The sequence below is a fragment of the Psychrobacter pygoscelis genome, from assembly GCF_004335015.1.
GTDB classification, from domain to species: Bacteria; Pseudomonadota; Gammaproteobacteria; order Pseudomonadales; family Moraxellaceae; genus Psychrobacter; species Psychrobacter pygoscelis.
In genome coordinates this window covers 114,179-171,849 of the sequence record NZ_RQRU01000002.1, presented here as the reverse complement: position 1 = coordinate 171,849, position 57,671 = coordinate 114,179, and the positions used below count along the sequence as shown (strand labels likewise).

Genomic DNA, 57,671 nt, shown 5'->3' with positions numbered 1-57,671 from the left:
ATCTGTCTGTTTAGGGCTTGTTCCATATCGTCTGAAATGCGCTTATCGCTCATAAGTTAATCCTTATAATCATTCGTTAATTTTAGAGTTAAATCGGCTTAACCAAAGGCTTAAAGCCGTTATAAACCGTTATAAAATAGTTATTAAATTTAGTGATCATTTGTTAATTAGGATTATAAAAGCTAGACAGGCAGCCGTGGGTTATTAGCTGTCCGAATTATGTGAGCAGTTATGAGCTAAGCGTCACGAGATGTAACCAATGCGAATAATAATCAATATTTTTAGAGAGACTGGTAAAATTTATAGAATCAGCACTAGCGGCAGTTATTCTACGAGGTTTAAATATAAAAAAACCGACATTCAGCCGGTTTTAGATGAGGTAGAAGAGAGAAGATTGAGAAGAGGATTAAGCGCCAATCTTTTGATTTAACCAGCGGGTAATCTTGTCAGGGGTAACTTGTGCTAGTTTCTCAAATACTTTGGCTGGCAGGCCGACCGCATAGTGGGTCTTAGTCAGCTTCCGATTGGGTGAAGTGGTAAGCTTATATAAGGTCTTAGCCACATCATCAGGGGTTAAATTCTTGCCCAAACGTCTGATACTAGTGACGTCGACATTTTTTGTCATGTCACTTTTGACCCATAAGGGCATGACATCGATGACTTTAATGCCACGCGGCGCAAGCTCAATATTCAAGCCTTCGGTTAAGCCGCGAACGAAGAACTTACTGGCAGAATAGGGTGCAAGTTCGGGCTGACCATAGATGGCAGAGGCTGAAGACAGATTGATAATTTTGCTAAATTTGTCGCCTTTGAGCTGCTGAGCGACTTTGTGGCAGCCAATCAAGATACCCTTACAGTTGATATCGACGAGCATAAGCTGCTTGTCCAAGTCAGACTCTGGTAGTTCACCGGTGATAAGAATACCCGCATTATTGATGAGTACGTCCACACCGCCAAAGGCGCTCGTCATCTGCTCAATAGCACTGTCCCAGTCATCGGGATTAGTGACATCCAGATTGCCGTGCAAGATAGACTTTGATTTATGCGCCTTTTTGAACGATTTATGCTTAATAGCGAGACCAAGCTCCGGAAGATCAATATCGAATAGACCGACGTTATGACCTTTGGCCGCAAGTTTTTTGGCAGTTGCTAGGCCGATACCGCGAGATGCGCCAGTGATGAGAACATTCATAATGACTTCCTTGTATAAAAGCGAGAGTACATGGGAGAGAAAAGTTCCTAAAGCATTAAATGATACTGAACGTATGTTATATTACAGTAGCGCTACTAACTCAAGTCAATTATCAATTTACAGAGGCTAGAAGCGTCTTAAAAATAGGGTGTGCAGATGATAATAAAAAAAGCAGCTATAAATAAAGCCTTAATAATTAGCCTATTGTCGCTAGCTGTCGGCGGTTGTATCTTTGAGGAGCAAGGGATATTTGCTAAAGACAAAAAAACTAACGACGCTGCCGTGGTTGAGATAGTAGCATTCGGCTATCAGCAAAGGCAAAATCACACTGTCGATTATATCGAAAGAGCGGATATTAAAATAACGGCTGAGCGGACACAAACCACGGTCAAGTCACTCTTTGGCAATGACAATACAGACAATAATAAAAATAATACCAACTATCTGTTGGCCGATAAAGTCACCGTGGCCACCGCCAGTAATATACGAAAAGTGGCCGATACGTTCATCGATTCTGCGCTATCTTATCATCTCCTATGGAAAGATAAGGAGTCGGGTGGCGTACTACGTCATGATATCGATTATCAGGCGGTAGATATCAGCGGAAAATCAGGTGTAGGCGAGGCTGCAGCGACAGGCTTTAGTACTGTCTTGGATCAGCTACCAGCGACCCAAACACAAGGTTTAGTCTTCCCAGAAGGCGCTATTTGCTATGTGCCACGGACAAAAATAGATAAAACCAGCACCAAGTTTAGTACGGATAAACTGACAGATTATTCGACGCTTATGGCTTGGCAAGGTGACCAACCTTTCAGCAGTGAGATGGCTCAATTGTCCTTTGGCACTACCAACGATATCGCGGTGAGCTACATTGCCAATGACTTAATTATCGATGCAGAGAGTGGTCTGAAGTCTTACCGCGGCGCGGTGCAGTTTGACGGCAAGGTCTATGATGCGGTGGTAACCCCCAAGCAAGAGAGTCAGCTTAATACTGATACTAGCAAAGGGCGAGTCGACTGTCAGAATTATAATGAAGTGGCGGCGGACTTTATTGAGGGTGAGATTAAAAAAGTCTATTAATAAGTAAGAAGAAAATTGAGAAATATAGACTAATGATACAAGGTTTAAACCACATTACCCTAGCAGTACTTTGGACTTCAGTGGTTAGATTAAGGGGTTAGATTAAGTGGCTGAATTATTGCCTGCTTTAAATCACTTGTCTTTTACTACGATTGGCACATGAAAGTAACAATAAGATTAATACCACCATTGCAGGCAACTCTGTCTCTCTCAAGCGCATTTTATGGTTCAGATTATGATAGCGACGGTGACTGCTACCGATATCTTCGGTACTGTGTGGCAGCTGCGTAGTATGGCATTAGAGAAATCGGCGGCGTACCGACCTTATTTTTACTGGTATCGGGATATGCGATTGATGAAGATTATCCTTCTCTTTATGAGGATCAGAGGGGCTAGGCGGTTTATTCGTAGTGAATAAGGAAAGTGCTTGGCAGTTAACTGCCAGTAGCCCCTATCTCTATCATGGCAGACACGGTGGTAGCCAGCTCGCTGCCTATAAATCGCCGCTATTTAAGTGCTAATCTCTAGGCTAGGCTTGCGTAGTAGAGGGCACAGGCTAGCGAGAACATACGGACAATATGCTCAGCTTGCGTTTTCTTATCACTGCTTTCTAAAATAACGCCTCCATACGCAGTAGGGCAGAGGGGTAGTGGTCTTTATGCAAAGCTTTATCATTATAATAATTCAGCTCAGTCTGTAGATAGAGCCAGTCTCGCCAAACCGGCTGGCGATAGCTGATAGCTGGACCATAGCTATTGAGCAGCGGTGTATCTTGAGCAAAATCGCCACCAGTGGAGATGCCATAGGCCAGCTGTTTTTGATTGCCGAAGTGATGAATCTGACGCAGATCATTGTTCCACGTGGTGCGCTCATTATTATCTTGATGTCGATAATGAATAGCCGTGCGATTATTGATAAATCGGTCAGCGCGGCTGGCAAGCTTTAGTTCAAGCCCCCCTCGTGCATAGTGCTCACTATCAAGACCATAGCGATAAAAGGTATCGCTCTTGACTCTGAGCTGCTCATCTTCGTACCAGTCTTTATCCACACTCACTTTGATAAAGGGGTCATCAAGAGAGCGGATACCCACATCGATATCCGTCTCAACGCCCAGCTCACTGTCAATACTTTCACTAAAACGTGACCAACGCAAGGCGATAGACGCATTGTCGCTACGCACCTTTTGACGATCAATAATCTTATCTTGTTCACTGGTTTGGGTGTGATAGCTTCTGCCTGTTGAGTCTCGTCGTAGCTCCGCTTCATTATCAAGGTCGGTATCACCGATGATCAGGCTAAGGCGTCGCTCCAAGACAGGTAGCTTTAAGCGGCCGCGAACTCTAGGCTCGACAGTCACGCTGCTGCCCGCGACTGGATCATCTACCCAGCGGGTATCTAGTATCACTCGCAGGTTGGCGGTAGCAGGGTTTTTGCTATCCGGCTCACCGAACCAAGCGTTCATATTATTGGCCCATAGATGCAGCTGATCTTGAACATCCTCTCGTCTTTCATCCGACCAGTGTTTCTCAGTGTGGGTGAGCTTGGTGTCTGATGGTGAGTTTTGGTAGCCTAACTGATCAGTTAATTGGCTCGCTGTTTTAATATGGATAGCGCTAGCAGGATTAAACAGGGGCTTGGTACTATCTTCAGTTGAGTTAGCCATATCCTCGCTTAAGGGCGCTGTGGTGTCTGAGACGGCTGGATCAGTCGCCGTATTCACTGAGGCAGTCGCTACTGCGGGGGCGGTAATGAGGAGACAGATAACGAGGCGGGTTATCTGCGTGCTGATGTTCAAAGACTTATTCATAGAGATCGAGCTTCAATTCTTATTTAAGGTCGTTAGGAGCACCGTCAGAGTAAATCAAACTGCAGCAATAATAAAGCGTTATGTGATTTTTGCGCAGGTACTTGGTGGTGGATAGTGCATAGACTTGGCTAGCAGTGGACTCGAGGTAACAGGATCGCTCCCAGCCATTAGGAAGCGCCTCGGCTAAAATAGTAGAATAATAGCGGACGGCAGGATAAGCTACGAAACCTGCGCCATTTCTTTAACCAATAAATTCTTCTGAATACCCAACCCTCGTGACCAACAACGCAAAAAAATAAGCTGAGCAAAATGCCCAGCTTACCTTTTCATTAATAGTTAAACTATAAAAGCAAATCCCTCTAAATTTCCCTTTTAGAAAGGGAGACTTCAAAACAAAATGCTATGATATTGTTTAACGCTTAATGCGCTTCATCCCAGTTCTCACCGATATCGGTCTCAACCACCAGCGGTACGGCAAAGTCCACATCCCAGCCCATGTCTTTGGCTGTAGTACTAAGCACTTCTTCCATAGCCTGTTTAATCAAAGCACTAATCTCATCGGTCTTGTCCTCGTCCACTTCAAACACCAATTCATCATGTACTTGCAGGAGCATCTTGGCAGACTCTTTTGGTAACACCTTATCAACGGCAATCATCGCCAGCTTAATGATATCGGCGGCGCTGCCCTGTAAGGGAGCATTAATCGCGGCGCGTTCGGCAGCTTGCTTGACCATGCGGTTGCTGTTAGTGATATCAGGAGTGTACAGCTTGCGGCCCAAGATGGTCTCGATATAGCCGTGCTCATAGGCACTGGCACGGGTGTCTTGCATATACTGTTGCACGCCCGGATAGCGGCTAAAGTACAGCTTGATATAGCTTTGTGCTTCTTCACGGCTCATCTGCAGCTGCTTGGCAAGACCAAAGGCGCTCATGCCGTAGAGCAGACCGAAGTTAATGGCCTTAGCGTTGCGGCGCTCGGTTGGAGTGACGCCCTCGACCGCTTTGCCTAACACTTCGGCAGCGGTGGCGGTGTGAATGTCGAGGCCTTCATTAAACGCCCGCGTGAGGTTGGCGTCACCAGAGAAATGTGCCATTAAGCGTAGCTCAATCTGTGAGTAATCTGCCGCTAGGATAACGCGGCCTTTGGGGGCGATGAATGCTTGGCGAATGAGACGGCCCGTGGCAGTTCGAATCGGAATATTCTGCAAGTTGGGGTCAGTAGAAGACAGACGACCGGTACTGGTCAACGCTTGGTGGTAGCTGGTGTGCACGCGGTCAGTCTCGCTATCGGCTACTGCATCTAGCGCATCGGTATAGGTGTTTTTGAGCTTGGCAAGACTGCGATACTCTAAAGCGATATCCACTAGCTCGTGGTCTATCTTTGATAATACCGCCTCTGAGGTGGAGTATTGCCCAGATTTGGTCTTTTTACCACCGGGCACGCCGAGCTTATCAAACAGTATCTCGCCAAGCTGCTTGGGCGAGCCTAGATTAAACGCTTCACCTGCCACCTCATAGGCGCGCTTCTCTAACGCGATAATCTCTTCATCGAAGCGGATAGACAGCTCATTAAGGAAGGGCCGCTTAATCAAAATACCTTCCGCTTCCATCTGACACAGGATTTGTGCAGTGGGGATTTCTAGCGCTTGCAGAAGCTTTTGATTGTTCTCGTCGTCTTTAAGTTTGGCTTGGAACAACTCAAACAGCTGATAGGTAATGTCCGCATCTTCGCAAGCATAGTCGCTGGCGATATCGATAGCGACTTTATCAAAAGTGACTTGCTTAGCCCCCTTACCAGCTACATCTTCATAAGTGATGGTTTGCGTGTGCAAGTAGTGGCGGGCGAGGTCGTCCATGCCATGACGGGTAATCGCCGCGTTAATGACATAGCTGGCTAGCATGGTGTCCATCGCCCAATTCTTTGGTTCGATATTAAGGTCGATACCATAGCGGCTGAGGACATGGGCATCGTACTTAAGGTGCTGACCAATTTTACCAATCTTCGGGTTTTCTAAGATGGGTTTGAGCTTGGCGAGGACGCTATCGCGGTCGAGTTGCTTACCGATAAGCTCATCTTCTACTGGAGCGTCTTCTAAGGCTAAGCTGTCTTCTGGCGTCTCTACGTCAGCGTCTTTTTTAGCCTTGGTTTTTTTGGTCTTGACCGGCTCAACATAAGCGACATGATTCAGCGGAATGTAATAGGCCTCATGCGACTGAAGAGCAAAAGATAAACCGACGATATCAGCTTCGCGCCAATTAATACTGGTGGTCTCAGTATCGATGACAAAATGCTCAGCACTAGCCAGACGCTCTAATAGCGACTCAAAGGCTAGCATATCTAAGACGGTGTGCCACGCTTTATCGTGACCTTTGCTGTCTTTGATATTTTCGATGATAGCGTGTTGCTTTTGATTTTGTAGGGTCTTGGCGATTTGCGCTTGCGACTCGCTTGCGGCCTTACTGTTATCTATGCTGTCATTGCCATTTTGAGCGTCATTTTGCACATTGGCAGGGTGGTTGGGATGATCGAGTGAAGCCAGCTCATTTTTGAACTCCAGCTCACTGTAGAGGTCGCGCAGCTCGTCGATAAAGGCAGTGGCATCAGTATTAACGCGCAAATCTTCCCAATCTTGACCGATATCAAGGTCGGTTACGATGGTCGCCAACTGCGAGTTCATTGGAATGTCATCGGCATGTTCTATGAGGTTCTTACCTGCCCGGCCTTTGATATTCTCAGCATTGGCTAAGATACCACCAAGGCTCTCATACTCATTGAGCAGCTTGGCCGCAGTTTTTTTACCGATACCAGGTACGCCTTTAATACCGTCAGAAGAGTCGCCCATTAACGTGAGGTAGTCGACCATTTGCGTGGGTTTAATGCCGAACTTATCGATGACACCTTGGATGTCAGTGATTTTGCCGGTAAAGCTGTCTTCTAGTATCACGCAGTCATTGACCAGCTGCGCCATGTCTTTATCACCCGTCGAGATGACGACATGATGACCTTCAGCGACCGCACGCTGGGTGAGCGTACCGATGATATCGTCGGCCTCAGCCCCTTCGATACGCAACAGAGGAATGCCTAACGCTCGAACGAGACGATGAATATACGGAATCTGCTGTGCCAGCTCGACATCCATCTTCGGACGATTCGCCTTATATTCAGGCGAGAGCGCATGACGAAAGGTAGGCGACTTGGTATCAAAACAAACCGCCATATGCGTGGGGTGATAACGACGCATTAGCTTGAGTAGCGCGTTGAGCGTGCCACGAATGGCATTGGTCATGAGGCCTTGGGTGGTCATCATGGTCTTAGGCAGCGCATGATAAGTGCGAAATAGGTAATACGAGCCATCGACTAAGATGAATGGCGGCGTGTCTTTATTTACATGCGCGGTATCCATGAGCGCGACATCGGGCATGTCGGAGAACTTGGGCAGCACATTGGGGTCAATCGCATCGTGCGAGGTGTCAGTAGAGGCATGGTCAGTCGCAGAAAGGTCAGTCATAGTTATATAAGTCGCTTAAAAGGTTATGATGATTTTATAAGAAAAGAATGGTGTTCAGTTAAGAAGATAAATCAGGCGGAATTTGCAAATAAGGATGTAATAAGTGGCTCTATTATAGCGAAAATTGGCCTTAATCGGGGGAGTTTACCGCTGGTCTTTGCTGATTACCCTTATGAAAAAACCCAAACCAGTAGCGGCTTGGGTTTATGCTGGTTGGACATTAGATTAGTATCGTTTTAGTAGAACCTTATTAGGGGTTGTCGCTAAGCGCTTACTGAACTTCTGATGTCACTTCGACATCGATATTGCCCTTTGTCGCTTTAGAATAAGGGCAAACTTCATGCGCCTGTTCGACCAACTTTTGGACTTCATCAGCAGATAAGTCGGTGCTTTTGGCAATCACGTGAATCTTGACGGCGAGCCTATAATCATGCCCGTCACCTTGGAGCAAATCAACCGTCGTCTGCGTCGTTGAGTCAAAGCTGGTCTCTTGCATCTTTTTGACCACACCTAGCGCGCTATCAAAACAAGCCGCGTAGCCCATTGCTAATAGCTGTTCAGGATTATTACCCTCTTTGCCAGTCCCTGGTGGCACCATATTAATGGTGAGGTCACTATCGCTTAGGCTTGCCGTGCCCATCCGGCCATTGGTCACTGTCGCTTGGGTTGAATATAATGTTTTCATAGAATGTCCTTATCTTATTTAGTATGAATAACTTAATATGAGTGAGTGACTATAAGTGATTAAAAGTCGGCTTTCTGCTGCTGGGTATTCTTACGTTTTTAACGTCAGCACTAGCCAATCTCTAGAGAATTAGCTTAGCAAATTAAGCCAATATTAGCGTCATTCTCAAGTAATCAATTGCACAGAGTTTGTAAAGATTGCAAACTAACAATAATACTGCGAATGGATAAGGTGTTAGTAACGGGCAAAAGGTAAATAATAGCGCGGCAGAATTTGTAGAGAAAACAGTTAACTACTGTCAGTCATTATTCTTGAACAAGTTGAATTATCTATATATGAGATATGAGTATGGCTTTTGGTTAATCACTAAAGGGCGTTTTGTATTTAAACGTCTGCAGCCAATCGCCAAATCCGCTACAATACGCCCACTAATTTTATTATTGATAATCAATCTTTGCCTTTCAAAATCGATATAGACAGTTGAAGCTATAAATTATGAGCGTAGATCCTAAAGTATTAGCCGCCGAGGTCGCCAAACGCCGTACCTTTGCCATTATCTCGCATCCCGATGCGGGTAAGACCACAATGACCGAAAAGCTCCTATTATGGGGGCAAGCGATTCAGGTTGCAGGTGAGGTCAAGAGCCGCAAGTCTGACCGTCATGCCACATCGGATTGGATGAGTATGGAGCAAGAGCGTGGTATCTCTATCACCACCTCCGTTATGCAGTTTCCTTATCAAAATCATATTGTCAACCTACTCGATACCCCCGGTCACGCTGACTTTAGTGAGGATACTTACCGCACGCTGACTGCAGTAGATAGTGCGCTGATGGTCATCGATGGCGCAAAAGGTGTGGAAGCGCGAACCATCAAATTGATGGAAGTCTGCCGTATGCGTGACACGCCGATTATCTCGTTCGTCAACAAGCTTGATCGCCAGATTCGTGATCCGCTTGAGCTATTAGACGAGATTGAGACCGTGCTGGGTATTAAATGTGTCCCTATTACTTGGCCAGTCGGTATGGGGCAAGATTTTGTCGGTGTCTATCATCTTACTGAGGACAAAACCTACTTTTATCAAAAAGGCCATGGCGGCGAGATTACTGAGATTGAGACGCGTGACGGCTACGATTACCCCGACGTGCGTGAGCGCTTAGGTGACTTGGCCTTTGCTGCCTTTGAAGAGTCGCTTGAGTTGGTACAGATGGCACTTGAGGACTTTGACGTCGAGTTGTTCCTCAAAGGCGAGATGACCCCAGTGCTATTCGGTACTGCTCTGGGTAACTTCGGTATCAATATGGTGCTCGACACTCTAGTCAAGTATGCGCCGCCGCCCAAAGATCATCCTACCCAAGAGCGTGAAGTATTGGCTAGTGAGACTGACTTTAGCGGTTTCGTGTTTAAGATTCAGGCCAATATGGACCCGCGCCACCGTGACCGTATTGCCTTCTTACGCGTCTGCTCAGGTAAGTACGAAAAGGGTATGAAGCTCAATCATGTGCGCCTTGGTAAAGAAGTGCGCATCTCTGACGCTTTGACCTTTTTGGCAGGGGATCGTGAAGCCCTTGAAGAGGCATATCCTGGGGATATTATCGGTCTGCACAATCATGGGACTATCTCTATCGGTGATAGCTTTACCGAAGGCGAGACCCTTAACTTTACCGGTATTCCGCACTTTGCCCCTGAGCTATTTCGCCGTGTGGTACTCAAAGACCCGCTTAAGTCTAAAGCACTGCAAAAAGGTTTGCAGCAGCTTAGTGAAGAGGGTGCCACTCAGGTGTTTATGCCGCAGATCAATAACGATTTGATCTTAGGGGCAGTCGGGGTGCTGCAGTTTGAAGTGGTCGCCCATCGCTTGAAAGAAGAGTATAAGGTGCAATGTACCTTTGAGCCGGTATCTATCGCGACGGTGCGCTGGATTCACTGTGATGACGAAGCTGCATTGGCTAAATTTAAGAAAAAGGCCCACGATCAACTGTCATTAGACGGCGGTGGTTACCTAACTTATCTCGCGCCGTCACGGGTGAACTTGCAGCTGATGCAAGAGCGCTATCCTGAAGTGACCTTTAGCAATACGCGCGAGCATTAATTACAAGTGCTGAAACTAGGACTACTAAGGTAAGATTAATGCCTCCTACTGCCCGATTCAGTAACAGAGCAAGATAAAAAATAGGCACGCTTGGCGTGTCTTTTTTTTATGCAGATTTTATTCAGAGCTATTGCTATCTTATTTGAGTTTTATTCGTCATTTATGCGTGAACAACCAGATTGCTGAGCCATTGACCACTACTTTATATGCCCTAAGCATTTTGAAGCGTCTTTAATGTCGCAAAAACGCTGATTAGCACCAGCTATCAACATAGTTTAAACAGTGCTCTGTAGTAAGTTGCGCTATGATATTAGCGTCTGTTTTTATAATACCAATGCGTGAGGGCCTAAACTTGCTGCGCTGTATATATGGTTGGTGCTTGACTGTATTATGCTTGCTGTATGGCGATGGAAATATTTAATTAGAGTGATATCAGGATAAGATTAAATGAGGTTGCTATGAGCACAAAACAAATGTCGTTGAAAGAGCTTACCTTGCTAAGGTCGCAAGACAAGAGTTTCCTGATAGTTAAGTTATTTGCAGTTCTCACGTTAATAGGGGTGAGTGTGCCACCCGCGAATGCTGCAGCTTTGATATATGACACTGATTATCTGGATTATTCTTTGCCAGACACGGTCACCAGTGAATGTTTAAACAAAGGCAATTGCCCTGAGATTGATATTCAATATCTAAAAACCAATCATGATTGGATGAATCAAGTCGTCAATGAGGTGATTGATGGCATAGCGATGGGTGGCATTGATATGAGCGCGTCTGCACACGATAGTGAAAAGGAGACTGTCACCACTCAGGAGGTAACTGCTGCTCTTGATAAGTTCGCTCAGTCGCAGCTTACTGAACTGCCAGCAGACAGTAGCCTAAATTATAGCTTGAGCGCCGCGCCAAAATATTGGGGTCATATCGGCGACTTTGAGCTATTTGAAGTCACTTCCTACGTGTATTGGGGCGGCGCGCACGGTATGCCTTACTCAGAGTACGTGGTATTAGACAGTAAGACCAAGCGGCGATTAGGTCTAGGCGATTTATTAATCGCTAAAGAAAAGCCGAAGTTTGAGGCGCTAGCTTATGATGCCTATAAGCAATGGGTCACTCAGTTTAATGAAGATATCGAAGCTTACGAGAAGTCATGGCCTTTTTTCCTCAGTAGTAATGTCTCATTAACTGATAAGGGGATGGTACTCAAATATCAGGCCTATGACATTGCTCCCTATGCCTATGGCTTGCCTGAGTTGGTTATTCCTTATAACAAGCTAGGTGATATAGTTCGACCGCAATATTTAGCTCAGGTGCACTAAGACCCTTGAGTGAAATTTTAGTAGATTTTGCTACTGTCTTTGAGGTGTGCTATAAATTTTAAAGGCTGTCAATTAGACAATATCGACAAGTATAAAGAGGTAACGCTATAGATACCGACCGATTATAAATTTGATTGGTACATTTATTAAATACAGCTATACAGCTTTCAATAAAAGGAGATGTTAGATGGGTGATCCAGTGGACAATGAAGCACTACAGTCAGAAAACAATACGGTTCAGTGGCAGCTAAATGCCCTTACCGAAGCGTTAGGCGACCTCACCCTGACTGTGGAAGACAGCTTATCTATTGGCCGTGGTCAAGATAACGATGTGGTGCTTGGTAGCAAACAAATATCGCGTAATCATGCCTTGCTTAGTATCTTGAATGGCAAACTTTATATCAAAGATTTAGGCTCATCCAATGGCACATTTATTAACGATGAGCAGATTGAACCTAGCAAGTCCAAACTATTAACTACTCAAGATACAGTCAGTTTTGCAGCGTTTAGTTTTGAAGTTGTTGAAGTGCCGCTAGTGGCCAGTAGCCAACCTGTGGTGCAGGCCGACCCAGCAGAGATCAGCAGTCATAGCGCTACTGATAGTGACGCGCTGCGTCCCGTGCTAGAAGATGAGGCTGTAAAACCCGATGAAGCTTCTATAAGCACTAAAACGACTGCTGCGGAGTCGGCGCTGTCAGAGCCAGTATTGACAACCGAATCAGCAGTAGCTTCTGAGGCGCAGCCAGTAAAAGCTGATGCCACCGCGAGTGATAGTAGTCTAACTAAAACGCCTAGCAAAGTCGCGGATAGATCTGAGGATTTAGAGTCTGTTCTACCGCCTGAGATTAGCCAAAATGACAATAAGGGCAGCGTGGATGAGGCTCCAGTCGTCCAGCAGCCAGTGCAACCGTTACAACCTAGCCCTGAGCCAGAAGCCAAACCAGAACCTAATAAGCCTACAGAACCAGCGACGCACAAAGATAATATAGAGACTGCGCCGACGACTAGTAATCCGCCAATGGAGAAGACGATGCCAAATAAAGCCCCGCATGATAAAACCACTGATACAGAGCTACAGCAAGAGGCTGATCCTGAGGTATTAAAAGCCAAGCAGGCTGCCTCGGCACAGTTCTCAGGAACAGCAAATTTAGATCAAAAGCCTGATGTAGGTACTCAAGGTAATAATGCAGTGGATCAGGCCGCGACTAACCCTGCTACTCATCCTGATGCGACTAAGAAATCCAGTGGTAGTTGGTTTATTTGGCTATTTATTGGTTTGATTATTCTCGGTATTATTCTGTGGATGTTTAATATGGGCAATGCGTAGCTTATCTTCGTGTCGCCTACCATTGATGATGCCAATACTTGCTTAATACCTTTAATTTGTCTCAAAGTTAAGAGTAGTGGGCGTTTAGCAGGTATTGGCAAGGTCAAAAATCTTAGAGAATTGATGGCTATTTGAATTAATTTAAAAAAAATTGCAGTTAGGGGTTGCGTTTTAAAATATATTTGATAGAATACTCCCCACTTTGAAGGAACAAGCCGACTTAGCTCAGTTGGTAGAGCAACTGACTTGTAATCAGTAGGTCGCCAGTTCGATCCCGGCAGTCGGCACCATTCCTCAAAGTAACTTTTATTGTGTTATGTTTTATAATTCTATAAAAGCGAATGTTTATTCAGACCAGACCAACTGAATGATAACAACATTCACATCTTAGGTGGGGTTGGGGAGCGGTCAAACCCAGCAGACTGTAAATCTGCCGCGAAAGCTTCGAAGGTTCGAATCCTTCCCCCACCACCATTTTCTTTGTCACTATCTTAACTGTCTAACGGAGAGTCTAAAATAGTCGCCAAAGCTGCAGAACCCAAGTATCCAAGTATCATTGCGGGTGTCGTATAATGGTATTACCCTAGCCTTCCAAGCTAGAGACGCGGGTTCGATTCCCGCCACCCGCTCCATTATTATAAAAACCACTATCTATTATTAAGATAGCTGGTGATTTTATGATGATGAGAAGTACAACTATCATACTCTTTATGCTCATATAGCTCAGCGGTAGAGCACTCCCTTGGTAAGGGAGAGGTCTCGAGTTCAATTCTCGATATGAGCTCCAATTTTTAGAGTTGATTCATGTTAAAACTATTATAAGGTGACACATTAGTGTTGCCTTTTAGTGCTGTCAGCGGATTATTAAGTAGTGATAGCAATTGATATTAGCAATTGTTAGCCCTTATTAATTTTGTAGTATAAGAGTCATGTTCTAGCGTTTATTGGTCGCACTCATGATTTATAGTACTTATGATTCATAGTAACTGTAATTAGCAACTGTAGTCAGTAGTTGCCATCAGTCACTTGATCAACAGCCATTTTATTTATAAATGATTGATAATGATATTTATTATAAATAAATCAGTACAATCAATAAGTAAACTTGCAAGAGTTTAGTTAAGTCAATAAAGTAATATATTGTCTACTATAAGCAGTTGCCGTGCAGTGATTGAGAAATTGTGGATCGCCGAATTAACAGCTTTATAGAATAAATTCTTCTAAACTTTTAATAACAAGAGGATACACCCATGGCAAAGGCCAAGTTTGAACGAAACAAACCACACGTCAACGTTGGTACTATCGGTCACGTTGACCACGGTAAAACCACACTAACGGCTGCGATTGCAACCGTAGCGGCAAAAACTTCTGGCGGCGAAGCCAAAGACTACGCGTCTATTGACTCAGCACCTGAAGAAAAAGCCCGTGGTATTACCATCAACACCTCACACATTGAGTATGACACTGAATCACGTCACTACGCTCACGTTGACTGCCCAGGCCATGCTGACTATGTTAAAAACATGATCACCGGTGCAGCGCAGATGGACGGCGCTATTCTAGTAGTGTCAGCTACTGATGGCCCAATGCCACAAACTCGTGAGCACATCTTGCTATCACGTCAGGTTGGCGTACCATACATCATCGTCTTCATGAACAAATGTGACATGGTTGATGACGAAGAGCTACTAGAGCTAGTAGAAATGGAAGTACGTGAGCTACTATCAGACTACGACTTCCCAGGTGATGACACCCCTATCATCAAAGGTTCAGCCCTTGAAGCCCTAAACGGCAACGACGGCAAATACGGTGAGCCAGCGGTAATCGAACTACTAGAAACCCTAGACAGCTACATCCCAGAGCCAGAGCGTGACGTAGACAAGCCATTCTTGATGCCTATCGAAGACGTATTCTCAATCTCTGGTCGTGGTACTGTTGTAACTGGCCGTGTTGAGTCTGGTATCGTTAAAGTTGGTGACGAGATCGAAATCGTTGGTATCCGTGACACGCAAAAAACCACGTGTACTGGTATCGAGATGTTCCGTAAGCTTCTAGACGAAGGTCGTGCGGGCGAAAACTGTGGTGTACTACTACGTGGTACTAAGCGTGAAGACGTTCAGCGTGGTCAAGTATTGGCTAAGCCAGGTTCAATCACCCCGCATACTAAGTTTGACGCTGAAGTATACGTACTATCAAAAGAAGAAGGTGGTCGTCACACCCCATTCCTAAACGGCTATCGTCCACAGTTCTACTTCCGTACCACTGACGTAACTGGTGCAATCCAGCTACAAGAAGGTACTGAAATGGTAATGCCAGGTGATAACGTTGAGATGAGCGTAGAGCTTATCCACCCAATCGCTATGGACAAAGGTCTTCGCTTCGCTATTCGTGAAGGTGGCCGAACTGTAGGTGCTGGTGTAGTATCAACTGTTAAGGACTAATCTGCTTATTCATTTAAGTAGCTATGATTGAATAGCTATAATAAATGACTAGCATTAGTACTAAAAACCGTTCTCTTTGAGGACGGTTTTTTTATAGATACAGTTAATTTTAATAGTGAGTCGATTGTAGAGTACGATAAAATAAATTATTTTTATGATTAATGGCGCGGCTATGGATTCAGAAGTTTATATTAAGCATTACGCTCAGGTGGACAGTCATATATTGACTGTGGACTTGCCGCAATCACAAATAGTGGGTGATGTGCTCCAAGCTGTAGCAGAGATAGAGGCTATCGTTCAGCCTTATGATGCTTGGGACAGACAGAGTATAAAGGATCTATTGTCTCAAAAGATTAATCAATTATTGATTGCTATTAAAGCAGGTCGCATCGTTGGCTATTGTCTCTATCAAGTGGTCTTTGAGCAAGCAGAGGTCTTACGTATTGCTACCCACCCCGACTATCAGCGTCAAGGTATCGCTGCTGGTATGTTAGATGACTTATTCCGGCATCTTGAGGTGCAATTAGCCACATCAATATTGTTAGAGGTCAGAGCCGATAATACGCCTGCAATTGAGCTTTATCAGCGTCACGGGTTTGCCACTATTCATCAGCGCCAAGGTTATTATCGCTATGCCAATCAGTCACCAGTCGATGCGCTTATTATGCAGAGGCTTATTTTGAGCTAATGGTAAGCGAGCCTCAATAGCTAGGATAAACACAGGTAAGTAACGGGCCGGCTAAGTAACCGTTAGTCGAAGTGACTGTTAATCGAAGTGATGATGAGACATATTGCCCTTAGTAGGGAGGGTCAGAGTAGGAGAAGGTCTTGAGTCAATGTGCTTAGTGCAGATCGGCTAGACTACGAGAATAAAAACTACTTTTTACTGCTGGTCTTATGTATTGAGGCGTTGATTTCGGAAGGGGAAGGGCAGTCGCTACGGCGAATCATCTGATAGTTGTCAGATTTCATTTGCTTTAGCCTTATCAGCCGTTCATTAAGCTGGCCAATGACGGTAGTCAAAGTGAGCTGTTGGCGCTTTGCCTGTTCAAGTTTTGCACTGATAGCTTGAATCTGCTCATCGATATCTAGCGTTCCATCGTAATAGTCATTTAAGCCATTTTTAATCTCATTTAATTTAAAGCCGATGGTCTGAGCGCCTTTAATTAGCTCAATTCGCTCTATACACTCAGGGTGATATTCGGTATACAGTCGTGAGCCTGCTTGCCGCTTACGCGACTTAAGTAGCCCCAGCTCATCGTAGTGCCGAATGGTATCTTTGGTAGTATTAGCCGCTCGAGCCAGCTGCCCAATTAATAGGTAATGGATATCTGAATTCATTGTTGCCCTTTAAGATATTGTTGCCTGTTATTGAGATACCGTTTGAGCCGTTATAGCAGACTTAATCTATGACGGATTATAGTACCAATTTGACTCGGTAAGTAATTGATGACTGGTAAATGGCTCGAAGTTAGCTGCTTGCCAAGAGATGGTTTGCTGGCGGATCAAGCGTGGTAGAATAGCTAAAAACTGCGAGCGAGCCAAAGTTTTGGCTCCTAAGCTTAGCAGATGCGGATTGGGCAGCTGACAGTCTATTAATGGCATTCTACTATAAGCACACAATCGCATGAGCGCCCAAAAAGCCACTTTTGAGGCATCGGTGACAGTATGAAACATCGACTCACCAAAGTATATTTGTCCTATTTTTAAACCATACAACCCACCGATCAAATGTCTATTAGGATAGCAGCTGTCCGTAGAGTCCATAGTATCATCTTGCCAGACCTCAATACTGTGAGCAAATCCCAGTTGGTGAAGCTTTAAATAGGCCTCAATCATCTCCTCATGGATCCAAGTGTCCTGCGCGTAGCTTCTTGGTAGACTACAAGCGTGGATGACATCTTCAAACGCGCGATTTAAAGTAATGTACCAGCCAGCACGCTTGGCGGTTCGCCGTAGCGACTTGCTTGGTTTGTAATCGCTAGGGGTGATAACGCAGCGCGGCTCAGGACACCACCAGGCGATAGGCTCATCTTCATTAAACCAAGGAAATAGACCATGGGTATAAGCGGATATTAAGGTGGCAGGGGCCAGATCTGCTCCCATAGCGACCAGACCCGTACCGGAGGGGTCACTTTGAATCGGGTCGGGGAAGTCGTAGTCGTTACTGGAGAGTAACTGGGCAAGCTTCGTCATAAGGTAGCTCAACAAATAAAGGCTGCCAAAATGGCACTGGCAGCCTCAAGGGACTATTTGATACGATCAGAGCAGTATGTCGCTACTATAGAGTAGCTTATAACCAGTATCTTAGCCATGACCTTAGCTCAACTATTGAGCCTCAGAGCCAACGGCTGCATCTGCCGTCAAGGTTGAGGCATAGGCATGATCGGAGGCGTCAACAGCACCAATAGTATCAAGGTATTTTTCAGCGTCTAAAGCTGCCATACAGCCTGTACCGGCGGAAGTAATGGCTTGGCGATAGACATGGTCAGCGACGTCACCGCAAGCAAATACTCCCTCAATGCTGGTCTGGGTAGCGTTACCTGCTAGGCCACTGTTGACCACTATATAGCCATTTTGCATATTGAGCTGCTCAGCGAACAGATCCGTATTAGGCTTATGACCAATAGCGACGAACATACCGTGGACATCGATCTGCTTGCTACTGCCATCTTGGGTAGACTCGACGATAATGCCATTGACGCCCATATCATCCCCAACGACTTCTTTTACCGTGTAGTTCCACTCGATAGTAACGTTGCCGTTTTTGGCTTTTTCAAACAATTTATCCTGAAGTATCTTCTCTGAGCGTAAGCTATCACGGCGATGAATCAGGATGACTTCTTCAGCGATATTGGACAGGTACAGTGCCTCTTCGACCGCGGTATTGCCGCCACCGATGACGGCGACTTTTTGATCTTTATAAAAGAAACCATCACAGGTCGCACAGGCAGAGACGCCCAAGCCTTTGAATTTTTCTTCAGACTCCAGACCAAGATATTGCGCTGAAGCGCCAGTCGCGATAATCAGGGCATCACAAGTATAGCTCCCATTATCGCCTTGTAGCTTAAATGGACGCTCGGTCAAAGTGACACTGTTGATATGGTCGTAGACCAGCTCAGTGCCAAAGCGCTCAGCATGTGCCTTCATGCGCTCCATAAGATCTGGACCTGTCAGTCCATGTGCGTCGCCTGGCCAGTTGTCAACTTCAGTCGTGGTGGTCAGCTGACCGCCAACTTGCAGCCCAGTGATGATTACAGGGTTGAGATTAGCGCGAGCGGCATAGACGGCAGCGGCGTAACCGGCAGGACCGGAGCCTAATATAATGAGTTTTTCGTGACGAGTAGCAGCAGTACTATCAGACATAAGTTATCCTTGTTTTTCTAAATAAAATATACGTTAACTATCCAAACCTGAAATAGAGGTTATAAGATACTAAGGCATCATAACAATTAAGATGCCATCTAGATGAGTAGATCATAATTTGTGATACTACCATAAGGGTAGTCGATGTAAATCACAAGTTAGATTAAGTCATTATTGGTATGAATAGAATTTATAGTCTGTTTTGCTGGTTACAGTCACTATTTAGTACAGCTATCTGGCCGCTCAATTGGCAGTGCTCAATTGACAATAGTGTCGTAGCTTAGATGACTAAGCCTCAAGAGAATTTAGCGCAATTAGCAGCTATCGAGTTAGCTATGCTACCTTAGTATTTGCTACTATAGAGGGTTATGATTACCGCTAAGCGCGGGCTAATTATCTAGCGTCGTTAAGTGGAGCAATACTTAGCGTCAATATATATTATTGACGCTGATCGATACTACTTAATGCTGACTTCTACCTTACCAATCTTTTTGATTAGTTCACAATACCAGTTCGACAATTAAAGGTGACCATTCGTGACATTTACACAGATTATAGAGTATGTCAAAAGAGGACTATTTACCCTATTGGGGTTATTTTTGGCATTGTATCTGTTTGTGATATTGCTGACATATTCAGCAAACGACCCGAGTTGGTCGCACATCAGTAGCGATATGACGACCGTCAATAATATGGGCGGTGCTATGGGTGCTTGGCTGGCCGATCTGCTCTATGTCTTTTTTGGCTGGGGCGCTTGGTGGCTGTTCGCTATTTTAATATATGAGTCTGTGCTGCTCTGGTGGCAGAGCAAGCCGATATTCGGTCTATTGCGTCTTGTCGCCTACATATTCTTGTTGCTTGCTGGTAGTGCGCTGTTTGCTCAGATCATGACTTTATTGCCCAGCAGCCCTGATGCTACTGTAGAGGCAGTGAAGGTAGGGGGTATGGGCGGCGGTATCGTCGGGACAGAGCTTGCCACAAGATTGTCATTTCTAATGACAGCCTTTGGCAGTCTATTCTTCTTAATCGTATTTGTGCTAATCACGGCTACTTTTGCCTTTAATATCCATTGGCTAGCGTTATATAGCGGCGTCAGAGATAGAGCATGGCTTGGCTCGGGTGTTAAAAATGATAAGTCAAGTGCGACTCGGGGCTTATATGAGGCGGACTTAGTAGAGCCGGATTATGCTGAAGATCATACTGAGGGCTTATATGGCTTTGAGGAGTTTGAGCAAGAAGGAGAGCCACTTACCGATGAGCAGCACGAGTTTGGTCAATTGCCACTTCGCGCGCGTCCTCCCATCATTGATGAGTTATCGGCTTCCTCTAAAGAAGCTTCTGTAACATCAGGTCAACTTAAGGAAGATAGTCAATCTAGTCTGAGTAACGTCCTCAGTGAGTTTTTGGTAAAGTCTGGACTAGGGGCGAGCCTGCAACAGCAGCTTCAAGCTGAACAAAGTGCGCAAGCGCAAGATAGCGCTGAGGAGCGTACCGGTACTACGTCAGATAATACTGCTGCCACTACCTCTATGGCTGCACATACAGCACCATCAGTAGGGGCTAACAAAGATAAGGTTGAGCCAAGCTTTGAGTGGAATAACGATAATGCGGTCTCTTCTTTATTAGAGCCAGAAGTATCAGGACCAACAGCGACGCCTGCCGTTAGCGCCAGTCAAAGCGTAGCACAGTCTAATCAACAGGCAACAGCTCTAAAAGCGACATCAGCGCAAGTGACGACCATATCACCTAGTCATCTCGATCCTATAATAGAAGAGTCTAAGGGCAGCGACTCGATCAGTGCTAATGATGTAGCGTCTGAAAAGGTGGTATCGTCGCATCAGACAGATAGCTTGGTCGCTACGAAGGTGGCTAGTACTGCTACTGATCACTCTGCTAATGACAGTGCACTTCAGGCCAACTCTACCTCGCCACATACTGCCAGTATCGATGGTGATATCAGTGTCGATAAGCTAGCGGATTCTTGGTTAGCTGGTACGGAGTCTGAGGTATTGACAGCCGACTGGGAAGCCGATAAACCAAAGCTTGCTATCGCTGCTGCTAATAGTCAAGAGACAGCAAATAGCGTGGATAATTTATCAGAAGATTTGCTAGACAGTCGCACCGCAGTCACTGAACAGTCGCAGCCAGTATCGCCAGCAATAAAGGGTGCAACTGTCGCTACTGATTCTAATCATGGGGCTAATATGGCCACAAGTACTGTCAGCGAACCTCACAAAGCAGCAGCTATAAGCCCTAGTCTGGAGTCAGAGCTAGATTTAACGCCGACCAATACACCGCCTGCCAATCCTAAAGAGCCACCCAAGGCTGAAGACGTGGCTGTTAATCCACAAGCGCCTGTTAATTCACAAGCGCTTGGCAATACAGCGGCGGCTACAGCAACAGGTAAGCCGAATATCGGCTTTGCGGTCCCTGACGGTGATGCTAGCAACCATATTGAAGACATGGTACCGGATACTGATGAGTACACTGCTGCGCCAACGCTGCCAGCAATTGAGGATGATGCCGCTTATGCAAGTCGCTCACGCGCTATGCAGACGGCAAAGTACCGTGAGAGCCTTACCCCAATCCCTGAGCTGTCTATCCTTGATAAGCCAGATCCGGATCGTAAGCCGAGCTATACCGAGGCTGAACTTGAGCAACTCTCAGAGCTGCTTGAGATCAAGCTACAAGACTTCAATGTCAAAGCAGAAGTCAAAAATGCCATTCCAGGACCTGTCGTTACTCGCTTTGAGGTGGAGTTGGCTCCGGGGGTAAAAGCCAGCAAGGTCACTGGTATCTCGCGCGATCTGGCGCGATCCTTATCCATGGCGTCGCTTCGAGTGGTCGAGGTGATCCCTGGTAAGCCATATATCGGTATCGAAGTACCCAATAAAAAACGCGAGATGGTACGCCTGATAGAGCTATTGACCACCGAAAAGTACCAAGATCCCAAAGCGCAAATCAGTATGGCGATGGGTAAAGACATTGGTGGTAACCCGATCATCACTGACCTTGCGCGCGCGCCGCATATGTTAGTCGCGGGAACCACAGGCTCTGGTAAGTCAGTACTGGTCAACTCGATGCTATTGTCGATGCTGCTTAAATACAAGCCTAATGAGCTGCGCCTTATCTTGATCGATCCTAAGCAGCTTGAGCTGGCTAACTATAATGACATTCCGCATCTATTGACGCCTGTCGTTACTGATATGAATGAAGCGGCCAGCAGCCTGTCTTGGTGCGTGGCAGAGATGGAGCGTCGCTATCAGCTAATGAGTCTGCTGAAGGTTCGTAAATTGGGTGAGTTCAACAAAAAAGTCATCGCTGCTGAGAAGGCAGGTAGACCAATTATTGATCCGCTATGGCGACCGAACGATAGCGTGAGTATGGACAAAGCGCCTAAACTTAAAACACTGCCTATGATTGTCATCGTCGCCGATGAGTTTGCTGATATGATCATGCAAGTTGGTAAGCAAGCCGAAGAGCTGATTACGCGTCTCGCCCAGAAGTCCCGAGCGGCAGGTATTCATTTGATGCTCGCCACCCAGCGGCCTTCAGTAGACGTCATCACCGGTCTGATTAAGGCGAACATTCCAGTTCGGGCAGCACTTCGCGTTAACTCAAAGGTTGATTCGCGAACGATTTTGGATGCAGGCGGTGCAGAAGATATGCTAGGCAACGGTGACATGCTGTTCCTCGGTCCAGGTCAGATTGAGCCAGATCGTGTGCATGGTGCCTACGTTAGTGACGAAGAGGTCAACCGTGTCTGTGACGCGTGGCGTGAGCGCGGTGCTCCTGACTACATTGATAACATGGCCAGCAACTTTGAGCTAACAAGCCCAAGTAGCAGCAGCGGTAATACTTCAGGCGAAGATGACAACTTGTATGATGAAGCCGTCGCCTTCGTCATGGAGACGCGCAAAGTCTCTGCCTCTAGTATTCAGCGCAAATTCAGCATTGGCTATAACCGTGCAGCGCGTATTGTCGACTCGATGGAGGAGGCTGGACTGGTCAGCGCCATGGGCAAAAGTGGTAAGCGTGAGCTGTTGATGTAGGGTGTAGCTGCTTATGTGAATAAATTTATTACAATAATGATGTCAAAAAAAGTAGCCCTCTATCTTTTGATAAAGGGCTACTTTTTTTGACTGGTAATTGCTATTTATAGCAGCGGTACAAGTTAGCGCGCTTTAAAGGCAAGAACGCCAGTAAGCTGCAACGTTTGTGCTTGGCTGTCCGTTAAAGTATAGGGTTTTTTAGTGCCTGCACCAATAATATAAAAACCGTCTTGCGGTTGACGTAGGGTAATAATCGCTAGACCTTTGGCGTCAGTAGTAACGTTATCAAGATCGCCTACTTGGTCTTCAAATTCTGCCTTCGCAAGAGGTCTACCGTCCATGGTGACTAGGAGGGGTAAGTTATCCCCAGGTCTCAGTGCCAGTGGGTTGGTTAAAGGCGTGACCTCAATTTTCATCCCGACAGGTCGACTATAAGCCTTATTCCATTGGTAGATGCTCTTGCCAAGCTTATAGATATGACGGCTGTCAAAAATAGTACCGGCGACTTCATTACGCGCTTTTGGATAGTGATTATCTGCGGTAAAAGTATAGTAGCCAAAGTCATATTCACTCGTTAGCATGTCGGGCCTTTGGCCATTAGCTACCTCAATACTGCCTTTGGCAAAGTCATAGCCCACTTTAATAGGATTGCCATTTTTATAACCACGAACGCCAATGACCTTGTTATTTTGTATGCTTTCCCAGTGGTCGTCAGCCCAAAATTTTAATTCATAACCGTTTTGACTTTGTGCAGGGAACATAAGGTGAGCATTGGCCGTGGCGCTCATGCCTAAGAGCGCCATGAAAATTATTTTTTTCATAAAATCCTTTGATTTATAGATATTAATATTTTGCAGGGAGGTGAACTTCTGTGGCTACAGAAGTCAGTTTCTTTATAGTTAGAAATTATAACATAACGATAATAATTTTCATTAACTTTGAAAAAATTAAGCAAAGTTAACAAGATAAAGCTTAATGAGCTACCGTGCCGAAACAATTTTAGTGAACTATATATGGTTAAAATTATAAATATGATGGCCTATTAATAACGAAAAGGGATAATTATTGATAGGCCATCAGTTCGAATTAAATTTGCTTGAAGGACACACTCACCCTATTTGCAGCGTCTGCCCGATGTCGCGCTTTAATCACAGCGGTTATAGGCTAGGTTCACCCCAGTAGTATCGACAATCCAACGATTCGACCATATTACCAAGCTAGGCTACAGCCCTAGCCTACGCTAGCTAGAACCTACGTAAATCTAGTCATTAGCCTATCTAAGCTGAAGCGTCATTATGTTTTTGAGTCATTTGCTCAGTAAGCTCAATCGCCTGATCAACCAACTCACTAATAAAGCCAATGCTATCAATCAATGTAGCCTTGTCCGTGATATCGACGCCGATCATCTGCGCCAGCTCGACTGGAGTTTTCGAGCCGCCTGCACGCAGTACGGCTAGCCAATTGTCGATGACGTTTTTATTCAAAGAGCCGCCGCTGCGCAGCTTCTTAAACAGTTGCGTGGCGATACTCAGGCCTGCGCTATAGGTGTAAGAATACAATCCCAAATAATAGTGGGGCTGGCGCATCCAAGTGAGGGCCGCATCGTCGTCAATCTCTACTGTGTCGCCCCAGAACTGTTGCAGGGTGGCTTTTTTCAGCGCATGTAAGTCTTCGGTGCTTAGGTTTTTGCCGGCATCGACGGCGCGGTAAACTTCACGCTGGAAGTGGGCTTCTAAGTAGTGGGTGACGAAGTTGTGGTAGTAGGTGTTGGACAGTAGGGAGGCGATGACGTAACGCTGAAAAGCAATATCGTCTTGCTTTTGTTGCAATAGATGATGGCCAAGCAGCAGCTCATTGCAGGTGGAGGGCGCTTCGATAAAGTATAGCGATGGCTCATAGCTGAGGTAGTTTTGCTGCTGGGCTGAGTTAAAGAAATGTCCAGCGTGACCGATTTCGTGAATAAGGGTAAAGACATCGCCTAAGTTTTCCGTCCAAGACAGCAAGATATAAGAGTGCTCACCATAAGGAGAGGCGCAGAAGCCGCCAGTACTCTTGCCTTGGTTTTGTGCAAAGTCGTACCAGCGCTCACTAAATGAGCGTTTGACCATGTCGGTATACTCGTTGCCCAATAGCGACAAGGCCTCTACGCAATAGTCTTGGGCTTCGTCAATGCTGACCTTGGCGACAAAGTTGGCATCAAGGGGGACTTTTAGATCGGCGAAGGTCATTTTGTCGATGCCATTGGCCTCTTTAAGCAGGCGAGCATAGCGGCGCATCGGCTCAGCTAGATGAGTCATGATGGTGTCGATGTGCTCATCGTACATGGCGCGCGGGACTTTTTGCTCATGTAGCAGGTAGTCGAATACCGAATCAAAGCCGCGCATGTCGGCAAGGATTTTCTCTTTTTTCACCTGAGCTAGGTAGTCGCTGGCGATGGTGTGCTGTGACTGACGCAATCGTGCGGAGAAGGCTTGAAAGGCGGCACGGCGAAAGTCGGTGCGCGTGTCACTCTCGTACTCATTTTCAAAGGCGGAAAAGCTAAGTGGATAACTTTGAGTATTGCCTTCAGCGTCATTGACCTCAAAGTCGGGAAAAGTCATATCGGCCAGTTTGCATTGCTCGTAGTTGTTATAGGGCAGCTCTAACACAGGAGATAAGGAAATAAGCGCTGTCTCAACCGCTAAGCTTAAGGTATGCGGCTTTTGCGCCAGTAAGTCAGTCAAAAAGGCTTGGTACTTAGCGTTGAGTTCGATGGCTTGTTTTATTAGCGCCTCATCGGCTTGTTTGAGTGTCTGTAAGACAATAGTGGTTTGGCTGCCCAACTTAGCTACCGTTGAGTCAAAGTCTTGGGCACGAATTTGCAGCTCGCTATCGCTCATATCGACGGCACTTTGCGCACCGGCATAAGTGCCCGCCTTGGACAAAATGCTCAGATAGCGCTCATAGACCTCAAGCAAAGTAATAATACTAGCGGCATCGGTAAGCTCAAGCAGAGCATCACTGCTGAGCTGCTCGGCAAGTTTGGTCGCTTGGTCTAGGTCGGCATAGAAGTCCGCAGGCGTAGGATAAAGCGCGTTCATGTCCCAGGTCAGATGGGTGGGGACGTCTTTACGCAAAGGTAGGGGCTTTGTTGTGGGCATGGTTTTAGTGGTAGCTTGGCTCATGGTAGACCTTAAATTTGTGGCTTTGAGTAGATTTGTTATTTAGCAAAGAGGCTGATTCACATTGATAGGCTTAGCATCGATCTATCGTCAGCAAAAAGGACGAATTCCTAGTTTTAGTCCTGACTAATGGTGATAAGTCTCAGAGTTCACTATTATCAAAATTATCAAATTCGAAATGGATGTATTTTTTGCCGACGTAATACTTGATATAGTGGTGACTATTAGTAGCAGGAAACCCCAATAGCTTAATAATCTCTGATCTAGAGGAGCCATAATTGAGGCCTTTGATCAAATCTCTTAACAAAGGATAGGCCTGATACGCCTCTAAGGCTTGAGTATAGATGAAGACCGTGTTCAATTGCTGCGCGTCATAAAATGCAAAGCAAACCCCTCTTTTGAAGAATTCCCAATACTCTATCTTTTCATCATAGTTGGTTTCAGTGATGGCGAAGTCTGTAGCGACTATTAGCGCAGCATCCAGTATTCTATTATCAGGATGTTGCCTTCCTATACAATCTAAAAAAACATTAGCATCACCAATTAGTTTACTCGGCATAATCCTCCCATCAAGCCCCATTAGACAGATTGCTCAAAGTAAACACGTCGCTAATGCGCGCTGTCGCTCACTTGGCATTACTATTGCTCCTAGCTGAGCTAAAAGCGTGTTAAATGGCGCTACCACCGATGGTTTAAATAATAAACTTATCTTAGCCAATTACTAGTGGGGTATATTAAGCACTTGATTTTGCTAGCTTAGTATTAGCCATTTGGATTTGCTTCTCAGTCTCCCACCAAGCTCCATTAGGCAGGTTGTCCAGATTGAATCTCTCACCGATTCGCGGCGTCGCAAGCTTAATTTGCCGCTCAGGTGACACCTTAGTATTGCCATCGGCTACGGCTTGCTTCAACCGCAGTACAGGCTCACGCCAATGATGCGTAGACAGGTCGAACTTACCCCAATGAATGGGCAGCACAACCTTAGCGCCTAGATCAAATCCTGCTTGTGCTGACTCCTCAGGCAGCATATGTACATCGCGCCAACGCTCGTTATAGGCACCATCTTCCACAAAAGCGATATCAAATGGCCCGTAGTGCTTACCAATATTGGCAAACTCAGCGGAGTAGCCGCCATCACCACTAAAATACACGCTTAGCTTATTAGACTGCGCGACCCAGCTGCCCCAAAGTGTGGTGCGATGACCCTTGATGCGCCGACCACTAAAATGACGCGTTGGGGTAAAGACCAAGCGCAGCTCATGCGTAGTAAGTTGTCGTTTGTTTTGTGCTGATTTTCCTACTAGCGCAGGGTTACTGGGGGTTAGCTTAGTGGGGGTGTTTTCGCTAAGTATGATTTCTTCGTACCAATCAAATTCTGTAATCTTGTCCGCGCTTACGCCCCAACGGATCAGATGCGCCTTGACCCCAAGCGGTACGTAAAAATGCCCTGCTTTATTTTGCTGAACCAACTGTTTGATAGCTCTATGATCTAGATGGTCATAGTGATCGTGCGAGATGAGCACCACATCGATAAAGGGTAAATCAGCTACTCTTGGCGAATCAGTCATGGCAAAGGGTTTGCCGCCAAGTGGTACAGGGGAGGCGCGGTGAAAGACAGGGTCGGTAATCAGGGTCTTACCCTCTGCACGAAATAGCACGGTTGAGTGGCCAAGCCATATGAATTCGCCTTCTTTGAGCGCTGAGCTTGAATGCGGATCACTATCTGCTAGTGCCAACTGGTGACTGACTAAGGGTTGACTGGGATTCTTCCCTTTAGGGGGGAACAAAAACTGCCAGAGTATGTGGCCGTCTTCTGAGGAGTCAGTCGCTGCCATATTCTCAATCTCTATCGTACTAGCATGCGTCGGCACAATATTGATAAATGTCTTACCATTAAAATGTTTAGACGCTTTAATTCTCGCTAAAGTCTCGGCATCTGGTCTACCACCAAAGGCAGGAGCGAATTTCAAAAACAGCAGAATGCCAGTAGCAATAATCAGCACTAAAGCCACAAGCAAGATAGAGAGCCACTTTACCATCGTTAATATTGTATAAATCATCGATTAGATCCTATTAATTAAAACGATTAAGGGAGGTAATGGCGTACAGATCTAGTGATAGAAAACGCAATAAGAGGACATAAGATTATTAGGGTTATATTAAAGCAGCCTATCATTAACATTATGTGACTTAAGGTTGTTATATGAACCACTTGCGCGATTACTTAGATGGCAACGCTTAAATAATACAGATATTGAATAATCCATAACCACAGAAAAGTTATAGGAAAGCTGAGGCTTAATACGATTTAGTAGTGTTAATTTTAACTGTTATAAATAGCTGCAATGATGTTAGTCATTTATTGAAATTGATAAAAATTAGACGAATCTTTGTTATTGGCTAAGTTATCAGGATATACGCCTGAGGGTTAAATCTCCATGGAAGGAAGGTGATCCGTGTTCAAAGAATATGCCCAGTATGATGCTATTGGACTGGCTCAGTTAATCCTATTAGGCGCTATGAGTGCTACAGAAGCTCTAGTCGCCGCTATCTTTCAAGCCGACAAACTCAATCCTAAGCTTAACGCTATTATTCACCGTTTGCATGAGTATGCCTATAATGCTGAATGCAGTGGGTGACTGTACCGTATATTCTCAGGCGTGCTTTATCTACTAAAGGACCTGTCCTTTTATGTTGAGGGCGAGCCGATCAAGATGGGCAGCTGTAGTATCAATATCATACCGCCTGTCGATAGCGAGATGGTGCAGCTGTCTTTAGCGGATGAGATTGAGCGGGTAGGGCGGTTTACTAAAGCTGCATTTGAAAAAACTAAAAAGACAGGATAAGCCTAAAAAGGCCAGACAGCTTAAGGCTAGGGGTTGCGCTAATCAAAGCGATAAATATCCATCCCCAAGCTATGATGCGCCATTCGCTCGTGCACGACTGAGACGCGCTGACCTGCGCCAAGAGCAAAAAATAATGGCATCAGGTGCTCTGAGCTTGGATGCACCTGTTGAGCGTGTTTGAACTGCTGCCAGTCAAGCGCAGCCGGAATATCTGTCTTTAATTGAGCCAATAACCATATCTTAAATGCTTTGGCCGACTCATCAATACTGTCCGCGTCCCAGCGCATCGCTGCTAGATTGTGAGTGATATTGCCAGAGCCTATGAGTAATATCTGCTCTTGACGCAGCGCGGCGAATATAGCCCCCAGCTGATAGCAAGCATGGCTATCGTAATGCTGTGGGAGCGACAATTGCACAATGGGCACATCGGCATCGGGATACAGGTGTAATAACGGCGACCATACCCCATGATCAAGAGCGCGAAGTGGATTAACGCTACAAGTGATACTGCGAGCAGCCAGCTGCTGGGCTAGCGCTTCTGCGAGCTGTGGATGCCCATGCGCGGGATAGCGGATTTGATAAAGTTCATCCGCCAGTCCGGAGAAGTCATGCCAGGTCACAGGCGCTGGGTGGCTGCTAAGCTCCAGCTTAGGGGACAGCCAATGGGCTGACATAATGACGATAGCCCGTGGCTTGGGTAAATTTTGCCCTAAGCGGGCTAAAGCATTGGTAGTCGCCGACTGCTCAAGGGCAAGCGTGGGCGCGCCGTGCGAGATGAATAACGCAGGAAGGGTGGCGGTTTTGGCTAAAGGCGTGGCAGGGTCTGCAAAAATAGACTGGCTCGATAAGGCAGGCTGACTTGACGCCAACAGCTGATCATAATAGGACGGGTAATTGTTAGCACTCATTGCTACATTATGGGGACAATAAAGATGAGTTTAAACCTATCTTCGTGTCTTGCCATTGGTCCTTAGCCAGCCGCTATGTAATCGACCGACAATAAAGTGATAAAGATAAGCTCAAGCGCGATACTGGTATAAATTTTCTAACTTGCTGTGACTACGCTAACAGAGGCTACAAAAAATTCATCGCAGTATCACTGTATTATTTTTATAGTGGGTTTACTACATTTAGCACACGTTAGTTGCCACGGTGATAGGGATGATTATTATTAATACTCATGGCCCGATACAGCTGCTCCATAAGCACCACGCGTACTAGTGGGTGCGGCAAGGTCAGCTCAGATAATGACCATTTATAGTCGGCGGCAGCGAGTACAGCAGGGGATACCCCATCCGGCCCCCCGATAACGAGAGCTATATCATCCCCTAGCTGCATGGCGTCTGCTAGCTTTACCGCGAGCTTTTCTGTCGATAGTGACTTGCCTTTGACATCGAGTACCCAGAGCTGCTCGCGGCTGGCGCTGTTATGCGCGTTTAAGATGGCCTCGCCTTCTTGCTCGCGGTACTGAGCCAGATTAGCTTCTGAAGGGTTTTTGGCGCGTTTGGCGGCAGGCAGCTCAACGATCTCAGTGGTTAGCATGGGTTGGATACGCTTGTGATAATCGTCAAAGCCGCTTTGAATCCACTTGGGCATTTTGTGACCAATGGTCAAGATTCTTAATTTCATAATTACTGTCGTACTCTAAAGGTGAACCAATATAATTAAGCCAAGATTATGGCATGATATAAGCTGCTTAATCCAAAGTCATGCTAATAATATACTGACTATCCTCTTGAAATTTTATGCTTAAAGCAAAGTTGTTGTAATACAGTCTTTGTTTAAATAAATGGCATTCAATGGTCTTCAAAAAGTCAATTATTAACGCTTTACCAATTGATCGATAGTCTGAGAGATTGGCAGATTATCACTATCGGTCTTAACATTATCAGTAGATTTTTGTCGTGGAATGACGGTTAGCTTGGCATCGGTCTCAAATACAATAGCCTCCACATCGTCATGATTATTGATACCCTCAGAGCGCATAGCGCATTCTAGCTCTTGCCGACACAGGCGCTCCGCACGCATAGCATCGGGTAAAAACTGACCTTGATAAAAGACAATTCGCGGCTCTGATAGCAAGACAGAGCAAAAGCTTGGTGAGATAGCAGCAGTTTTGGTAACGACAAACTGTAAGGTATAGAGGGTCAAAATAGAGGCACTACCCTCAATAAAGGGAACGCCTTTTAGGAGAATAGTACTGGCTCCAATGGAGCCAATCATCACCGTTACTACCCAATCAAAGTTATTAAGCTGAGAGGTCGAGCGCTTGCCTGAGATCTTGGTCGCGACGACGATCAGTATATAGACCAGTGCTGAGGCTATGACAATTCTTCCTAGCTTGTCAAAGCTGTCAAAAAATAAATGTTCCATATTAATTCCTAAAGCAAATATCGCTTTTATTGTAGTAGAGAATGCTCGTTATAGGACAAATATTGTACTAGAGCATAAAGGTGATTAGTGAAGCTATAAAATAACGATGTAAATGACTAATATAGGGGGTGATTTAGCTATCTCTTATCTTACCCTCATTTGCTCAGACAAACTAGGAGAAGACAATGTCACAGCCGCAAGCTTGGACTAACAAGACACTATACAATGGGCTACAGCAGACCAAGGTTGAGCTGACCGTGGTTCAAGCCGACATTACTAAGCTTGAGGTCGATGCTATTGTCAATGCAGCGAACTCAAGCCTACTTGGTGGCGGCGGTGTCGATGGCGCTATCCATCGAGCAGCAGGCTCGGAGTTGGTTGAGTATTGCCGAACGCTAAATGGCTGTCAGACAGGGGAGGCAAAGATTAGTCCAGCCTTTAAGCTGCCTTGTCGCTATGTCATTCATACAGTCGGTCCTGTATGGCATGGCGGACAGCGGGGTGAGGCGGCCAATCTTGCTAATTGTTATAAGCACGCTCTTGAGTTAGCCCAGCAACATGAGGTGACTAGTATAGCCTTTCCTGCTATTAGTACCGGTGTCTATGGCTATCCTGTAGCACAAGCCGCTCAAGTCGCTATCGATAGCGTCAGCACCTATTTAACAGAGTGCGCTCAAAGTAGCGACAAGCTTACTATAAGCCAAGTTATCTTCTGCTGCTATTCTGCTAGTGATGCGGCAGTGTACGAGCGCTTGCTACAAAACAGCCAATAGAGTAGCCTTCAAGCAATTATTAACTCACCTATGTCCTAGTGCTGCGCTGTCCAGTCGAGCATTTGATCGAGCGCCAGCCGCGCAGCATAGGTGTTAATTTTTTGTTCATTATTAATGATACCCACCACCACATAGTCTTGCCCAGATAGTCCTTTGACATAGCCGGCCATGGCTGTGACGTTGGATAGAGTGCCAGTCTTTATCCATGCCCGGCCAATTGCCTGTGAGCTTGGCAAGCGTAGACCATGATCGGCGATGGTACCGCTAACTCCGGCCACCCCAAGCGAGTCGACATAACTGCTAAATTCAGGGTGGTGGTAGGCATATTGCAGCAGCTCCGCTAAGTTATTTGCGCTGACAGTACAGCTACGGCATAGACCTGAGCCGTTGGTCATATTTGGCGGTGGAGTCGTTAGGTGCTGCTGCCACCACTGGTTCATAGTCTGAAGTGCTGTAGGGTAGTCGCTTGAAGCTTGGTCATAATATAGGCTTGAGTGCCGTTTGTAATTTGCTAAGCGGCTTTTTGTATTAGCAATATTATTGCTGATTTGTCTGCTAGGTGTACAGCTGGCTTTAAGCAGCGGTGGGGTGTGGATAGACTCGTTTTGCAAGCGAGCTTTAGCAGACTTTGCATAGATTGGCAGCGATAAAGTGACTTGCTCAGTCATAACATTATTAGAGTGATGATTGATGTCATGAATGAGACTTGCTAGTGGAAAAGAAGGGTAGCTCACAATGGGCAGCGCCGCCATAGAAGCGCGTTGAGCTGGCTGCTCTTGACTGATCACCGCTCCTGATACTGTATTACCAAGATCGCTCCATAGCTGCGCTACCACGCGACTGGCAAAGACTTTGGCATCTGGAAAAGCGACGTAAAAAGTATGCTCAGCGCAGCCATTAGGTAGTGCACGGTTAAAGCTTAATCCCACGCTACCCCAATACGGGTCTAGGCTATAACGGATACTTTGGCAGCTGCTTTGGTCTGGACGCACACTAACCGTGTCAGGAAGCTGATAGTCGGCTAGCCGCGGACGATAGGTAAGCTGAGCAAGACCATGCTCGTCAGGATAGCTATGAATCTCCATGCTAGAGTAGTTGACCAAGAATCCATCGGGACTGGCGTTATAGGGCCGTAATGGATCATTGTCGAAGGCGGCAGGGTCCTTGGTGACGTTTTGAAATACCGAGGTATCAATGATGATATTACCATGAATCTGGCGAATGCCTGCCTTAGTGACTTGATAGAGCAGCTGCCGCAGCTGGTCTTCAGTGAGCTTTGGGTCGCCGCTACCCTGAATAATTAAATCGCCATATAACTGCGCGCCAACCCGTAAGCCTGAGTAATAGACCCGTGTCTGCCAGACAAAATCACTGCCCAAAGTATCTAAAGCGATAAACGTCGGAATGAGCTTCATAGTACTGGCTGGGGTGCGCGGCAGCTCAGGATTGTGAAAAATACCGCTGGTCAGTGGCTCAGGTTTAGGAGGTGCTATAGCAGTAGAGGTGGACGCGCCACTTTGAGATGAGGGTTGTTGTTGATTTATCGCCAGCTGATCGCCTGTGATTGTATGATCGACATCGACTTGAGTGACCATATTTTCAGCAGCTGCCACGCCATTATTATCAGACGGTTTGTCAATACTAGACGGCTTAACAATATCAGACGACTGTGCAGGGTCAGATGGTTTATCAGTATCAGACGACTGAGGACTGTCTCCTAACTCTTGCCCTTCTGGGGTGACAACCGCGGGCAGGTGGCTTTGAGTCGGTTGGCCTTGGTTGCTTGGTTGGCCTGGTGTCTCAGGCATAACAGGCATGATAATAAGACTAATATTTTCAGCACTAAGATCGGCACGGCTCAAGGCGTCTTGCACAGCGGTAGGCAGTTCGGCATAGGCAGCAAGATTAATAATTAGCCCGCAGCCTAAAAGGATAATTCGGCTTAGGAATCGGTATAAGGGTGAAGGCGTAAAGGAGGGCTTTGGCATGATATTAACAACAACTTTTCAAGTATCTGGCTGAAATGCAAGTACTCTACTATGAAGTAGAGGTATTGGGAAGTCAGAGAATAAAAAGCGATGAGAAAAAGTTTAAAAAGCGCCACCTCAATAGTTATCAGATAAATTGATTAGTCATTACACTTAGATGGCGTCAGCGTAGATGCAAAAACACCATTGCTGTCATAACCGCATCATTATAGGCATCATGGTTACCAAGCTCAGGGATGTTGAGTTCTTTGACGATATTATGTAAATGATGCGAATGGTGATTGATACCGCCGGTACGGTTACCAGTGCGCCAATTGTACAGATCACGGATATCAATAGTTTGGTTGGGCAATGCCGTGCCCATATAAGCCTTGACTAAGGGATTCAAAAAAGCCAAATCCAAGGCAGTACAAAATCCGACAATAGGGCGGTTACCTATAAAGGGTAAGATTAGAGCCAGCATCTCCTCATAAGCCATCCCGCCTTGCACATCTCTTGGGCGTAGTCCATGGATGATAATGGTGTCAGCAGCGGGCATGACTGGTGGCCGGCAGACCACATATAAGCCATGACCGGTATCAATACGGTCGCCATTGATATGAATGGCAGCGATGGACAGTAGGTGGTTCTGTTTAGGGTTAAGCCCTGTCATCTCACAGTCGATAGCGACCCATTGTTGCTCGTTTGGGGCAGTGAAAATACTGGCAAGCTCAGGCCGCGTTAAGGCGCGTTTTTGTAGTTGGGATTTAAGGTTATAAAAAAAGCTCATCAGTTACGCAACCTCTAGCTGATAGTGATGGCGCAGTTGGTTTTTGAAGCTCTTTACCACATTTAGGCACTCTTTAAGGAGGTCACGTTCGAGGGCTGATAAAGTATTGGGATCGACTTGGCGGGCGAATTTATCATCCGTCGTTAAGGCCACACCCAAGCGAAGACTCATAAAAAACTCCAAAGCTTCATTTAGGGTATCAGCACGTTTTTGGTTAAAGACCCCTGCTTGCGTAAGGGCTTTTAACCGCGCTTTACTATTGGTGACCTCTAAGATATTGTGCTCGAGTGCCAAAGCACGAATGCCATGCACTAGCGGAAAGAGACCGGCTTTTTTGAGATCGATATCTTGGCTAGCAGGTTTACCGATTAGCGGTGCAAATTTCTGCCACCACTGATTAACATCGCCAAACTGTAGCGCTGCGTTGGCAAAGCTACGAACAAACATAGGATCAGCATTGTTATGAGCGATCTTAAGGTGGGTACGTAGGCTGGTCAGTAAGCGCTCATCGCCGCAGACATAGGCGGCATCAAGTAGGGCAGATAACCAAATAGCATGATTAGGCTCACGGGCGGCAAACCAAGTGCTTACCTGCGACTTAAATCGGTTGAGTGGCAGTCGCCAAATGGGGTTGGTCATCATAATATTGCCATCACACCGCGGATAGCCAAGCTCGGCAAGTGTCTGATTAAAGCGCTCAGCGAACTCGGCCAAATCAGGATGACTAAAGCCGTTGCGGATAATTAAAGCATTGTCCTGGTCGGTACGCATTATCTGCTCACCACGCCCCTCAGATCCCATCACGATGACGCAAGTATTTTCAAATACCATCTCTGGGACGATGAGACGCCACAGCTTAGTAAATACTTGAGCGTTTAGTGTCTGAACCATTCTACTAATAACACCGATTTTAATACCATTTTGCTGTTGTGCTCTAATATATTGACCGATTTGCTCGACAGCACTATATAGCATGTCGATCGACTCAGCTTGCTCGATCTGTACCGTGATCAGCTGCGAGTGCTGATTTAAAAAGGCCAACAAGTCGCTCTGACCGAGTACCCCGATTATCTCATTATCAGCGCCAACGACAGGAAGTCGATGGACTCGATATCTAATCATGGCCAGTAGCGCTTCACTGACATCCTGATCATGGGTGATAGTTCGCAGTCTAAACTTGGCATATTCTAAGCAAAGCGTATTTGCCATATCGACCATGTCGCTTACAGCGCGGCAGATATCTGCATCCGTCAAGATACCGATACGACTATCTTGATCCTTAGTAGGATGACGCTCAGGACTAGGGCTACGAGTGATCAAGACGTGCTTGAGTCCTGCTTTGGTCATGGTCTGAGCGGCTTCTAGCAGGCTGGCATTCTCATCGATGACATGCACTGGCAACAGTGGAATAGTGGTGATGGGCTGTAACATCAGCTGCTGTATTTCGCGTTGCCGAGTATCAATGACTAGGATTTGGCCATCTGTATGAGTGGCGATGGAGGAGGCAGTTGTAGTGAGGGGGCTGTTGGCACGGCGCTGATTAAGCGCTCTCATACGCTCACCCAACTCGCCGGAGAGAAGCTGGCGAATATGATGGTTCTGTGCGCACAATCGATCGATAGCCTGCGCCTCTATCTGCATGAGTAAGGTGTCTTCTAAAGCGCTATATTGATAGACAGCAGTTGGTGCGAGCTCTGGCTCTTGGGTTACTTGAATTGTTTGGGTTGCTTCGGTTGAGATTACCGAAGATTTTGAGGCAGCTGCTGACTCAGCGCCGCTGTCTTGATGACATAGGTCGGTGCGACTGACAGGTCTACGTGCATCAAACCAGTCATTGCTGAACTCTGAGGCACTAAAGTCGCTGATAAAATCGCCATTTAACAGCTGCTGGATATGACCTTTTAGTACCACATAAAAATAATCGTGATCTTCTATGCCAAGGTTGTGGCCTTTGGCTAAGTAACGCACTTGGCTGTGAACCTTCAGGCTCTGCCGCTCCGCTGGGCTTAACACATCAAAGGGTGGCTGAGAGAAATCCAAGCGAGTCACAAGCAGCTCCTTTGCATTGACCTTGCTAATAGTATGGTTTTATCTTAAAGGGCAATGCTATAAAGGTGCAAGGAGAATATCAACTTTTGGGCCATTATCTGGCCCGTCAGCCGATTTAAGAGACAACTTAAGCGTTAACTCACTATAGACCTAACTACTCTTCTAGCTGCTCTGGCGCTAGTCTAAAGCGCATCTTGAAGCCAATAGTCTTTTGATACGCTCAATCGCTTCTTGATTCTCTGTCATACTTGCTACCAAGGCTATGCGCACATAACCACGACCAGGATTGACACCGTTCACCTCACGCGACAGGTAGCGTCCTGCTAGTGCGTGAATATTGACTTGCTCATATAGCGCGGTGACAAACGCCTCATCATCGGGCTGGCCCTCAGCGTCAGTAAAGGCCTCAGGTGCTCTAACCCAAAGGTAAAAGCCCGCATCTGGCATGCTCAGGGACAGCTCATCACCAAGCTCTTGTTGCCATAGCTTAAACTTCTGCGCATATAGCCTACGGTTGTCTATGACATGCTTCTCATCTTGCCAAGCCGCTATGGAGGCGAGCTGATGCGGTATAGGCATAGCACAGCCCTGATAGGTACGGTACTTGAGATACGCGGATAATACCTGAGCATCCCCTGCTATAAAGCCAGAGCGCAGACCGGGCAGATTAGAGCGTTTTGAGAGGGAGTGAAAGACGATGCAGTTTTTAAAGTCATTGCGGCCGATCTGAGCGCAGGCTTGCAGTAGACCGACTGGTGGCGTGTCAAAATACAACTCGCTGTAACACTCATCGCTGGCAATGACAAAGTTATATTTATCAGACAGCCGAATGAGATACTCCCAGTCATCGGTAGTCATGACTGCGCCGGTGGGGTTATTAGGACTACAGACAAAGACCAGCTGCGCTCGCGCCCAAACATCAGCAGGCACACTACGATAGTCGCCTTTAAAATGATTGTCTACCGTACATGGCACAAAGTAAGGCTCTGCGCCAGCCAATAAAGCAGCGCCCTCATAGATTTGATAAAACGGATTGGGCATCACTACGATAGGGGAGTCTGATTTTTCTTGGTGCTTACTGTTAGCAACATGCTTAGCGCTATCACTGTCAATAATGGCTTGCACACTGCTAAATATCGCTTCACGCGTGCCCATGACGGGTAGTATCTGCGTATCGGGACTAATGTGCCGCAGTAAAAAACGCCGCTCAAGCCAGTGGGCGATGCTTTGACGCAGCTCAAACATACCGTTGGTCGTAGGATAATTAGCTAATTTGTCCAAATTTTCTGCTACTACGTCCAAGACAAATGCCGGTGGCGGATGTTTTGGTTCGCCTATACCTAGTTTAATCTCTTTATAATCAAGTGCGGGTGACGAGTTGGCGAGCAATGTAGCCATCTTAGCGAAGGGGTATGGGTGTAGTCGAGTGAGTTTGTTATTCATCATATTCATATCTATAATAAAAATTAACAACAAAAGTTTAGTAATTTAAACTTGTTTAAATGGGTCGTTCGGTGTGTGAAATTGAGATTATTCGCAGTGTAGCACTTTCGATAAGATGTGTCTTATGTTCGCAAGGCCCAAGCAAAATTTAATGACGAAACACTGGTGCATGGACGCGGTATAAAGACCATTACATGAGGATGATTGACGTTAGTATCCTACAGCGTCTTTACTTTGTTGAAGGGACTCATTGTTATGAATAAAGCAATAAATGACCAAGACTGGTTACTACCTTTAGTCAATTCTGACATGATAGAGCGGTTGATATTGTGTGAGCAGCGTTGGTTTCATATCCGCGAGCATATGATTGCTCGGCAGTCGCGAATGGTATTTTGGTTTGGGGATAACAGTAGGGTCACTTGGCTTTTGGCCTTACTCATAAGTTATGTGATTTCATCAATGCTTATGATGTTGGTGATGAATACTTTGGGTTGGGAGCGCTCGCTTCGAGATTGTGCTTTGTTTTTTGTAGGACAGGGAATAGTATTTCTCATCATCTATACCTTGCGCGCCAAGCTGGCTCAGCAGCTGCAACAGAGTATTAATAAGTTTGACTGGGAGCTTGAGCAAATTTTGAACGATATGTACGAGCTGGCAAACGTCAGCATATTACCTGACATTCATTCGCATGCCCCCCTCTCACTAACAGAAATTGGTCAACGATATCATTCTGAACTACAGTTGACCAGCTTACAGCTCATCTTAAAAAAAGAGATCGAAAAGGGGCGAATGCTGCTAAATTATCAAGACTTTGAGATAGACCTACCGCCTGAGTTTGCAGAGTCAGAACTCATCGAATACGCCAGTAATATGATCTATAAAAGCTTACTTTAGTGCGCCTCACCCCAGCAAAATTAAGCTTGTTAACTAATCTCTGCAATATGCGAGAAGCTATCGATGATCGCTTGTTTCAAGGCGGTGAGTCTCGGCTCTGATAAAGGTTTATCGTCGCTGTCGCTAATATAAAACATATCTTCGGCCCGTTCGCCCAAAGTGGTGATTCGCGCTGCATGCACCTCGATACTCTGCTGCAAAAATACTTGACCAACACGCGCTAGCAGTCCTGGCTGATCCAGCGTCTCTAAGGTCATAATGTGCTGGTTGGACGAGGGATTGAAGTCAAAGTGTACCTTCGTTGCCACCTCAAAATGGCGCAGCTGTCTAGGCAGACGCTTCTGGGCCAGCTTGACAGTGGTGGGATTGACAAAGGCGCGAATAAGGCGCGATTTTAGCTCGTCTTGGCGCTCGCTATCAGAGAGTAAAGTGCCGTGACGATCGAGCACCACATAGGAATCAAGAGCAAAATCCCGCGTGGCGGTGATAATCCGCGCATCCAAGACATCTAGGTCCATCTGGTCAAATACGGCCATGGTCACCGCGAACAGGTTGTCCTGATCTTGGGTATAGATGAATACCTGCACAGCATCAAGAGCCAGCTCTCGGTGCTCACGCAAGACCACGAGCGGTTTACTTTCTGCATTTGAGGCTTTACCGATAGGCGGATGATTGAGGATAGCTTCGGTATGCCAAAGGATATCCTGAGGAATCTCGCGTAAGAAGTACTCATCACCCAGATCATCCCACAGGGCAAAGACCTCCTGCCGATTCATATGTTGGTTATCGACGCTGTCTAACATCTCAGTGACTTGTGCTCGCGTCGCCGCGATCATATCTTGGCGATTGGTCGGCGCGTCAATATCAGCGCGCAAGATGCGCCGCGTTTGCGAATACAGCTGCTTCATCAGCGTTGCCCGCCAGCTATTCCATAGCTGTGGATTGGTGGCATTCATGTCGGCGACGGTTAGCACATACAGATGATTAAGGTGGGTAACGTTACCCACAATATTGGCAAATTCGCTGACGACTTCTGGGTCAGAGATGTCTTTTTTCTGTGCGGTCATCGACATTAGTAGATGATAGCGAGTTAGCCAGCCTACTAAATTGGCATCAGCATCACTCATGCCGTGGGCAAGACAGAATTCAATAGCGTCGGTCTCGCCAAGCTCACTATGGTCGCCATTGCGACCTTTGGCAATATCATGAAACATCGCTGCCAGGACTAGTATCTCTTTACGCTCAATACGGTTAAAGATAGCGCTGACTAGTGGATACTGATCTTGATGGCGGTCATCCAAAAAGCGGTGCAAGATCCGAATCAAAAATAAGATGTGGGCATCCACAGTATACCGATGGAATAAATCATACTGCATAAGACCGGTAACTTGAGCAAAAGCAGGGATATAATTGCTCAATACTCCATAACGGTTCATAGTACGCAGCCGATGATAGAGGTAGTTTTGCTCTTTTAAGTTGGCCAAAAATAAGGCTTTATGCGCAGGGTTTTCTCGGAAGGTTTGATCGATACCTCGGGCAGCAATCTTTAAGGCTCGTAGCGTCCGTGTCCGCACATTTTTGATATTGTGCTGACCCATTAACAAAAACATCTCAAGAATGGCGTCAGGGTGCTGAGCGAATACCCGATTGTGGGAGATGGCGATCTGATTGCCAATCTGGTTAAAGCGTGCATTCAGAGGCGTCTTTTCTGGTCGCTCATCATCAGGGAGCCTTGGCTCGATGATGGTCTCATAATAATGCGTCGTCAGCATCTCAGATAACGTCGAAATCTGCATAGCGCAGCGGTAGTAGTCGCGCATAAATCGCTCAACGGCAGCATTGGGTAGGTCATCGGGTAATGACTCATAGCCCATAAGTTGGGCCACATCGCGCTGATAATCAAACAATAATTTATTTTCATTACGCCCTGTCAAGGTATGTAAATAGTGGCGGATCTGCCATAGATACCCTTCAGCGTACGTCAGCTCGTCAAACTCTTTTTCAGTCAAAAAGTCTTGCTGCACTAGATCATAGAGTTTGCTGACTCGAAAGTAGCGTTTGGTCACCCAGCCGATGACGTGAATATCGCGTAGACCACCTGGCGCAGATTTGATATTAGGTTCAAGATTGTATTCGGTTACGTTATGCGCGATATAGCGGGTCTTAGCTTCTGCCATCTTGGTTTCAAAAAACAGCTTTTGCGGCCAAGTCTGATTGACGATATCCATCGGAGCTTGGCTCAGCGCCTCATTACCTGCCAGTAGCCTAGCTTCTAATAGCGCAGTGGCGACGGTATGGTCCTCAGCAGCGACGAGACAGTCGGCGACACTACGCACAGAGAGTGCAGGCTCAATCCCTATGTCCCAGAGCTTGGCGACGAAGGCATTAAGCTGAGGTTTGGCGGCTTCTGAGATATCTGTTGGTGACAATAGAAGGATGTCGACATCGGAGTGTAGGGACAGCTCTCCGCGGCCATAACCCCCTGTGGCAAAAAGGGCTAAATCAGTCTGACCGAGGTCAAAATATTCAAATAGGGCCACGAGTAAGCTATCAATGGCGCAGGCCCGAGCAGCGACAAGCTGGCGGATGCTGACACCGCGCTCTAAGGCTTTGTTGATGTCATCATTTACCTGAGCTAGCCAAGCTGGAACACCAAGATTATGTTCGGTAGAGTGGGTTAGGGAAGGTAGCGGCGTGATGTAGATGGTTGCGACATCGCAGGTAAACATAACAGATATCCATTCAGATCAAACAGTCGATAATGACTCTTACCATAGCAAAAAAAAGATCGCCTTGGCGATCTTTTCTTTCTTTGACTAGCTATTTAAAAAGCTTAAATCCTCTTCAGGACGAGTGGTAAAGACTTCGCAGCCATTGTCAGTTACCACCATGGTATGCTCCCACTGCGCCGATAACTTACGGTCTTTGGTAACAGCGGTCCAGTCATCGGCCAAGATTTTGGTCTGCCAAGTACCTTGGTTGATCATCGGTTCAATGGTGAAGGTCATACCGGTCTTTAGCTGCATACCCGTGCCTTTTTTACCATAGTGTAGGACTTGCGGCTCATGGTGAAACTGATTGCTAATGCCGTGACCGCAGAATTCTCGAACGATGCTAAAGCGTTCAGGTTCGACCACTTCTTGGATAGCTGCGCCAATATCACCAAGATATGCGCCGTCTTTGACCACGCTCATTCCTGCATAAAGCGCCTTTTGGGCGACGTCGCAGATGCGCTGTGCCATGATACTGCCGTTGCCAACAATCCACATCTTTGACGTATCACCATAGTAGCCATCTTTAATGACCGTCACATCGATATTGATAATGTCGCCATCTTTGAGGACTTTTTTATCAGTAGGGATGCCATGACAGACGACATGGTTGACAGAGGTGCAGATAGACTTAGGGAAGCCGTTGTAGTTGAGGGGAGCAGGAATCGCTTGCTGCACATTCACGATATAGTCATGAGCGATTTGATTAAGGGCTTCGGTAGTGACGCCGACTTTGACATGCTCATCGAGCATCACCAGCACATCACTAGCAAGCTTACCTGCGACCCGCATCTTTTCAAGAGCTTCGGCGGATTGAATTAAAGAAGTTTTTGTCATCATGATATTACTTATAGTATATAAATTTTGAAGTGAATAATTATATCATAAACCCGTAACCTCTCGTTTAAACACCTTTTATAGTATCGTTAATAAATAGCATAGAAATTACTTATTAACCCTTGTTAAAACTTATAGCGGATAGCGCGCCAGTGTATAGCAGAAGCTGCAATACCATCTCACAGTTGAACTGTAGCGCTTGTAAAGCAACTTGATTTGTAGCGCATCTGTGAGTCTTATCTGCGCAGTCGTCGGAAACCTGACTGAGGTGTTCAAAATAAACTAGCTTATTAGTAGCTTATGATAAAAGGGAAAGAGAGCTGATTGGGGAATTTATTAATATTGGCTATTGAATTTTAGCGTTTTAAATATTATTGTGTTGCAATGTTACGCTTTGTTATCATCTTTTTAGATGTTAATTTTTTAGATGTGTTCATCAAGCGCTAATCCTTAACCAACAGGACTTGATATTAGGATTACTGTAAAAGAACGCACAAGTTATAACGCACTTAAATACGGCAGCCAGACAACAGCAGTCACGAAAGAGCTGGTCGCTGCAGTGATTAGTAATAGTTAAATAGGTTGAGTTTATTCGCTGAATACACTTGCAATCTTCCTATTTGTTTGTGGCCTTAACAGGCTTATCAATTGAATGTGAAAACTTAAACAAGGACGTTAATTATGAAGCATTCTTCTGCTTTTTATAGTACTTTTGCGGCCAGTGTTCTGGCCTTATCGGCAATCACCACCACCTCCGCTCAAGCGGCAGCCCATTATAACTGTGCCAATGCATCAGGTTGTCAGCTGGTCAGTAGCAAAAATACCTCTTCGAATTTTACCGCCACCAAGTATCCTATTGTCATGGCGCACGGCCTTGGCGGCTGGAATAGACTGTTCGGAATCCTTGATTATTGGTACGGCATTCCGCAAACCTTGATGAAAGACGGTAGTACGGTTTTTGTCACTAAAACCTCAGCCGTTCATGATAGTGAATACCGCGGTGAGCAGCTGCTACGTCAGGTTAAGACGATAGCGGCCATTACCGGATCGCCTAAAGTCAATTTGATCGGTCACAGCCATGGTGGTCATGATATCCGCTATGTGGCCGCGATTGCTCCCCAAAATGTGGCCTCGGTTACGGCGGTTGCTAGCCCCGAGCAAGGGTCAAAGATGGCGGACTGGGTTATCAAGACAGTGGAAGAGGGCAGCGCCAAAGACGGCTATGCTAAGGGTGAGTTCAATAGCGGCAGCAAATTAGCATTAGCGGCTTTTAAGATATTAGGGCTTACACTAGATGTTGGCTCTGGTGCACCGCTAAGTAAGCTTCAGCAGCAGGATGGCTGGCAAGCAGTCACTGCCTTATCGACAGATTATATGAAGCGTTTTAATGCTAAATTCCCCGCAGCGATGCCCACCTCATATTGCGGCATGCCAGCGCAGACTACTGTCAACGGTATTCCTTATTACTCCTTTGGCGGTGTTGGTCAAGTGACTAACGGTCTAGATCCCTCAGACTATATGCTGGCCTTGACCTCATTATCCTTTAAAGGAGAGCCAAACGATGGCTTGGTGTCAAAGTGCTCAAACCGCTTGGGTTATGTGATTCGCGATGATTATGCAATGAATCATTTGGATTCGGTCAACCAAGTACTGGGTCTGACGGCTTGGGGTAAAACCAATGCTAAATCGGTCTATCGAACCCAAGCCAATCGCCTTAAAAGAGCAAATAAATAGCAAAAGAATGGGTAGAGTTAAGCGTTATTAACCATGAGCTGCCAGTCATAAGTGGCATGATTGGTTGATAAATACGCTCGATGGATTAAGACATCAATTAAGACAATGCAGGCTGCATTGTCTTTTTTGTTGAGGCCCGTGCCAACACCTGTGGTGAACGGCGCTATTGATAACCCTAAAGTCTCAACGCCATTTAGTTGGTTATTATCATCGTAGCTGAGCTTAAGAAGATTATTGTCCAGTTAATTAAAGCAGGATGGTATGTTTGGCGCTGATAAGTTAGGTGTGTCATTATATGGCAAAGTTATCGTCGCGCTCTAGCTATCTAGTTACCCGTTAACGTGAAATAACGACTCAACCCGTACAAGGAAGTTATAAGCATCATGGATAAGAAGCAAAAAAACTTAACCCTAACTTTATTTATATTAATAATAGGCGGCTTACTGGCTGGGCTAATTTGGTGGTTGAAACCAGACTCCGCAGCGATGCCAGCGCCCTCTATCAATATGACCAATGCCCCCGATCCGTCTCTACCCCTAGGTGCATCAGAGACTATAGCACCTACTGAGGGAGCGACTACAAGCTTAGGTAATGTATCGGCTTTTAGCACGGGTCTGGAAAATATGCCCAAATCGCTTCGAGATACTGATGTCGATGGTGAGATTATCATTGATGAGAACAAGCAGCTGGTAGTGACAGAAGGTCTACGCCGACTGTTTGATTACTTCTTATCGGCGCTGGGTGAGGAAGACGAGGCCACGATTATCGCACGTGTCGAGGCCTATATCCGCCACCATACCCCTGAGCCAGCGGCCAGCTCAGCGGTGGAGATATTCCATCAGTATATCGATTATCTAAAAGCGCTAGAGGGTATTGAGAACAACTATGGCAATCTGCAAATGCAAGCTACTAGAGCAGGAGAGCTGGATCTCAATCTAGTCGCTCAGCGTCGTCAGGATGTCAATCAACTTCGCCGACAGTATTTCAATACACAGACTATCGATGCCTTTTTTGGTGCAGATGATACCTACGAAGACTATAGTATGGCGATGGTACGTATTGAGCAAGATGACAGTCTGAACGCCGAGCAAAAGCAGGCCAGTCGTGAGGACTATATCAGTCGACTGCCCGATGGACCTATCAAACAAAACTACGAGCAGCAAGCCAACTTGGGTAAGCTGATGCAGCGAACTCAAGAGATGAAAGCAGCTGGCGCAAGTGCTGAAGAGTTATTTGCTATGCGCCGTGAGCTGGTCGGGGAGCCTGCTGCCAGACGTCTGGCGCAAGTCGATGCCGAGGAAGCTGACTTTGATGCAAGGTTTACTCAGTATCAAGCGCAAAAGCAAGCGTTAATTCACAAAATGGGCGGTGAAGCCAATGCGCGCGAGCAGATAGCGTCACTTGAAAGCCATTACTTTAATGAGCTAGAGCGAAAAAGGCTGACAGGCTATGCGGCATTGAAAGAATCCTTAGCCAGTAATAGTCAGTAATAGCGACTGTTTATCAACTGCCTATATAGGCCACTTTTAACACGACTCTTTTAATCCAGCTGACTATGTTAGCTGGATTTTTTATGGGTGAAATCTGCGATTATTACTAAGCTATGTTCTCAGTCCTAGCCAACTAATAATAAAACTCAGGCATTAGATGAATGACTGGGACTAGTCTAATGACCTTACAATCAACAAATAACTGAGGCTAGAGCAGTCAGCTCCAGTTATTTGGTAGCAAATGTAAAAAAAGTTTAACTGTCCTAGTATCGCTAATGCGCAAGTTGCCTCAAATTAAGATGGCCTCTAACTCCTTCTAAATAATCGATATTAATCACAAACTCAGTATATCTTGCAGATTACAACCGCCGAGAATGACTACTCAGCCAAACTGGGTGATTTGCAATGTTATGTTAAATCACGCTAGTCTAACGTGATTCATTCTCTTTTCTTTCTCTAATGTTAATAAGGATGTTGTATGAGAAGTCTTAGCAATGCTCTGCGCTTATTCACGGCCAGCTCAACTCTACTAGCCATCGGCATCATGGCTGCTCCAATGGCCCAGGCGAGCAGTTATTACAATTGCAACACCCCTCATGGTTGCAGCAAGATCGATAGTACAGACTCCCACTCTGATTATGGTGCTACCAAGTATCCTATCGTTATGGCTCATGGCTTTTTGGGCTGGAACCGATTGCTAAACACGTTAGACTATTTCAATGGCGTGCCGCAGGTCCTAATGAAAAACGGGACTACCGTCTTTACGACCAAGACCTCTTCTGTGAACTCCTCTGAGGTTCGCGGTGAGCAGTTGCTGCAGCAAGTCCGAACGATTGAAGCACTTATGGACTCCGGCAAGGTCAATCTAGTAGGTCATAGTCAAGGTGGCTTTGATAGTCGCTATGTAGCTACTGTTGCAGCAGACAAGATCGCCTCTGTAACCACAGTATCGACCCCCCATCAGGGCACCAAAACCGCTGACTTTGCTGTTGAAACTTTAGAGAATGACAATACGCCCAATAAGTTTGGCACTAAAGTATTCGAAGCCAGCCTAGTAGCTGTTGGGTTGTCATTGGACGCGCTATCAGCAGTGCCCTTGGACCAATTGCAAGAGCAAAATGTGAGAAATGTCGCAGCGACTACCTCTACAGCAAGTAATCTGGCGTTCAATAAGAAGTACCCAGCACCGATACCTAGCTCTTATTGTGGTATGCCGCCTACTAATAACGTCCTCAATGGCGTTGGTTATTACTCTTGGTCAGGCAGTCAGACATTTACCAACGCCCTTGATCCCAGCGATTATCTTTTGACATTGCTTGGTAAAACTCATGAAGGTGAGGCGAACGATGGTTTTGTGACCCCTTGTTCGAGTCGTGTGGGCTTTGTCATTCGTGATGATTACCGAATGAACCATTTGGACAGTATCAATCAGCTGCTTGGCATGACTTCATGGCGTGAGACCAACCCGTTGACGGTCTATCGCAACCACGTAAATCGCTTAAAAAACGCGGGCTATTAACTTAACAACGACTACCATAGATAAATTTACTTAGCGTTCATTAGCCCCAACCATTTAAAGCTTTGTCTTAAAACCTCGTCGTCATATTGATGGCGGGGTTTTGCTATTTTTAATGGTTATATTCTAATTACTCTAATAAATAACCTGCTTTATTCTGCTAGCAGATTATTAAGAAACTGACAAGGCAATGTAGCAAAACACCTAAGGTGGTGAACAAATTTTGACCTATCAGCTTAGATAACTACCATGACATTAAGGATTGCGACACTCATAATATCCTTTATAAATTAACACTATAAATAACTCGAATCTTTCTTGCTAACTTTTACCACACAGCATCTTTTTAAACATATTTTTAAACATAATACCCTTGAATAGTAGTAACGCTTTAGCTGGATGATTGACTGTCTAAAGTAAGCGAGATTGCTATGTTGCGAGAAGTTTTTCAGAAGGTTTGTGAGATAACAAAGAGTATCTATGGTGTATCGTCAATCCATTTTGGATTTGACCTAGAGTCGTTGGGATGAAGTTACGCCCGCCTCAGTCATGTTATGGCTTCTAGCCAGTAACTTTATGCCAGCTACTCTTTTATGTGTCGGTTTCAAATAGGATTGACTATAAATAATTCTTTGAGATTTTTATTTTATAAAGGAGTGATTATGAAAAAGTTAACCACGGCATTACTTACGGCCACTATCACAGTAGGCGCGCTAACAGGTTGTCAGACTACACCACAGGCGTCTAGTACGGCTACACAAGCGCCTGCCCAATACGTAACTATCAACTCAAAATTGCTACAGTCTTATAACTGGCAGCTTGTTGATGCCAAGCGCACTGATGGCAGCAAAATTAGCTCATTGTTTTACAATCCTGCTAAGCCGCTTGTCCTCAACTTCATGACTGATGGCAATGCCAACCGCGTAGCCTTTATGAATACCTGTAATAATCTAAGTGCTGCCTACGATATCCGTAACGGTGGTGTCGAGCTGAGTAATAGCATCAGTACCAAGATGCTCTGCCCAGAGCCGCAAGAGCAGTTTGATAGAGCTACTATGGCCGTAGTACAGGGCAAATACAGCGTATCAAAACGTGGCAATCAGCCTGAGATGCTAACTATTCAAGGTCCTAATCACGTCGCCCATTTCAAAGCTATCGCTAAATAAGCTAAATAAGATAGCCCCTTGGCCTATTTCTTTGCTAAGCCAGCTAGGCAGATTTTAGTAAATGTCGCTTGTCATAGAGCCGTTAATTGTCATAGACGACTGTGATAAAAGGTGCTGGTAATCGGCAATAAGACACCTCCTAAGTGGGGTGTTTTTTTATGCTAAATTAACCATAATAACTATCGCTTTAATAATGTAAGTCCATTATATTAAAAATATTATTCGATAATAAAAATGGTCATTATATGCGTAATTCCCAGATGTATTCTTCACTATTTAAAGCCGCTAGCTTGACACTTTTTATCACCATGGCGTCAGGCTGCGCCACCATTAATACCACCACGTCGCAAGCTAGCATTAACCCAACCATCAATCCTAGCTTGATAGCAGCTATGCCTGCTGTCGATCGGCAGGGGCAGATAGCTTATGTTGAAGAGCAGGGCGCAGGGACGAATAAATACTCGGCACTTTATACCATAAGGCCTGATGGCAGTGAGCGCCAGCTTATTACTTCAGTTAATGGTTATATCTACGCACCGACGTGGTCTACAGATGGTCGTAAGCTGGCTTACAGTGTGCAGACCACCAGCAGCTACCCATTTATCTATATTTATGATCTAGTTAGCAAAACCGCCACTAAGGTGGTTAATGCTGCAGGTAGCAATTTGTCCCCGTCATTTTCTGCCGATGGCAGCAAGCTGCTATATAGCTCGACCGTAGGCGGCAATGCCGATATTTATGAGTTGAATCTAAATGACGGTAGCAGCACCCAGCTGACTACTTTATCCAGTACCGAAGTGCAACCGAGCTATGCCGCTGATGGGCGCAGCTTTGTCTATGTCAGTGATAAAGCCCGCGCTGGTAGGCCGCAGCTGTACCGCTATACCTTTGCCACCGGGCAGGCCAGCCGCATTCCTACAAGCAGCTATGCGGCCAGCCCACAGCTAAGCTTGGATGGTAGCAAGATTGGCTATCTAAATGGTCGTCAAGCGGCGGTATTGAATCTCGCCTCTGGTCAAGTGAGCAATCTAGCTGATACAGGTGTTGATGAGCCTGCCAGATTGTCGCCTAGTGGTCTGTATGCGGTCTATCCAATACGAAATCCGCAAGGCAATGGTAGCCTAGTTATCCGCTCACTAAACGGTGGGGCCAGTTATACCATCTCTAGTAAGTCGGGCGCGATGGTTCGCTCGCCGGTGTGGGGGCGCTAACAAGCTACTTGGTCTTGACTCATTATAGTTACAGCTATCTATCTTTTCTTGTACAGATGTTTGCCACTAGCGCGCCGCTAAAGTTATGCCAGACACTGAATACGGCACTGGGTAGACCGGCGGCAGGGTTAAAGTAAGTGGCGGCAAGCGCAGCACCAAGCCCAGAGTTCTGCATACCAACTTCGATCATAATGGCGCGTCGCTGCATCTCGGTAAAGCCAGCGATGCGGGCGATGACGTAACCTAAGGTGTAGCCTATGAGGTTATGTAGGGCGACGACAATAAATACTAGGAAGCCACTGGTAAGAATAGTGTCTTTTGATACGGCAACGACAGCCGCGATAATCATTGCAATACCCAGTACTGAGATCATCGGCAGTATGTTGATGGCGACTTCGACTTTTTTGCCTAGCAATCGGTTAACGATGATACCCAGTACAATAGGCAGAATGACCATTTTGAAAATTGACAACATCATACTGGCGACGTCAATATCGATTAATTGACCTGCAAGCAGCTTTAATAACAGTGGAGTCAATACTGGTGCGAGGAGGGTGGAGATGGAAGTAATAGCCACGCTTAACGCTACATCGCCTTTGGCCAAAAAAGTAATGACGTTACTTGAGGTACCACCAGGACAGCAGCCGACTAAAATGACGCCTATAGCCAGTAAGGGATCTAGATTAAACACTACCGTCAAAAGATAGGCGATTAATGGCATTAAGATGAACTGTGCAAATAATCCTACTAAGACCAGTTTTGGGCGTTTGACAATCTCTACAAAGTCATCGGTCTTGAGGGTCATGCCCATACCAAACATGATAATACCCAAGATAGGAACGATCAATGGGGCTAGGGAAGCAAAGAGTTCAGGAAAGATGAACCCTAAAACGGCACTCAGCAACGCCCAAATTGCAAAAGTCTTTCCGATCCAGCCCGATATTACTGCGATGCTATTCATTTAGCTCTCTCCAAATAAGATTCGCTATAAATTAACACTTATTTAGAGGCTAATCTATAAAAGTATTTTGCTGCTTTGAGCAATAAGTTGCGACTGCCATTAGCGAATTTCAACGCGGATTTAACGGTCTTTTAGTCATTTGTGGTACTCATGCTAAACCGCCCTTACGGCTCAGACTGATAATGACCAAACTGATAGTTTAAGCGTTCATGACGAATCTCGCCAATACATAAGCGGTACAGGTTGGCATACAGGTATTTGCTGCCGGTCTTAATATAGCCGTCTTGACGTAAGCGTCTGGGGTCAAAGTTAAAAGACATGGGCAGCATGCGAAAGCGGGTTATTTTCGCCGCGCGATTGACATAATCACAGTCTTCACACAGGGTGATGCTGGCATCGAAGCCGTCAATCTCTTGATGGATATCCTTATGTGAAAATAGACACGCGCCAATAGCCGTTGGAAAGACAAACTGACTGGTAAAAATCCCTAAATTAAAGAGGTGGTAACCCAGCTTAAAGTGTTTTGATAGGGCTTTGGCATTGAGATAGACGCCAGCGACGCTAAGTTGTTTGGCGTCCAGCAGTGCGCTTGCTTTCGCCAAAAAGTTCGCCTGCAGACGCACGTCGGCATCTAAAAACAGCAGCCTATCATACTGGGCAAGCTCGGCTCCGGTGTTCCTTCCTAGACACACGCCGCGCGTTGGCATGACATGAATCGTTAGCTCGGGCAGTGCTTGCCGAAACTGCTCGGCAAGCGCTATCGTATTGTCCTCACTGTTTGAATCCACCAAGATAACTTCAAAGCTGCGGTACGTTTGCGCAGCTAGATTTTGCATGAGCGTCGCGATACGCTCGGCTTCGTTGAGGGTAATGACAACCACACTGATGGGGGTAGCAGTTAAGATTTTGTTTGTGGTCTTATTCATGATCTTATTCATGATCTTATTCATGATCTTATTCATGATCTTATTCATGATCTTATTCATGATCTTATTCATGGTCACAGTCAGTCCAGTATAAGTTTTCCTTCAGCTTATAAGGGTTTTGTGACGGGATGATGATGGTGGGGGTTGCTTGTCACTGAGTGATAAATAATAAATCTTTAGACGTAACTACTAAAGTAGCCACAGCATGGGTTAGGGACCTTATTCCTTCAATGATTTGTAAAGTTTTAAACTTAAGTAAGACGCTTGAAATAATGGTAGAGTAAATAAATCTTATGGATAGAAGTCATGAGATGACTGAAACAGGCGCAAACTTATACCGATGACTATTGTACTTATATTGTAGTATGTAAAAAATTTAAGGAGTTTATATGAACATACCTAAACGGCATCATTTCGTACCACAATTTTTTATGAAACCTTGGTTTCTTGAAGGAAATCCCAAATGTGAAAACACTAAAGAGAAGAAAATATTTTATCCTTCATCGCCAAGTCAATTAGGTTTAAAGAAACACCTTTACAAATTTGGAGACTTGGAAATAGAGTCTCAATTTATTACACCGTACATTGATAACCCCCTTCATGAATCTGTTATAAAAGTTACTGATCCAAAAAATAAATGGGATATGCTTCCCTATAAAGTTAAAGAAGATTTTTTTAAATTCTTGCTTTTACTTGATGCTAGGCAACCAGCGTCTATCGAATCGATGAAGAAGGTTTATAAGGGAATGATGAATGATTTTGACTTCAGTAAATTACCTGATAAGCATCTTCTAAAAGAATTTTTGAATAATGATATGTGCGCATTCATTTGTATAGCTATTCATGAATTAGAACTTCATGATTTTGATCAGACAAAAAATAAAGAATTTAAGCTAATGTTAAACTATATTAAAGTCTATTTAAATAAACTTGAGGATAACGGTTCGCTATTCCCTAATTTTCTATCAAAATTACTAGGTAGCGATAATATGTGTAAAGAGATAGTGAGTAAAGAGAATGTATTTATAACATCAATATCACCAGTGAGAAGAATGGGAGCTTATGACAGTAAATTCTTAACCGTGCTAAGCCTTAGTCCTAATAAATGTATAATTTTTAGCAATTCTTCTAAAATGATTGATGCTATTACTAATCATGATAAAGATCAGGTTATAAAAAATATTAATGAGTTAAACACTAAGGAACTAAGTGATTTTATGCCAATACCTGAGATAATTATTTATCCAGAAGTTAAATAGAAAGTATATGTAATCGTAGAGAAAATCTATAACTGAGCTTTGATACCCCTATTCTTTATAATAATTGAAAATAGGGGTGGAAATGCTAATAACTCAATTAAATTATTAAACTTACTCTTTTGTGTGTAAATCAAGATAGTAGCGAAACATAAATTTCTATTTATAGGATTTTAACTTGCAAATCTAAAACTACAGTATAATTTTTAAAGGTTCTCAAGGATTCGCTGAAAATTCAGGTCAAGCTACTTCTTAGTCGTCTTCATATCCCAACCTTTGCGCTCAGCATAATTCTCTAGCTGTTCACGGCCAATCTTACCGACATTGAAGTAGACACTCTCAGGGTGCGAGTAATAGAAGCAATAAAAAAGCTAAAACCAATCAACCAGTTTTAGCCCATCAATTCTATTAAACTCTTTAGTGTTATGAGTGACGAGAGTCGCGTTATGCGCCAAAGCCGTACCAGCGATCTTAATATTATAAGGACCAACTGGCGTACCTTTAGACTCTAACTTCACTCGGATTTTTGCCGAGGCCTCAGCAGCTTGACCGTCAAAAGGTAAGACTTGGACTTGAGATAATAAAGTAGCCAACTGGGTAATCGTTTATCTGGATGAGTAGATTTTTGAATGCCGACATGCAGCTCGTACAGAACTACCGTAGGAATAGCTATCTCTAACGGGCTACAAGCATAAAGGTTTGAGGCAACTTGCCCCAAACCTTTAAAAAAGTAAATTAAAGTATTGGTATCTAAAACCAACACTATAATGACTCACGCAAGCTATTAGGCGTATTATCGCGTCGGATTTCCTCTAAACTTGGGAAATCAGACCAACTGCCAGCTAGGGCTTTAACATCAGCTGACCACTTTTGATTTTGCACTAAGTGATTATGTTTGACCTGCTGCTCGATATAGTGACTCAACCACGAGCTCGGCGTTAAGTTCTCGGCCTTAGCTCTCTGAATAATGAGACCTTCGACATCTTTATCAATCTTTAAGGTGATCTGTCCCATTTGCACACTCCTTGTCAATTTATAAAGATACCGTCTTATCTTAGCAGGTTATAGAGTGCGTTATTAAACGGACTTGATGGAGTAAGGTTGATAGAGATTATAAAATCACCTCTACAAATTCGGATTCAACCACTTCTCAGCTGTCTTTATATCCCAACCTTTGCGCTCAGCATAATTCTCAAGCTGGTCACGGCCAATCTTACCGACATTGAAGTAGACACTCTCAGGATGCGAGTAATAAAAGCCACTGACGGAGGAGGCTGGCCACATGGCGAAGCTTTCGGTCAGTGTCGTGCCGATAGCATTTTCGGTATCGAGCCAATCAAACAGCTTGCCCTTTTCGGTATGCTCAGGGCAAGCCGGATAGCCTGGGGCAGGGCGGATGCCGACGTATTTCTCCTTAATCAGCTCTTCATTGCTCAGCGACTCATTAGGTTGGTAGTCCCAATATTGAGTGCGGATAAGTAGATGTAGATGCTCGGCAAAGGCTTCGGCGAGGCGGTCACACAAGGCTTGAACCATAATTGAGTTATAGTCATCGCCATTGGCTTTGTATTCTTTCGCCAGCTCGTCCGCCCCCTCAAGCGATACGGTAAAGCCGCCAAGATAATCCGTATCGTCTTCAGATGGCGAGACAAAGTCTGCCAAACTGAAGTTGGGCTTGCCACTGGCTTTATCTGACTGCTGACGCAAATGTTCAAACACATGCGTAGGCTGACCACCCTCAGAGACTGGTTTGTCATAGACGGTGATGCTATCAGCAGCCGTCCGGCGCGCAGGCATGATTTTAAATACGCCTTTGGCGGTAATCAGCTTGTCATCGATTAGCTTTCGCAGCATATCTTGCGCATTACCAAATAGATCTTTGGCCTCTGTACCCACAACCTCATCGTCAAAGATTTTCGGATATTTGCCGACCAAGCCCCATGAGATAAAAAACGGCGTCCAGTCGATAAACGGGAGAAGGTTATCGATAGGGTAGTCGTGCAACACCACCTGACCTAAAGTATTCGGTACAGGCGGTGTATAGCTGTCCCAATCAAACTGAAAGCCTTGCTCTATAGCTTCGTCATAGCTAAGCTTAGCGGCTTTGGGCTTGCGGTTGGCGAGGCGCTCTCTTATCTTTTGGTACTCGGCGCGGGCCTCATTAATCAGCTCTACTCGGTGCTCGGCAGACAGCAGCTTAGTCACTACGCCCACCGCACGAGAGGCATCAGTGACATAGATGACCGCATCATTCTGATAATTGGGTTCGATCTTCACTGCTGTATGCGCCTTAGACGTCGTAGCACCGCCAATCATTAGCGGTAAGGTCATGCCGCGCTCTTGCATCTGCTTGGCGACATAGACCATCTCATCGAGACTTGGGGTAATGAGACCAGACAGCCCGATAATGTCGCACTTTTCAGCGATAGCCGTATCGAGGATTTTGTCGCACGGTACCATGACACCGAGGTCTACCACATCATAGCCATTACAGCCGAGCACCACGCCGACGATGTTTTTGCCGATATCATGCACGTCACCTTTGACGGTCGCCATCAGTACCTTACCTTTGACTTCGCCCTCGACCTTTTCTGCTTCGATATACGGGTTCAGCCAAGCAACCGATTGTTTCATTACTCGAGCAGATTTGACCACCTGCGGGAGGAACATCTTACCAGCACCAAACAAGTCACCGACCACATTCATGCCATCCATTAATGGCCCTTCGATGACGTCGAGTGGTTTGGGGTATTTCTCCCACGCCTCTTTGGTGTCTTCATCAATATAGGTGGTAATGCCTTTGACTAGGGCATGTTCAATACGCTTCTCTACGGATTGCTCGCGCCATGACAGGTCCACCGTGCCATCGTGCTTTTTGCCACCTGCTTGGTAGTTTTCAGCCGCAGTCATTAGCCGTTCAGTGGCATCTTGTCCTGACTCGCCTTGATTGCGGTTGAGCATCACATCTTCAATGGCTTCGCGGGCTTCTTTTGGTATCTCGTCATAGACCTCAAGCATCGCCGGATTGACGATACCCATGGTCAGGCCCGCTTTAATGGCGTGGTAAAGGAACACGGCATTGATGGCTTCACGGATAGGATTACCACGGAAGCTGAAGGAGACGTTAGAGACGCCGCCTGACACCATAGCGTGTGGTAGATTGTCAGTTATCCACTGAGTGGCGTTAATAAAGTCAGCACCGTAATTGTTATGCTCGGGGATACCGGTGGCAACGGCGAAGATATTAGGGTCAAAGATGATGTCTTCGGCAGGGAAACCCAGCTCATCGACCAGTATGTCGTAGCTGCGTTTACAGATGTCGACCTTACGCTCATAGGTGTCGGCTTGACCGTCTTCATCAAAGGCCATAACGATGACTGCTGCGCCATAGCGCATACATAATTTGGCACGCTTGACGAACTCGTCATAACCTTCTTTTAAGGAGATGGAGTTAACGACTGCTTTGCCTTGGCTGCGCTTAAGACCTTCTTCGATGATGTCCCATTTTGAGGAGTCGATCATCAGCGGCACGCGGCTAATATCTGGCTCACTGGCGACGAGGTTTAAAAAGTGAATCATCGCTTGCTTGGAGTCGAGCATGCCCTCGTCCATATTGATATCGACGATTTGCGCGCCGCCCTCGACTTGGTTACGCGCCACATCCAAGGCTTCAGAGAACTCACCTGTTTTAATTAACCGTAAGAACTTCTTAGAGCCAGTGACGTTAGTTCGCTCACCAACATTCACAAACAGGCTGTCTTTGCTAATGGTAAACGGTTCGAGACCTGAAAGCCTACACGCTCGTGGTATCTCAGGGATGACACGCGGTGGATAGTTGGCCATGACGTCATTAATGGCTTTGATATGCTCAGGGCGCGTACCACAGCAGCCACCGACGATGTTTAAGATACCTGATTTAGCAAAGCCCTCAAGTAGCGCTGCTGTCTCTTCCGCGGTCTCATCGTATTCGCCAAACTCATTGGGCAAGCCTGCATTAGGGTGGGCTGAGACATAAGTATCGGCGATATCAGATAGGGTTTGGATATGCGGCTTGAGTGCATCGGCACCGAGGGCGCAGTTAAAGCCTACGGACAGCGGCTTGGCGTGGCGAATGGAGTTATAAAAGGCTTCTGCCGTTTGCCCTGACAGTGTCCGACCGGAGGCATCGGTAATCGTCCCCGATATCATAATGGGTAGCTCAAAGCCGATGGTATCAAATACCCCAGTGACCGCAAAGATGGCGGCTTTGGCATTGAGCGTGTCAAAGATGGTCTCAATTAGGATTAAGTCAACACCGCCTTCGATTAAGGCCAGTGTGGCTTCGGTATAGTTATCTACTAGCTCATCAAAGGTAATATTACGAAAGGCCGGATCGTTGACATCAGGGGAGATAGAGCAAGTCCGCGATGTTGGTCCAAGTACTCCAGCGACAAATCTTGGCTTGTCGGGATTCTGCGCGGTGACTTCATCGGCGGCTTCGCGAGCGAGTCTGGCTGCCGCGCGATTAATCTCAGGGACGAGATATTCCATTGCATAGTCTGCCATGGAGATGCGAGTGCCGTTGAAGCTATTGGTCTCGATAATGTCCGAGCCTGCTGCCAGATGATCCAGATGGATGTCTTTAATCAGCTGGGGCTGGGT

44 protein-coding genes, 4 tRNA genes and 1 pseudogene (2 of these 49 running past the window's edge) are annotated in these 57,671 nt (G+C 45.8%); 22 read left to right on the top strand and 27 right to left on the bottom strand.

Annotated elements, in window-relative coordinates; all coding sequences use genetic code 11:
• Together EGV92_RS05555 and EGV92_RS05550 are read right to left on the bottom strand one after the other, a co-directional pair.
• Window positions 1-53, bottom strand: partial view of a ferritin gene (locus EGV92_RS05555; RefSeq protein WP_131668249.1) — the 5' portion only. It extends 490 nt beyond the left edge of the window; only the first 53 of its 543 coding nucleotides appear in the window; it begins with the start codon at window positions 51-53; its stop codon lies off the left edge, out of view.
• A 353-nt stretch (window positions 54-406) separates the two neighbouring features.
• Window positions 407-1,192, bottom strand: coding sequence for an SDR family NAD(P)-dependent oxidoreductase (locus tag EGV92_RS05550; protein ID WP_131668248.1), 786 nt, complete (start codon window positions 1,190-1,192; stop codon window positions 407-409).
• A gap of 156 nt (window positions 1,193-1,348) precedes the next feature.
• Between EGV92_RS05550 and EGV92_RS05545 the strand changes: the two genes are divergently transcribed.
• Both EGV92_RS05545 and EGV92_RS05540 read left to right on the top strand, forming a co-directional pair.
• On the top strand, window positions 1,349-2,272 hold the full coding sequence (locus EGV92_RS05545; RefSeq protein ID WP_131668247.1) for a hypothetical protein: 924 nt from the start codon (window positions 1,349-1,351) through the stop codon (window positions 2,270-2,272).
• Between the two features lie 223 nt (window positions 2,273-2,495).
• Window positions 2,496-2,690 carry a hypothetical protein gene (locus EGV92_RS05540; protein ID WP_131668246.1) on the top strand — a complete coding sequence of 65 codons (195 nt, stop codon included), beginning with the start codon at window positions 2,496-2,498 and terminating at the stop codon, window positions 2,688-2,690.
• A gap of 192 nt (window positions 2,691-2,882) precedes the next feature.
• Here EGV92_RS05540 and EGV92_RS05535 read toward each other — a convergent pair whose 3' ends face one another.
• The 3 genes from EGV92_RS05535 to EGV92_RS05525 form a co-directional block, all read right to left on the bottom strand.
• Complete coding sequence (locus EGV92_RS05535) at window positions 2,883-4,079, bottom strand: hypothetical protein (protein ID WP_131668245.1); 1,197 nt, start codon at window positions 4,077-4,079, stop codon at window positions 2,883-2,885.
• A 419-nt stretch (window positions 4,080-4,498) separates the two neighbouring features.
• Window positions 4,499-7,588 carry a DNA polymerase I gene (gene polA, locus EGV92_RS05530; RefSeq protein WP_131668244.1) on the bottom strand — a complete coding sequence of 1,030 codons (3,090 nt, stop codon included), beginning with the start codon at window positions 7,586-7,588 and terminating at the stop codon, window positions 4,499-4,501.
• 271 nt (window positions 7,589-7,859) lie between these two features.
• Window positions 7,860-8,273 (bottom strand): Ohr family peroxiredoxin, encoded by a 414-nt coding sequence (locus EGV92_RS05525; protein WP_131668243.1) that lies wholly within the window; start codon window positions 8,271-8,273, stop codon window positions 7,860-7,862.
• A 495-nt stretch (window positions 8,274-8,768) separates the two neighbouring features.
• On the opposite strand from EGV92_RS05525, the gene EGV92_RS05520 reads away from it, so the two are divergent.
• From EGV92_RS05520 to rimI, 9 genes are all read left to right on the top strand, one after another.
• Window positions 8,769-10,364, top strand: coding sequence for a peptide chain release factor 3 (locus tag EGV92_RS05520; protein ID WP_131668242.1), 1,596 nt, complete (start codon window positions 8,769-8,771; stop codon window positions 10,362-10,364).
• Window positions 10,365-10,822: 458 nt separating this feature from the next.
• On the top strand, window positions 10,823-11,680 hold the full coding sequence (locus EGV92_RS05515) for an RsiV family protein (protein WP_131668241.1): 858 nt from the start codon (window positions 10,823-10,825) through the stop codon (window positions 11,678-11,680).
• Window positions 11,681-11,867: 187 nt separating this feature from the next.
• Window positions 11,868-13,007, top strand: a complete 1,140-nt coding sequence (locus EGV92_RS05510) for an FHA domain-containing protein (protein WP_131668240.1) — start codon at window positions 11,868-11,870, stop codon at window positions 13,005-13,007.
• 214 nt (window positions 13,008-13,221) lie between these two features.
• Window positions 13,222-13,297, top strand: a tRNA-Thr gene (locus EGV92_RS05505).
• A gap of 100 nt (window positions 13,298-13,397) precedes the next feature.
• Window positions 13,398-13,481, top strand: a tRNA-Tyr gene (locus EGV92_RS05500).
• 84 nt (window positions 13,482-13,565) lie between these two features.
• A tRNA-Gly gene (locus EGV92_RS05495) sits at window positions 13,566-13,639 on the top strand.
• An 80-nt stretch (window positions 13,640-13,719) separates the two neighbouring features.
• Window positions 13,720-13,794: transfer RNA gene (locus EGV92_RS05490), tRNA-Thr, on the top strand.
• A gap of 463 nt (window positions 13,795-14,257) precedes the next feature.
• Window positions 14,258-15,448: an elongation factor Tu gene (gene tuf, locus EGV92_RS05485; RefSeq protein ID WP_131667949.1), complete on the top strand. Its 1,191-nt coding sequence runs from the start codon at window positions 14,258-14,260 to the stop codon at window positions 15,446-15,448.
• 172 nt (window positions 15,449-15,620) lie between these two features.
• A complete protein-coding gene (rimI, locus tag EGV92_RS05480; protein ID WP_131668239.1) occupies window positions 15,621-16,136 on the top strand; it encodes a ribosomal protein S18-alanine N-acetyltransferase in 516 nt (171 codons plus the stop codon).
• A 188-nt stretch (window positions 16,137-16,324) separates the two neighbouring features.
• Here rimI and EGV92_RS05475 read toward each other — a convergent pair whose 3' ends face one another.
• The 3 genes from EGV92_RS05475 to trxB form a co-directional block, all read right to left on the bottom strand.
• The gene (locus EGV92_RS05475) at window positions 16,325-16,789 is read right to left on the bottom strand and encodes a MerR family transcriptional regulator (RefSeq protein WP_131668238.1); all 465 of its coding nucleotides are present in this window, start codon (window positions 16,787-16,789) and stop codon (window positions 16,325-16,327) included.
• Window positions 16,790-16,855: 66 nt separating this feature from the next.
• Entirely contained in the window at window positions 16,856-17,644 is a 789-nt protein-coding gene (gene aat / locus EGV92_RS05470) for a leucyl/phenylalanyl-tRNA--protein transferase (RefSeq protein ID WP_131668237.1), read from the bottom strand.
• Window positions 17,645-17,776: 132 nt separating this feature from the next.
• Window positions 17,777-18,814: a thioredoxin-disulfide reductase gene (gene trxB, locus EGV92_RS05465; protein ID WP_131668236.1), complete on the bottom strand. Its 1,038-nt coding sequence runs from the start codon at window positions 18,812-18,814 to the stop codon at window positions 17,777-17,779.
• Window positions 18,815-19,350: 536 nt separating this feature from the next.
• On the opposite strand from trxB, the gene EGV92_RS05460 reads away from it, so the two are divergent.
• Window positions 19,351-22,866, top strand: a complete 3,516-nt coding sequence (locus EGV92_RS05460) for a DNA translocase FtsK (protein WP_131668235.1) — start codon at window positions 19,351-19,353, stop codon at window positions 22,864-22,866.
• Window positions 22,867-22,988: 122 nt separating this feature from the next.
• Here EGV92_RS05460 and EGV92_RS05455 read toward each other — a convergent pair whose 3' ends face one another.
• From EGV92_RS05455 to EGV92_RS05440, 4 genes are all read right to left on the bottom strand, one after another.
• Window positions 22,989-23,687 (bottom strand): DUF4198 domain-containing protein, encoded by a 699-nt coding sequence (locus EGV92_RS05455; RefSeq protein WP_131668234.1) that lies wholly within the window; start codon window positions 23,685-23,687, stop codon window positions 22,989-22,991.
• Between the two features lie 456 nt (window positions 23,688-24,143).
• Window positions 24,144-26,030 (bottom strand): oligoendopeptidase F, encoded by a 1,887-nt coding sequence (gene pepF, locus EGV92_RS05450; RefSeq protein ID WP_242678629.1) that lies wholly within the window; start codon window positions 26,028-26,030, stop codon window positions 24,144-24,146.
• Window positions 26,031-26,169: 139 nt separating this feature from the next.
• Window positions 26,170-26,586: a hypothetical protein gene (locus tag EGV92_RS05445; protein ID WP_131668233.1), complete on the bottom strand. Its 417-nt coding sequence runs from the start codon at window positions 26,584-26,586 to the stop codon at window positions 26,170-26,172.
• A 175-nt stretch (window positions 26,587-26,761) separates the two neighbouring features.
• The gene (locus tag EGV92_RS05440) at window positions 26,762-28,087 is read right to left on the bottom strand and encodes an MBL fold metallo-hydrolase (protein ID WP_131668232.1); all 1,326 of its coding nucleotides are present in this window, start codon (window positions 28,085-28,087) and stop codon (window positions 26,762-26,764) included.
• A 396-nt stretch (window positions 28,088-28,483) separates the two neighbouring features.
• Between EGV92_RS05440 and EGV92_RS05435 the strand changes: the two genes are divergently transcribed.
• Window positions 28,484-28,666, top strand: a complete 183-nt coding sequence (locus tag EGV92_RS05435) for a hypothetical protein (RefSeq protein ID WP_131668231.1) — start codon at window positions 28,484-28,486, stop codon at window positions 28,664-28,666.
• A 75-nt stretch (window positions 28,667-28,741) separates the two neighbouring features.
• Window positions 28,742-28,873 (top strand): hypothetical protein, encoded by a 132-nt coding sequence (locus EGV92_RS14265; RefSeq protein WP_278248249.1) that lies wholly within the window; start codon window positions 28,742-28,744, stop codon window positions 28,871-28,873.
• A 38-nt stretch (window positions 28,874-28,911) separates the two neighbouring features.
• On the opposite strand, the gene EGV92_RS05430 is transcribed toward EGV92_RS14265, so the two are convergent.
• The 3 genes from EGV92_RS05430 to EGV92_RS05420 form a co-directional block, all read right to left on the bottom strand.
• On the bottom strand, window positions 28,912-29,781 hold the full coding sequence (locus tag EGV92_RS05430) for a DODA-type extradiol aromatic ring-opening family dioxygenase (protein ID WP_131668230.1): 870 nt from the start codon (window positions 29,779-29,781) through the stop codon (window positions 28,912-28,914).
• Between the two features lie 232 nt (window positions 29,782-30,013).
• Entirely contained in the window at window positions 30,014-30,502 is a 489-nt protein-coding gene (gene rlmH, locus EGV92_RS05425) for a 23S rRNA (pseudouridine(1915)-N(3))-methyltransferase RlmH (RefSeq protein ID WP_131668229.1), read from the bottom strand.
• A 192-nt stretch (window positions 30,503-30,694) separates the two neighbouring features.
• Window positions 30,695-31,246: a DUF421 domain-containing protein gene (locus EGV92_RS05420; RefSeq protein WP_131668228.1), complete on the bottom strand. Its 552-nt coding sequence runs from the start codon at window positions 31,244-31,246 to the stop codon at window positions 30,695-30,697.
• A gap of 185 nt (window positions 31,247-31,431) precedes the next feature.
• On the opposite strand from EGV92_RS05420, the gene EGV92_RS05415 reads away from it, so the two are divergent.
• The gene (locus EGV92_RS05415; RefSeq protein ID WP_131668227.1) at window positions 31,432-32,019 is read left to right on the top strand and encodes an O-acetyl-ADP-ribose deacetylase; all 588 of its coding nucleotides are present in this window, start codon (window positions 31,432-31,434) and stop codon (window positions 32,017-32,019) included.
• Between the two features lie 35 nt (window positions 32,020-32,054).
• Here EGV92_RS05415 and dacB read toward each other — a convergent pair whose 3' ends face one another.
• The 4 genes from dacB to dapC all read right to left on the bottom strand — a co-directional run bounded on the left by dacB (window position 32,055) and on the right by dapC (window position 38,268).
• Entirely contained in the window at window positions 32,055-34,007 is a 1,953-nt protein-coding gene (dacB, locus tag EGV92_RS05410) for a D-alanyl-D-alanine carboxypeptidase/D-alanyl-D-alanine endopeptidase (protein WP_131668226.1), read from the bottom strand.
• 163 nt (window positions 34,008-34,170) lie between these two features.
• Window positions 34,171-34,776: a 3'-5' exonuclease gene (locus EGV92_RS05405; RefSeq protein WP_131668225.1), complete on the bottom strand. Its 606-nt coding sequence runs from the start codon at window positions 34,774-34,776 to the stop codon at window positions 34,171-34,173.
• Between the two features lie 3 nt (window positions 34,777-34,779).
• A complete protein-coding gene (locus EGV92_RS05400; protein WP_131668224.1) occupies window positions 34,780-36,825 on the bottom strand; it encodes a DUF294 nucleotidyltransferase-like domain-containing protein in 2,046 nt (681 codons plus the stop codon).
• Between the two features lie 177 nt (window positions 36,826-37,002).
• Entirely contained in the window at window positions 37,003-38,268 is a 1,266-nt protein-coding gene (gene dapC / locus EGV92_RS05395; RefSeq protein ID WP_131668765.1) for a succinyldiaminopimelate transaminase, read from the bottom strand.
• Window positions 38,269-38,523: 255 nt separating this feature from the next.
• Between dapC and EGV92_RS05390 the strand changes: the two genes are divergently transcribed.
• Window positions 38,524-39,162, top strand: coding sequence for a hypothetical protein (locus EGV92_RS05390; protein WP_131668223.1), 639 nt, complete (start codon window positions 38,524-38,526; stop codon window positions 39,160-39,162).
• Window positions 39,163-39,191: 29 nt separating this feature from the next.
• Here the strand turns inward: EGV92_RS05390 and glnD are convergent, their stop codons facing one another.
• Window positions 39,192-41,891 carry a [protein-PII] uridylyltransferase gene (glnD, locus tag EGV92_RS05385; protein WP_131668222.1) on the bottom strand — a complete coding sequence of 900 codons (2,700 nt, stop codon included), beginning with the start codon at window positions 41,889-41,891 and terminating at the stop codon, window positions 39,192-39,194.
• Window positions 41,892-41,978: 87 nt separating this feature from the next.
• A complete protein-coding gene (gene map / locus EGV92_RS05380) occupies window positions 41,979-42,770 on the bottom strand; it encodes a type I methionyl aminopeptidase (RefSeq protein WP_423227900.1) in 792 nt (263 codons plus the stop codon).
• A gap of 681 nt (window positions 42,771-43,451) precedes the next feature.
• On the opposite strand from map, the gene EGV92_RS05375 reads away from it, so the two are divergent.
• The 5 genes from EGV92_RS05375 (at window position 43,452) to EGV92_RS05355 (ending at window position 49,887) form a co-directional block, all read left to right on the top strand.
• Window positions 43,452-44,504 (top strand): lipase family alpha/beta hydrolase, encoded by a 1,053-nt coding sequence (locus EGV92_RS05375; RefSeq protein WP_131668220.1) that lies wholly within the window; start codon window positions 43,452-43,454, stop codon window positions 44,502-44,504.
• Window positions 44,505-44,887: 383 nt separating this feature from the next.
• The gene (locus EGV92_RS05370) at window positions 44,888-45,994 is read left to right on the top strand and encodes a lipase secretion chaperone (protein WP_131668219.1); all 1,107 of its coding nucleotides are present in this window, start codon (window positions 44,888-44,890) and stop codon (window positions 45,992-45,994) included.
• A 478-nt stretch (window positions 45,995-46,472) separates the two neighbouring features.
• On the top strand, window positions 46,473-47,513 hold the full coding sequence (locus tag EGV92_RS05365) for an esterase/lipase family protein (protein WP_131668218.1): 1,041 nt from the start codon (window positions 46,473-46,475) through the stop codon (window positions 47,511-47,513).
• Between the two features lie 659 nt (window positions 47,514-48,172).
• Complete coding sequence (locus EGV92_RS05360) at window positions 48,173-48,676, top strand: META domain-containing protein (protein ID WP_131668217.1); 504 nt, start codon at window positions 48,173-48,175, stop codon at window positions 48,674-48,676.
• Between the two features lie 245 nt (window positions 48,677-48,921).
• Entirely contained in the window at window positions 48,922-49,887 is a 966-nt protein-coding gene (locus EGV92_RS05355) for a TolB family protein (protein WP_131668216.1), read from the top strand.
• 34 nt (window positions 49,888-49,921) lie between these two features.
• On the opposite strand, the gene EGV92_RS05350 is transcribed toward EGV92_RS05355, so the two are convergent.
• Together EGV92_RS05350 and EGV92_RS05345 are read right to left on the bottom strand one after the other, a co-directional pair.
• Window positions 49,922-50,848, bottom strand: a complete 927-nt coding sequence (locus tag EGV92_RS05350; RefSeq protein ID WP_131668215.1) for a bile acid:sodium symporter family protein — start codon at window positions 50,846-50,848, stop codon at window positions 49,922-49,924.
• Window positions 50,849-51,012: 164 nt separating this feature from the next.
• A complete protein-coding gene (locus EGV92_RS05345) occupies window positions 51,013-51,846 on the bottom strand; it encodes a glycosyltransferase family 2 protein (protein ID WP_242678658.1) in 834 nt (277 codons plus the stop codon).
• Between the two features lie 317 nt (window positions 51,847-52,163).
• Here EGV92_RS05345 and EGV92_RS05340 point away from each other — a divergent pair, with 317 nt between their 5' ends.
• Window positions 52,164-53,033, top strand: coding sequence for a DUF4238 domain-containing protein (locus EGV92_RS05340; protein ID WP_131668214.1), 870 nt, complete (start codon window positions 52,164-52,166; stop codon window positions 53,031-53,033).
• A 242-nt stretch (window positions 53,034-53,275) separates the two neighbouring features.
• Here the strand turns inward: EGV92_RS05340 and EGV92_RS14335 are convergent.
• The 4 genes and pseudogenes from EGV92_RS14335 to metH all read right to left on the bottom strand — a co-directional run.
• Window positions 53,276-53,389 (bottom strand): annotated as a pseudogene (locus EGV92_RS14335) (vitamin B12 dependent-methionine synthase activation domain-containing protein); the annotation flags it as partial.
• A gap of 12 nt (window positions 53,390-53,401) precedes the next feature.
• Window positions 53,402-53,623 carry a PIN domain-containing protein gene (locus EGV92_RS14080; RefSeq protein ID WP_207401746.1) on the bottom strand — a complete coding sequence of 74 codons (222 nt, stop codon included), beginning with the start codon at window positions 53,621-53,623 and terminating at the stop codon, window positions 53,402-53,404.
• A 169-nt stretch (window positions 53,624-53,792) separates the two neighbouring features.
• The gene (locus EGV92_RS05325) at window positions 53,793-54,044 is read right to left on the bottom strand and encodes a CopG family transcriptional regulator (protein ID WP_131668213.1); all 252 of its coding nucleotides are present in this window, start codon (window positions 54,042-54,044) and stop codon (window positions 53,793-53,795) included.
• A gap of 111 nt (window positions 54,045-54,155) precedes the next feature.
• A protein-coding gene (metH, locus tag EGV92_RS05320; RefSeq protein ID WP_423227899.1) for a methionine synthase crosses the window boundary here: on the bottom strand, window positions 54,156-57,671 show its 3' portion. The gene runs 171 nt beyond the window's last position; only the last 3,516 of its 3,687 coding nucleotides appear in the window; its start codon lies beyond the right edge, outside the window — the gene reads right to left on this strand; it ends in the stop codon at window positions 54,156-54,158.

Bases quoted from the DNA above. Each gene is read 5' to 3' on its own strand.
- EGV92_RS05550 (WP_131668248.1), bottom strand. From the start codon at position 1,192: ATGAATGTTCTCATCACTGGCGCATCTCGCGGTATCGGCCTAGCAACT.
- glnD (WP_131668222.1), bottom strand. From the start codon at position 41,891: ATGTTTACCTGCGATGTCGCAACCATCTACATCACGCCGCTACCTTCC.
- EGV92_RS05515 (WP_131668241.1), top strand. From the start codon at position 10,823: ATGAGCACAAAACAAATGTCGTTGAAAGAGCTTACCTTGCTAAGGTCG.
- EGV92_RS05415 (WP_131668227.1), top strand. From the start codon at position 31,432: ATGTCACAGCCGCAAGCTTGGACTAACAAGACACTATACAATGGGCTA.
- EGV92_RS05510 (WP_131668240.1), top strand. From the start codon at position 11,868: ATGGGTGATCCAGTGGACAATGAAGCACTACAGTCAGAAAACAATACG.
- EGV92_RS05525 (WP_131668243.1), bottom strand. From the start codon at position 8,273: ATGAAAACATTATATTCAACCCAAGCGACAGTGACCAATGGCCGGATG.
- EGV92_RS05370 (WP_131668219.1), top strand. From the start codon at position 44,888: ATGGATAAGAAGCAAAAAAACTTAACCCTAACTTTATTTATATTAATA.
- EGV92_RS05440 (WP_131668232.1), bottom strand. From the start codon at position 28,087: ATGATTTATACAATATTAACGATGGTAAAGTGGCTCTCTATCTTGCTT.
- EGV92_RS05540 (WP_131668246.1), top strand. From the start codon at position 2,496: ATGGTTCAGATTATGATAGCGACGGTGACTGCTACCGATATCTTCGGT.
- EGV92_RS05360 (WP_131668217.1), top strand. From the start codon at position 48,173: ATGAAAAAGTTAACCACGGCATTACTTACGGCCACTATCACAGTAGGC.
- EGV92_RS05365 (WP_131668218.1), top strand. From the start codon at position 46,473: ATGAGAAGTCTTAGCAATGCTCTGCGCTTATTCACGGCCAGCTCAACT.
- EGV92_RS05475 (WP_131668238.1), bottom strand. From the start codon at position 16,789: ATGAATTCAGATATCCATTACCTATTAATTGGGCAGCTGGCTCGAGCG.
- EGV92_RS05390 (WP_131668223.1), top strand. From the start codon at position 38,524: ATGAATAAAGCAATAAATGACCAAGACTGGTTACTACCTTTAGTCAAT.
- rimI (WP_131668239.1), top strand. From the start codon at position 15,621: ATGGATTCAGAAGTTTATATTAAGCATTACGCTCAGGTGGACAGTCAT.
- EGV92_RS05535 (WP_131668245.1), bottom strand. From the start codon at position 4,079: ATGAATAAGTCTTTGAACATCAGCACGCAGATAACCCGCCTCGTTATC.
- dapC (WP_131668765.1), bottom strand. From the start codon at position 38,268: ATGAATAACAAACTCACTCGACTACACCCATACCCCTTCGCTAAGATG.
- dacB (WP_131668226.1), bottom strand. From the start codon at position 34,007: ATGCCAAAGCCCTCCTTTACGCCTTCACCCTTATACCGATTCCTAAGC.
- EGV92_RS05340 (WP_131668214.1), top strand. From the start codon at position 52,164: ATGAACATACCTAAACGGCATCATTTCGTACCACAATTTTTTATGAAA.
- map (WP_423227900.1), bottom strand. From the start codon at position 42,770: ATGACAAAAACTTCTTTAATTCAATCCGCCGAAGCTCTTGAAAAGATG.
- EGV92_RS14265 (WP_278248249.1), top strand. From the start codon at position 28,742: ATGGGCAGCTGTAGTATCAATATCATACCGCCTGTCGATAGCGAGATG.
- EGV92_RS05350 (WP_131668215.1), bottom strand. From the start codon at position 50,848: ATGAATAGCATCGCAGTAATATCGGGCTGGATCGGAAAGACTTTTGCA.
- EGV92_RS05520 (WP_131668242.1), top strand. From the start codon at position 8,769: ATGAGCGTAGATCCTAAAGTATTAGCCGCCGAGGTCGCCAAACGCCGT.
- EGV92_RS05545 (WP_131668247.1), top strand. From the start codon at position 1,349: ATGATAATAAAAAAAGCAGCTATAAATAAAGCCTTAATAATTAGCCTA.
- EGV92_RS05455 (WP_131668234.1), bottom strand. From the start codon at position 23,687: ATGAAAAAAATAATTTTCATGGCGCTCTTAGGCATGAGCGCCACGGCC.
- EGV92_RS05405 (WP_131668225.1), bottom strand. From the start codon at position 34,776: ATGAGCTTTTTTTATAACCTTAAATCCCAACTACAAAAACGCGCCTTA.
- EGV92_RS05445 (WP_131668233.1), bottom strand. From the start codon at position 26,586: ATGCCGAGTAAACTAATTGGTGATGCTAATGTTTTTTTAGATTGTATA.
- trxB (WP_131668236.1), bottom strand. From the start codon at position 18,814: ATGTCTGATAGTACTGCTGCTACTCGTCACGAAAAACTCATTATATTA.
- polA (WP_131668244.1), bottom strand. From the start codon at position 7,588: ATGACTGACCTTTCTGCGACTGACCATGCCTCTACTGACACCTCGCAC.
- EGV92_RS05420 (WP_131668228.1), bottom strand. From the start codon at position 31,246: ATGGAACATTTATTTTTTGACAGCTTTGACAAGCTAGGAAGAATTGTC.
- EGV92_RS05375 (WP_131668220.1), top strand. From the start codon at position 43,452: ATGAAGCATTCTTCTGCTTTTTATAGTACTTTTGCGGCCAGTGTTCTG.
- rlmH (WP_131668229.1), bottom strand. From the start codon at position 30,502: ATGAAATTAAGAATCTTGACCATTGGTCACAAAATGCCCAAGTGGATT.
- tuf (WP_131667949.1), top strand. From the start codon at position 14,258: ATGGCAAAGGCCAAGTTTGAACGAAACAAACCACACGTCAACGTTGGT.
- EGV92_RS05430 (WP_131668230.1), bottom strand. From the start codon at position 29,781: ATGAGTGCTAACAATTACCCGTCCTATTATGATCAGCTGTTGGCGTCA.
- EGV92_RS05345 (WP_242678658.1), bottom strand. From the start codon at position 51,846: ATGAATAAGATCATGAATAAGATCATGAATAAGATCATGAATAAGATC.
- EGV92_RS05325 (WP_131668213.1), bottom strand. From the start codon at position 54,044: ATGGGACAGATCACCTTAAAGATTGATAAAGATGTCGAAGGTCTCATT.
- aat (WP_131668237.1), bottom strand. From the start codon at position 17,644: ATGACGAAGCTTGCCCAGTTACTCTCCAGTAACGACTACGACTTCCCC.
- pepF (WP_242678629.1), bottom strand. From the start codon at position 26,030: ATGAGCCAAGCTACCACTAAAACCATGCCCACAACAAAGCCCCTACCT.
- EGV92_RS05355 (WP_131668216.1), top strand. From the start codon at position 48,922: ATGCGTAATTCCCAGATGTATTCTTCACTATTTAAAGCCGCTAGCTTG.